Here is a 54311-nt window from a genome sequence, read left to right on the forward strand (position 1 = left end):
CGAGGCCGGTACGGCGTTCGGCCACCAGCCGCGGGTGACGCTGGGCAACACGTTCGTGGATCTCAAGCTGATCAGCGAGGACGCGGTGTACGCCGTCGACGGCGTCGAGCACGTGGTCGACTACACGACGCGTAAGGACCTCGACTTCGCGCAGCAGATCACCGACCTCGCGGCTGCGCAGGGCCTGAAGGCCGACCCCGCCGGGATCACCACGATCGAGCTGGCGCTCGACACGGCGAACGCGGCGAAGCTCGCGCCGATGTGGGCCGCCCTGCTCACCGGCGACACCGACGCCGTCGGCCGCGGGAGCGTCTCGTCCGACGTCCGCGACGCGACCGGGCGGGTCCCGATCCTGTGGTTCCAGGACACCGACGAGCACGAGACGCCGCGGCAGCGGTTCCACCTCGACGTCTGGGTTGCTGCCGAGTACGCCGAGCAGCGCATCGCCGCAGCCGTCGCCGCCGGCGGCGTCATCGTCGACGACAGCGAGGCTCCGTCGTACGTCGTACTAGCCGATGCCGACGGCAACAAAGCCTGCGTCTGCACGGACTCCCTCGGCGTCAGCCGGTAGCGCCGCGCAGGTAGCTGCCCGTTACTGCAACAAGCTGCAGAACAAGGGGTTTGCAGCAACGTGCAGTGCCCTAGGCCTATGCCGACAGGGGCGCGGTTCATAGCTTCGAGCTGTTCACTTTCCAGCTCGAGGAGAATGTATGAAGAACCTTCGCAAGGTCGCGTCGCTGTTGGCAGTGGCGCCGCTGGCGATCACGGGACTGGTCGCGTCGACCGGCGCCGCCTCAGCCGCTGTAGTGGTGCCGCCGGGCAAGGCCGGTCACACCTGCAGCGGCTACAAGTACGCGGATTCCCTCCACCAGCGCTACTGGCAGACCTGCGCGTGGGCCGACCACCAGTACGTCTGGTTCACGGTCAACTTCGGCAACTCCAGCGACGTCAGCTGGAATCCGTCCTCGACGGTGTGGAGCTACATCAAGGCGACAAGGCCCGGCGCGTGCGTCAAGGCGCACGAGGAGTTCTTCGAGGTCAAGTCGCACGACACCGCCGGCACCGAGCGGATCAAGTGCGTCCTCACCCGGGTGCCCGGGGCGTACGCCTCGGTCGGGAAGGTCTCGTACACCAGCAGCACCGGCTACGTCGAGCAGCACAGCCCAACCTTGCAGGTTCAGTAGTCGGCCAGGAGTTCTGACGCCGGCGAACGACGGGAAGCCGTCGTGATGGTCGCGGTGGTGATGACGGCGGCGGTGACGGCCACCGTCAGCCAGCCCGAGGTGTGGTTCACGCCTGGGCCTACGGCGGTGGCGATTCCCACGCCGAGGGCGACCATCACGGCGGTGCCGAGTTGGGCGGCGGTGTTGAGGAGGCCGGCGGCGGACGCCTGTTCGTCCGCCGGGACGTCGGTGCCCAGCGTGTACGCGGCGACCGCGCCGAGGCCGTTGCCGAGTCCGCTGAGGACGAGTGCGACGACCATCGTCGGGATCTCCGGAGCGAGGACGACGCCCAGTGCGCCGAGGCCGATCAGGGTCAGCCCGACGACGAGGATCCGGCGCGCGCCGCGTTTCACCAGGCGGGCGGCGAGCGTGGCGCCGAGCACGACGGCGAAGCTGAACGGCAGGATCATCAGCCCGGCCGCTCCTGGGCTCAGGCCGCGGGCGTCCTGGAACCACAGCGTCGTGACCACGATGAACGTGCTGGTGGTCGCCGTGATCCCGAAGGACCCGATCACCCCACCGGCCGTGCCGGGCCGCCGCCAGATGCCGGGCGGGATCAGCGGACTCCTCGTCGACCGTTCCCGCAGGACCAGGACCGGAACCAGAGCAATCGCCAGTACGGCGAGCAGCCCCGCCGCAAGCCAGGAACTCCCCACCGCGTTGGCGGCAGCGACGACTGCGCTGACGGACAGCACCTGGAGCACCACCGACCGGGCGTTCAGCGGCGTCGGCGTACGAGTCTCTGCCGAACGAACCAGCCAAACGATCGCCAGAGCCAGTACGGCGGTCGCCGCGAGGTTCGCCCAGAAGATCACCCGCCACCCGATGCTCCCGGTGACCAGTCCGCCGATCAGCAGGCCCGACGCGCCGGCCAACCCACCGGTCGCGTTCCATGCCGCCAACGCCCGATTGCGTGATCGGCCCGGTTCGGTCGCCCCGATCAGCAGGACCAGGGCGTTCGGGATGCTGATCGCCGCGGCAACGCCCTGCAGGAGACGACCGGCGACGAGCCAACTGACGGCCGGCGCGACAGCGCACAGGATCGATCCGAGCGCGAACACGGCGAGCCCGGCCAGCAGCACCCGGCGAGGACCTCGCGCGTCGCCGAGTCGGGGCACCGAGCAGCAACAGCCCGCCGAAGCCCACGGCGTACGCCGGAACGAGAAGGCCGGCCTGCGTCGGCGAGCCCTGCAGGTCGGCCAGCATCCGCGGCAGCGCGGCGACGACGACAGTGACGCCCATGACGTCGACGAACTGCACCCCGCAGATGACGGCTGTCCGCGCTCGTTCCCGGTTCATCCTTCGACACTAGATAACGCTTTTTGATCGGTAAAGCATTAGCGTGTCGCGCTAGACTGCGACGATGGACGACGTGCCGAGCTGGACCTGGCTGGAGGGCTGGCCCGCGCTCGACTTCGTCAACACGGTGATCCGCCGGGGCTGGACCGAGCTGGAGCTGATCCGGTCGCCGGTCGATCTGGACTCCTGGCTGGACGCCGCCGCGTTGCCCGCGCCGCGCCCGGCGAAGGTGACCGCGCGCGATGTCGCGGACTTCCTCGCCGTACGGGATCCGGCCCTGCGGCTGCTGCGGGCAGCGAGTGGGCACGGCGAGTGGGAGGCGGCCGATGCTGCCGTACTGAACGAAGCGCTGGCGGCGGCGCCGGAGGTGCTGGCTCTCGGAGATGCCCCGGGGGTGGCCGAGGCGAGGCCGGTCGGGTCGCCTCGGCCGTTCACGTTGCTGCTGGCGCGGCTGGCCGGTGAGGTGCGGGACGTACTGGTCGCGGGACCGAGCGAACTGGCGTTGTGCGATGCGCCGGGCTGCGGGCAGCTCTTCTTCCAGCGACGTCGCAACCAGGCGTGGTGCGGTACGCCGTGTGGCAACCGGGCGCGGGTCGCCCGGCACCACGGCAAGGACCGCACCGAAAGCTGACGCGTCTTCGGGCGAGATCAACGCCTATGCTGCGTGTCGACCAGGTGGCCGACGTGATCGATGTCGGACGCGGCGCCATGGACTCGCTGGGGGATCAGCCGCTAGCCCGCGCGACCGCTCCGTGGGGTCAGGCGGCGGCTCCGGTGGGCTGGAGGCGGTCGCGGAGGCCGGCCAGGATCCGGGTCAGCAGGCGGGAGACCTGCATCTGGCTGATGCCGAGGCGTTCGCCGATGTCGGCCTGTTTCCAGTTCTCGACGAAGCGGAGCTCGAGGATCTCGCGGTCACGGGGGTCGAGGCCGGCGATCAGCGGCGACAGCATCTCGGTGGCCTCGAACTGGTGCAGCTGCGGGTCCTCCGTGGCGGCGATGACGTCGGCGAGCACGAGGTCGTTGTCGGTGTGCCCGGCCGGACGGTCGAGCGACAGCACGGTGAAGCAGCCTCTGGCGCCCTCGGCCTGGCGGACCTCGCTGACCTCGACGCCGATCGCGGCGGCGACCTCGTCGAGAGTCGGTTCGCGGCCGAGCTCCTGCTCCAGCTCGGGCAGTACGCCGGCGATCCGGCCCTGCAGCTCCTGCAGGCGGCGCGGGATGCGGACGGTCCAGCTGCAGTCGCGGAAGTAGCGCTTCACCTCGCCGCGGATCGTCGGTACGGCGTACCCGATGAACGGGACGCCGTCGTCGAGCCGGTAGCCGCGGACGGCCTTCATCAGGCCGAGGCAGGCGACCTGTTCGAGGTCGTCCTCCTCGACACCCCGCCCGCGGAACCGCTGCGCGATGCCGCGGGCGATCTCGAGATTGAGCTCGACGACCTCTTCGAGCAGCCGCTGCCGCTCGGCGTCGTCAGTGGACCGGGCGCGGGCTTCCAGCAGTTCCCGGGTGGCCGCCTCGCGCAGCGCGCGGTCGTCGGCCGTGGTGCAGTGGGTGGGTACGACGGTGTGCATGAACGTGACCTCGCGACGGATTCGTCACGGCGCGGCCACTTCTCCGGACCGCGGTCATTTAGCACCCGCACTCGTACCCAGCCCTCAAACGCTCGACCGCAGCGTCACCCGGTCACCGGGGTGCGTGGCCCCGATGACCGACACCTGAGTAGTCAATCATCAGCTGAACGTCAGGACGCGCGTAGGTGCTTGCGCTGCTCGAGTTCGTCTTCCTCGACCAGGACCAGCATCGGCTGGTTCGGGTCGCAGAGCATGGTGACGGTGAAGCGCAGCGTCGTCTCGTCGTTGGCGTTGCCGTCGGAGTAGTGGATGACGTCGCCACCGGGCTCCCAGAACGCCTCGCCCGCCTTCAGGACGCGCGCCGGCTCACCCTCCAGCTCGAAGCGCATCTCGCCCTCGATCACGTACCCGAACGCCGGGCCGCCCGGGTGGCGGTGCGGGGGAGCACCCGGGTCACCGGGCGGGTACTCGATGACGACGGTCATCGCGTGCGCGCCGGTCGGGATCACCGGCGGTTCGACTTCCTGCAGGACGGTCAGCGCGGTCTGCCAAGACATGGGAGTACCTCCAAGAGAAGGGGGACGGATCAGGAGTTGGAGCGCAACCATTCGCCGTACGGTGTCGCGCCGAGTGTGGCGTCGTCGCCGGGGACGAGGGCGAACTCGGTGGGGGAGATGCCGAAGTAGACGGCCTTCGGGTCCGTCACGACCTCGCGCGGGTCGTTGCCAGCGGCAAGTACGTCGCGGAAGAAGTCGTCCATCCGGAAGCGCTCCGGGCCGGCCACGTTCACCGTGCCGTTCAGCGGCTCGCCGACGGCGGTCCGGCCGACCGCCGCGGCCACGTCGGCCCCGGCCATCGGCTGGAAGTAGACGTGCTTGAGGTGCACCGTCGCGCCGTCGGTGGACGCGTCGGCGATGCTCGGGACGAACTCGAAGAACTGGGTCGCGCGGACGATCGAGTACGGGACCGCGGAGCTCTCGATCAGCTTCTCCTGCGCGAGCTTGGCCCGGAAGTAGCCGCTCTCCACGAGCTGCTCGGTCCCGACCACCGACAGCGCGACGTGGTGCCGGACGCCGGCCGCCTCCTCGGCCGCGAGCACGTTGCGGGTGGAGGTCTCGAAGAACTCCATCACCGCGTCGTCCTCCCAGACCGGCGCGTTCGACACGTCGACCACGACGTCGGCGCCGGTCAGTGCCTCGGCCAGGCCTTCGCCGGTCAGGGTGTTGACGCCGGTGCTCGGCGCCGCCGCGACCGCCTCGTGGCCGTGCTCGCCGAGCTTCGCGACGATCTTCGAGCCGATCAGACCAGTACCGCCGATGACGACGACCTTCATCGTGACGCCTTCCTGTTCGCCGGCGGCACCCGTTGCCGTCCGGTCACCAGCTAAGACAGGGCAGCTCCAGCCCCTGTGACAGCACCGGCGAAAAGGAACAAGAAGTTAGTTGCCTAGGGCGTCATTCCACGAGCTTGCCCTCGCTGGAGACCTCACGCATCAGCGCGCTCAGCTCGGCCGGGATCGCCGGGATCTCCTCCTGCTCGACCTGACCGCGGCCCGACCACACGAGGTTGACCTGCAGCTTCTCGTCCAGCTCGGGGTAGTCCGACCGGTTGTGGCAGCCGCGCGTCTCCCGTCGTACCAGCGCTGCTTCCAGCGTGGCCCGCGAGGCCAGCGCGGACGCCTTGAGGTCGAAGGCGTGCGCGAGGTCCTGGAAGCCCGCGATGTCCGGGTGCACGCCGAGGTCGGCCATCCGGTCCTCGACCTCCGACAGCTCGTCGAGGCCGGCGGTCAGCCCTTCCTCATCCCGTACGACGCCCGCCCGCGTGGTCATCGTGTTCCGCAACGCGCGCTGCAGGGCACGGACGTTCTCCTCGCCGTCGCTCGCGAGCAGCCCGTCGACCTCCGCACGAGCTTCAGCGACGACCGAAGCCGACCGCTCCTGCCGCTGAAGGCCGGTCGAGTAGCGGGCCGCGTCCTCGGCCACGATCCGGCCGAAGACCATCAGCTCGATCAGCGAGTTGCCGCCGAGCCGGTTCGCGCCGTGCAGACCGCTGGCCGCCTCGCCGATCGCGTACAGCCCGTCGACCCCGGTCCCGTGGTCCTCGGGCCGGACCCACACGCCACCCATCGAGTAGTGCGCCGTCGGCGCGATCTCGATCGGCTGCTTGGTGATGTCGAGCATCTGCAGCTCGAGCAGCGTCTGGTAGACCCGCGGCAGCCGCCGCATGATCGTCTCCCGCGGGAGGTGCGAGACGTCGAGCCAGACGCCGCCGTGCTCCGTCCCGCGGCCTTCCTTGATCTCCGTGTACGCCGCCAGCGCGACGCGGTCCCGCGTGGACAGCTCCATCCGCTCCGCGTCGTACCGGGCCATGAACCGCTCCCCGGAAGCGTTGCGCAGTTGGCCGCCTTCGCCGCGAGCGGCCTCGGAGACCAGCGTGCCGGCCGCGTTCTCCGGCTCGATCAGGCCGGACGGGTGGAACTGGACCAGCTCGGGGTCGCGGATCCGGCCACCGGCCTCGACGGCGAGCCGGAACGAGTCGCCGGTGTTCTCGTCGCGGCGCGACGAGGTGTGCCGCCAGATCCGGGTGTGCCCGCCGGCGGCCAGGATGACCGCGTCGGCGCGGATCAGGTAGCGCTTGCCGGTCACCTGGTCGAAGCCGTACGCACCGAAGACGCGGTTGTCCTTGGTCAGGATCCGCGTCACGTACACGGTGTCGAGGATCGGCACGTTCAGCTGGACCGCGCGGTTGACCAGCGTCCGCTGGATCTCGAGTCCGGTGTAGTCACCGGCGAACGCCGTACGGCGGTAGGTGTGTGCGCCGAAGAACCGCTGCGAGATCCGACCGTCGGCCTCGCGGGCGAACGGCATTCCGTAGCGCTCCAGGTCCTCGATTCCGCGGGCGGCCTGCTCGGTGACGATCTGGACGGTGACCGGGTTCGCCAGCAGGTAGCTCTCGCGCAGGGTGTCGGCCGCGTGCTGCTGCCAGGTGTCCTCGGGGTCCATCGTGGCGAGCGCCGCGTTGATGCCGCCGGCCGCCAGCGAGGTGTGCGCGTCCGAGCGCGAGCGTTTGCCCAGCGCCAGCACGTCGATGCCCTGCTCGGCGAGTTCGATGGCAGCGCGCAGGCCACCTCCACCGGTCCCGATCACCAGGACGGAGGTGGAGATCTGCTGCTCGGTGACGGTCACGGTGACGCTCCTCTTGGTGGTCAGAGATGGTGCCTACTGACAAGAGGACCGCGTACGACGGCCGAATGTGACCTCTTGTGAGCGATGTCGCAGATGCAACCGGAGCAGCGGGATGGCCGGTACTCAACGCAGAAGACACCGCCACCCGAGGAGCTCACGTGCAGCGAAGACCCATCTCCGTGCTGGTCACGACCGGATTGGCCGCCGGTCTGCTGACCGTCCCACCTGGTACGGCGGCAGCCCAGCCGCCCGCCACCGGACCGGCTCCGGGGACGACCGTGACACTGATCACCGGCGACCGCGTCGAGGTCACTCCGGGTGCGGCGCCGAAGGTGACGCCTGCCCCGGACCGCCGGTCGATGCGCTTCCGGATCACCACCGACAGCGGCCGGGTCCGGGTGATCCCGCTGGACGCCGTCGGCCCGCTCGCCGCGGGCAAGCTCGATCCGCGCCTGTTCGACGTGACCGCACTGATCGAGGCCGGGTACGACGACGCGCGCCGGCCGCAGCTGCCGTTGATCGTGCAGCCCGCGGCGTCGGCCAAGTCAGCCCCGGTCAACCTGGCCGCGACGAGCGGGCGCCGGGAGCTCCCGAGCATCAACGCGTTCTCCGTCCTGGAGTCGAAGCGGGACGCGGTCGCGTTCTGGAGGTCCGTGCAGAACGACGGCACGCTGCGCTCCGACGTCGGCAAGATCTGGCTGAACGGCGTCCGCCGGCCGACCCTCGACAAGAGCGTGCCGCAGATCGGTGCACCGGCGGCCTGGGCGGACGGGCTGACCGGGCGAGGTGTCACGGTGGCGGTGGTCGACACCGGCGTCGACGCCCAGCACCCGGATCTGGCGGGCCGGGTCGCCGCGGCCAGGACGTTCCTCGACGTACCGGCCGGTGACCAGGTCGGCCACGGCACGCACGTCGCCTCGACGATCACCGGGACCGGCGCGGCGTCCGGTGGCGCCTACCGTGGGGTCGCACCGGACGTGCGGCTGGTCGACGCCAAGGTGTGTGACCTGGAAGGTTGCCCGGAGGACGCCATCCTGGCCGGCCTGGAGTGGGCCGCGGCCGAGCAGCGGGCCGGCGTGGTCAACGTCAGCCTCGGTGGACCCGACGCACCGGGCGACGATCTCCTGGAGCAGGCGGTCAACACGCTCTCGGCGCGGCACGGCACGCTGTTCGTGGTTGCTGCTGGCAACAGTGGGCAGGCCGGTGCCGGGACGATCGACTCCCCGGGCAGCGCGGCGTCGGCGCTGACCGTCGGTGCCGTGGACAAGCAGGACGGCCTGGCGGATTTCAGCGGTCGTGGGCCGACTTCCGGCGACGCGACCGTCAAGCCTGACCTGACAGCGCCCGGCGTGGACATCGTCGCGGCGAAGGCGGCGGGCACCGACATCGGGTCGCCGGTCGGCGAGCAGTACACCACCCTGTCCGGTACGTCGATGGCGACGCCGCACGTCGCCGGTGCCGCGGCGATCGTGCGTCAGCAGCATCCTGACTGGACCGGCGACCAGGTGAAGGCGGCGCTGATGGCCTCGGCGAAGCCCGCGGCGGGCGTGGGAGCGTTCGGTCAGGGTGCCGGGCGGGTCGACGTCGCCCGCGCGATCAAGCAGCAGGTGGTGACCACGCCGACGAGCCTGAGCTTCGGACTGGCGACGTGGCCGCACGAGGACGATCCCGTGCAGACCAGGACCATCACGTACCGCAACTCCGGCAGTACGCCGGTGAGTCTGCAACTCGACGTACGGGTCGCCGACCTGCCGGTTGGCCTCTTCACGGTGTCGCCCGGTTCGCTCGTCGTACCGGCCGGAGGAACGGCGGACGCGACCGTCACGGCGAACACCCGGCCCGCGACCGTGCCGATCGGCCAGTTCAGCGGGCAACTCGTCGCCAGTGCGGCCGGTACGACGGTGAGCGTTCCGCTCGGCGTGGAGAAGGAGACGGAGAAATACGACGTCCGGTCGACCACCATCGCCCGCGACGGCAAGGCTCCCGCCGAGCACATCACCTTCTTCGACCGGGTCGGCGACTGCGGCAGCGACCTCGCCTGTGGCGGCTACCTGTACGGCGCCGGGACCGGAACCGGCGCTCTCCGGCTGCCGCCGGGGGAGTACACGGTCGCGGACTTCAGCACGGTGACCGGAACCGACTGGACCCTGTTGATGCACCCATCGCTGACGCTGGGCAAGGACACGTCGCTCACCCTGGATGCCCGGCGGGCGAAGCCGATCGAGATGTCGGTGCCGAAGGCAACGGCCCGGTTGATGGAGCAGAGCATCGTCGTGGCGCGGGACATGCATCGCGGCCCGGGCTCGGACCTGGTCTACCTCCAGCCGGGCGATGCCGAGAACCCGGTCTTCAGCGCGGGCCTCGGGCCGGCCGCACCCGCGGCCGACGTGGTCAGCGTCGCCTACGGCCGGTTCGCCGAACCGGGGCCGGCCGGCGACTTCGCGAACAGCCCGTACGAGTACAACGTCGCCGGGTACCGGCTCGGCCAGGTGCTGGACGGTCTTCGGCTGCAGCCGCGGCAACGGGACTTCGCGACGGTACGGGCGAACTACGCGACCCACACCGACCTGCCGCAACGAGCCGTCACCCTGCACGCGCCCCGCCCGGCTGGAGCGGTTCTCGACTACTCCCTGCCGCCGTCCGACGCGCGGGAACTCACTGCCGCGTTGCCCTTCCAGCGGACCGAGTACTTCCTGGCCGCGGGACTGACCTGGTCGTCGACCCTGGTCGCCAAGGCTGCCGACGGCTCGACCTTCGGGCCGTGGTTCTACGACGCGGAACGCTCGGCGTACCAGGCGGGCCGGACCTACCCGCGGCAGTGGAACAAGGGGGTCTTCGGGCCGCGCCTGACCTTGCGCCCGATGATGCCGAACGGACTGGGCGACGGGGCGCGGAGGGTCGGGGACCGGCTGGTCCTCGGGCTCAGCCTGCGCTCGGACAGCAATCCGCTGCACATGAACAACGCCAAACTCCCGATGGGGTCGGCCAAGCTCTACCGCGACGGTGAGCTGGTCGGGGACTGGCCCAACGCGCCCTATCTCAGTGTCGACGTGCCGCCCAGCGCGGCGTCGTACCGGCTGGAGACGCGGGTCGAGGCGCCCTGGAGTCAACGGTCGACCAGGATCGACACCGCCTGGACGTTCCGGTCGGCGCAGGTCGACGGGGAGGCCGCGCTGCCCTTCATGGCGGTGCACTTCACTCCGGAACTGGACGACCACAACCGGGCCCGGGCCGGATCCGGCTTCGCCGTCCCGATCTCGGTCCAGCGTCAGCCGGGCGCCCCGGCGGTCCGGGTGAAGCGCCTGACCGTCGAGGTGTCGATCGACGACGGGAAGACCTGGCGGCCTGCGAAGGTGGACCGGGTCCGCGAGGGATGGCGCGCCGAGGTGACCAACCCGAAGGGCGCCGCGATGTCGCTGCGTGCCGTCGCGGAGGACGTCGACGGCAACAAGGTGGAGCAGACCGTCCTGCGTGGCTACCTGGTGCGGAAGTGAGGGCGGCGCGTGCAACCCGGCGCGGGGGTTGGCCGGTAGTCACCAGTGAGGCACCCCACGACCGCGACCCGAAGGAGATGCGTGGCCACCGACCGCGACCAGGAGTTCTCGAGGTACGTCGCCGCCCACCGCGGGCGGATGGTACGGATCGCGCGGCTGCTCACCACCGGCGACGCGCACTGGGCCGAGGACCTGGTGCAGACCGCGCTCACGAAGCTCTACCTGAAGTGGCACCGGGTCAGCCCGGAGCTCGGCCCGGACCGGTACGCCGACAAGATCCTGGTCAACGTGTTCCTGGACGAGAAGGCCCGGTTCTGGCGGCACCGGGAGACGCTGACCGACGAACCGGCCGAGGCCGGACCGGTTCCGGCCGGCGGTGCGGAGGACCGGCTGGTCATGCGCGCGGCGCTCGGCCGGCTGCCGAAGCGGCAGCGGGCGGTCGTGGTGCTGCGGTTCTTCTGCGACCTGGAGGTGGCCGTCGTGGCTGAGTTGATGGGGTGCAGCCAAGGCACCGTGAAGAGCCAGACCGCGCGGGGACTCGACAAGCTCCGCGACCTGATCGTCGACCCTGTGGACAACCTGGAGAACGTGCGATGACCGATCTGAAGAGACTGCTCGACGAGGTGGCCGGCCCGGAGCCGGTGGTCGGCGACGACGAGGTCGCGGCCGACCTCGGGCGGGCCAAGTTGGCCGCCCGGCGCCGGCGACTGGGAGGAGCCGGCCTGCTCGGTGCCGGGACTCTGGTGGCCGTGGCGGCTCTCGCGGTGCCGCTGGTACTCGCGCCCGGTGATGCACCGGCCGACGCCGGTGATTCACCGGTCGCGTCCGCTCCGGCCGAGCCGCCGGTGAAGACGGTGACCGCGGGCGATGTGCTGCTCGTCGCGGCGGCGGCCGAGGAGCGAGGTGAAGCGGCCGACGGCAAGTACTTCCGGGTCCGGACGACCTGGACCCGGGACCTTCCCGTCGGGAGCACCAAGGCGCCGTACAAGATCCGTGAGACCTTCGTGCAGGAGATGTGGACGGGCCGCACGGGTGGCTCGTCGTACCGGGGTATGCGGTCGCTCGGCGCGAAGCCCGCGACCGCGGCCGACGAGGCGGTCTGGCGGCAGGCAGGTTCTCCGACCAGCTGGAACCTGGGCAAGACCGACACGGTCGTGCCCAGGGATCTGATCATCACCGCCGTGCCCGGCAAGGGTGAGCTGATCGAGTTGCACGGTTCGGCCGACCGGTACGACGCCTTGGGTGCCGAGGGCGTGCCGCTGGCGGAGATCCTGGCACTGCCGTCGACTCCGGCCGGGCTGCGGGCGCGGTTGCTGCAGGACAAGGCCGACCGGGCACCGGCGGCCGACGACACGTCGTACCTGGTCAGCATGTCGACGGCTCTGCTGGAGACGACCCCGGCGCTTCCGAAGGTGCGAGGGGCGGCGCTGCGGCTGCTGTCCGGGCTGCCCGGAGCCGTGGTCGAGGAGAACGTCCCGGACACACTCGGACGCAAGGGGACGGCGGTCAGCTTCTCGTTCCCGGGCCGGCAGACGAACATCAGGTTGCTGATCGAGCCGCACAGCGGGCGGCTGCTGAGCAGCGAGCGCATCGGCGGTAAGAGCGGCCGGACCGTGGTGCTGGCGTCGGGCTGGACCGATGCCAAGCCAGTTGCTCCGACGGCGGCGCTGAAGTGAGCTGAGCCGTCACCTGCCGCCCGGCACCGCAACGGTGTCGAGCGGCGGGTACGGCGACTCGGCCAGACCGAGGTCGCGCCACACGAACCGCGGGACGCCGGCCAGGAACTCGCGCAGGAACCGCGAGCTGTGCGCGATCGACGGCTGGCTGTGGTCGCCGGGGGCGAACCAGACCCAGTCCTCGACGATCCGGAACGGCGCCGGGGAGGTCGCCATCAGGTACTCCATCTGGCGCGGGTGGATCACGTCGTACGCGAACTTGGTGTTCGGCGACTTCACCTTGAACTGGTCGTTGAACTGCTCGCTCTCGAAGCTGATCCCGCGCCCGAACGAGCGGCCGGCGACGGTCAGCTCGGGCATCCGGACCGGCAGCTGGAACCCAAGGATCGCCTCGCTGTGGTTCTCGGTCACGGTCCGGGTCGTGGTCCGGCCCTCGCTGTCGGTGGAGGTCTCGGTCCGGGTGGTCTGCCAGTGGTGGGTGAACGCGACGAACGGCGGGCCGTCGCCGTCGCGGCCGCGGATCACGTTCTCGGTGCGGTGGCTGTGACCGGAGCGGGAGGTCGGGGTGACCTGCAGCAGGCTGTCGTCGACGCCGATCCAGTACCAGTCCGGGTGGTGGTAGAACGAGAAGCGCGGCGGCAGTTCCGGCTGGATCCGGTGGTCGATCGGCGTCGCGTCGATCGCGTCGGCGACGGCGGCGAGCTGGTCCAGCCAGGGACCGAGCTGATCGACGTCCTTGCGCGGCGGGTCGAGCACGGTCAGCTGGTCGGAGTCGATGCTGAGGTTGAGCCCCGGCATTCCGCCCGCCAGCCCGTTGAGCTGGTTGCACACCTGCGGGGTGAGCACTTCAGCGGCGTACGCCGGGTCGAGCCCACCGATCTGCCAGCCGGGTCCGAGGGCTCCCGGGGACGGCATCTTCGCCGCCTCCACGCCGTACCGGGGACGGGCCTCGCCGCCCATCACCCAGAGCTCGGGCAGGCGGCGGGACAGCGTGACCATGCCGACCCAGCCCTTCCAGTGCTCGGACTTGTACTCGATCACCTGGAACGGGCGGCCGGAGGTGGTGTGACCGGTGATCTGGTCGTCGGGGTCACGCCGGAAGCCGAGGCCGAACGGCGGGTTGTCGAGCCGCGCGACGGTGCTGTAGTCCGGGCTGTTCACGAAGGTCCAGCCGCGTTCGCGCAGCGACTTGATGTACTGCTGCCGCCGTACGAGCGCGACGATGCCCCAGACGATTCCGGCCGCGACCACAACGCCGATGAACAGGACGACTGTTAGTACCAAGCCCGACATGACTACCTCCCCGAGTACGACCTTGCAGCCGGACGATAGCTCGGGATCAGGCCAGCCGATGCTCGTCGAGCCAGGTCGTCGCTCTGCGTTTCGAGGCGCGCGAGAGCCAGGCGTCCTGGATCACCTCGGCCAGTTCCTGCCGGGACAGGCCGCCGAGCTGACTGCCGCGGACCAGGACGGACAGGTGCCCGTCGAAGTGCGGGGTGGTGAAGAACGGACCGTCCTCGTCGGCGACCAGGGCGAGCTTGTCCTCCTCCGCCGGAACCCAGATCACGATCACGTCGTCGTACCGTTCGCCGGTCTCCGGGTCGAACGCGTCCGGCCGCGGCGTTCGGAAGAACACGAACGACTTCCCGCCGACCTGGTAGACCGGGTTGCCCGACCCGCCCTGCTCGACCGTGACGTGCGGCATCGCGAGCGCGATCTCGTGCACGTCGGCAACCTTCGCTCTGCGCCCCGGCATCTGGTCAGTTTAGATGTCAAAACGAGTTCGGCGGCTCCGACCAAGGGGTGTCAGCAGGAACTCATCGGAGGGAAACGATCATGGGCAAGGTTCGGGTTCACAATTTCACGATCACGCTGGACGGGTTCGGCGCGGGCACGAACCAGCGGTTGGAGGAGCCGTTCGGGGACGGCGTCGACCACCTGCACGACTGGATGGACCCGCTGTTCGACGGGACCGCGACCGGGCTGGACGCCGAGGTCGGGCTGGATGCCGAGTCGTTCGGGGCGACGATCATGGGGCGCAACATGTTCGGGCCGGTGCGTGGCGAGTGGCCGGACGAGTCGTGGACCGGCTGGTGGGGCGCCAACCCGCCGTACCACCACGATGTGTGGGTGTTCACCCACCACCCGCGGGCGGACGTGCGGATGGAGGGTGGCACGACCTTCCACTTCACCGACGAGCCGATCGAGGTCGTGCTCGACAAGGCGCGCGCCGCGGCGGGGGAGAAGGACGTCATCGTCGCGGGCGGTGCGGCGACGGTCCGGCAGTACCTGCGGGCGGGGCTGATCGACCAGCTCGACATCGCCGTCGCGCCGATCCTGGCCGGTGCCGGCGAGCCGCTGTTCGCCGGCCTCGGAGACGCGTTGAAGCAGTACGAGGTCGTGCAGCAGATCAGCTCGCCGGCGGTTACCCATGTTCGGCTCGTGCGACGCTAGCGGCACAGCTCCTTGTCGAGGAGCGCGTTGACGGCGGCTTTGTGGTTGCCCGCTCCCCAGGTGACCGAGACGGTGACGCTGCGGTGGTTGTCCGGCGCGACGAAGGTCCAGGTCGAGTAGCCCGGCGCGTCACCGTCCTTGCCCCAGGCCGTGCCGCACGGCAGGGCACGGCTGATGATGCCCAGTCCGTACTTGGATTCGTGCGCGGTGGTCTTCAGCTCCTGCATGAGGCCGGCGGGGAGCAGCTCGCCGCCCAGCAGGGCCTGGAAGAAGCGGTTCAGGTCGCGGGTGGTGGAGATCATCTCCCCGGCCGCGTTCAGGATCGACGGGTTGACCTCGGTGATGTCGACCAGCCCGCGCTCGAGCGGCAGGTAGCCGCGCGCGTGCGGTCCGAGGATGAACGGGTTCGTCCCGGGGAGCGACGTGCTCTTCAGCTGCAGCGGCTGGATGATCCGGTGCTTGATCTCGTCGCCGTACGAGTGGCCGGTGACCTTCTCGACGATCAGGCCGAGGACCAGGTAGCCGGTGTTGTTGTAGACGACCTTGGAGCCGGGCTCGAAGTCCACCGGGAACGCCGTCGCACGGGCGACGAGCTCCTCGGTGGTCCACGTCTTCCAGCGGATCTGCAGGAACTCCTCCGACCGCGGTGACGGCATGGTCGCGAGCACCTCGTGCAGCCCGCTGCTGTGGTTGAGCAGCTGCCGGACCGTGATCCGGTCGTCGTGGACGACGCCCGGCAGCACGCGTTCGACCTTGTCGTCGAGGTTCAGCCGGCCTTCGTCGACGAGTTGCAGTACGACGGTCGCCAGGAACGTCTTGGTCTCGCTACCGATCCGGAACCGCGCGTTCTGCGGCACCGGCCAGTTCGTGCCGGCGATGGCAGTCCCGCTCGATGCGCGGACGGGCCGGCCGTCGCCGCTGATTTCGGCTGTCGCGCTCGTGGCGCCCGCGGCGACGACGGCGTCGACCTCTTGCTGCAGTTCGGTGGTGGGTAGCGGCGTCGCCATCAGCGCGGTGCTCAGGACCGCGGTCCCCAGGGTCATCATCATGAGCACCACCCTGCCGCCGCCCACCGGTCGCGGGTAACCGGGAAAGACCTGAACCGGCCCTCGGGGTAACCCCCGCTATCCCAGGGCTGCGGGCAACGGATCGGCGTGCACGATCTGCAACCGGCTGACCGCGCGCGTCAGTACGACGTACAGGCGCTGCAGCCCGCGCGGCTCGGCCGCGACGATCCGCGCCGGCTCGGCGACGACCACCGCGTCGAACTCGAGCCCCTTCGCAAGCGTTGCCGGGACGCAGACCAGGCGGGTCGTGTCCATCGCGTCCTCGACCGTACCGAGCAGCGCGGCCTGCAGACCGGCCTCGGCCAGTACGTCGCGCAGCTGCTCGACCTGGTCGTCCGCCGCGATCAGCGCGACCGACCCGACGCCGGCCAGTGCCTCCTGGCATGCCTCCACGATCGTTGCCGCGAAGGTTTGCTTGTCAGTGGCAACGACTTTGAGGGCCTCGGCAACGGTTCGGATCCCGCTCGGCGTGCCGAGCGTCGGCGCGATGGTCGGCAGCAGCTGCGCCGCGAAGTTGATGATCTGCTCGGGCACCCGGAAGCCGCGGTCGAGCTCGGCGACGATGCCGTCCTCCTTGCCGAGATGAGCGAGGACCTGGTCCCACGGACCCGCGGCCCACGCGGTCGTTGCCTGGGCGAGATCGCCGAGCACCGTCGCCGAGCCGGTCCGGCAGCGTCGTCCGAGCGCGCGCAGCTGCATCGCGGACAGATCTTGCGCCTCGTCCAGCACGAGGTGCCCGAGCGAACCGGCGTGCCGCTCGATCAGGTCGTCGAGCTCGTCCAGCAGCACGGTGTCGGCGCTCGACCACTTCGCCGACTTGGCCGAGCGCGGGGGCTTCGGCCAGAGCAGTGCTGTCCGCTCCTCCTCGGTCAGCTCAGGCGCTTGCGCTGCGAGGAACTCCGCGTCGGAGAACAACTTCCATAGAACCTGCTCGGGCGTCACCTTCGGCCACACCGCGTCGACGAGCTGCTTCACCGGCTTCGACCGGGCGACGGCGTTCTGGACGCGGTCGTCGGGCGACTCGCCCCGGCGTTCCATCAGGACCAGTACGGCGTGCGCGATGCGCTGCGCGAGTGCGTTCCGGCCTGGGGTGTAGCGGGTCGATCCGTGCAGGGCGGTGACGATGTCGACCAGCTCGTAGTCGTGCACGCGGTAGCGCTGGGATCCCTTGCTGTACAGGATTCCTTCGGCCGGCGTACCGACGGAGGTCCAGAGCGCGCGGAGCAGGATCTCGGCCATCCGGGCATCGCCCTTGAGGCGTGCGGCCTCCGAGCTGTCGACGGCGAGCACGGGCTGGGTGATCAGTTCCTCGATGGTGATCTGCCGGACGTTCACCTCGCCGAGCGCGGGCAGGACCTTGCGGATGTAGGACAGGAACGAGCGGTTCGGCCCGACGATCACGACGCCGCCGCGGCTCAGCCGCTCGCGCTCGGTGTAGAGCAGGTACGCGACGCGGTGCAGGCCGACGGCGGTCTTGCCCGTACCGGGTGCGCCCTGGACACAGACGCTCGGCTGCAGGGGAGCGCGGACGAGGTCGTCCTGCTCGGGCTGGATCGTGGCGACGATGTCGCGCATCGGGCCGGTGCGCGGGCGCTCGATCTCGGCGCGCAGGAACCTGTCGGCCTGGTCGAGCTCCTCGGCGCCGACCATCGGCTCGTCCTCGAAGCCGGTCAGCTCGGCGGTGTCGGAGAACCCGTACCGGCGCCGCAGCAGGACCTGCTGCCGATCGCTGCGGGTCGCCCGGTAGAACGGGACCGAGACGCGCGCCCGCCAGTCGATCACCATCGGTACGCCGGTGCCGTCGTGCACGTGCCGGCGGCCGATGTAGAACCGGTCGAGGTCCTCGATCGCGCCCTGCTCGTAGTCGAGCCGGCCGAAGAACAGCGGGACGTCGGGCAGGTCGAGCAGCGCCAGGGTCCGCTGCTGGTGGGCGCGCTGGTTGGCCTCGTTGGTGAAGCGCTCGTCGTTGTCCTCGCCGCCGATCACCGGGATCTCCCGGACGGTGACGTCGTGGTGCATCCGGCGCAGTGCGGCCCGGGACTCGGTGAGGTAGTCGCGCTCTTGGTCGAGCTCGGAGTTCTGCTGGGGTTCGGCCATCGGTGTGAGACCTCTCGTGCTGTCGTGGTGGAGGGAAACGAACGACGGTGTCGGCGGCGATCTTCGAGATCCCGCCCCGGAGTACGTCCGGTTCGTTTCGACCCTTCACGCAGTGCAGACAAGCCACCCGAAAAGACAGACCGGCGACGCTAGCAGGTGGTGAGGTCGATCACCACTCGATTTCCCGGTGAGGCCCAGGTCACTCCGGCGGGCTGTCACGCGCCCCGGGCGGTCGGTGTCTCGTGAGCAACACCGACAGAGGAGACGATGATGGAAGCACGGTTCAACCTGTTCGAGAGCCCGACGGCGGCGAAGGTCGCGAAGCGGCTGTACTCGGTGGCGGGGATCTTCGAGCAGTCGACGCTGCCGAAGACCCTGCTGGAGATCGTCGAGCTGCGCGCCAGCCAGATCAACGGGTGCGCGTTCTGCGTGGACATGCACACCAAGGAGGCGACCGCCGCGGGCGAGTCGCAGCAGCGCCTCCACCTGGTCGCCGTCTGGCGTGAGGCCACGGTCTTCACCGAGGCGGAGCGGGCCGCTCTCGCACTGGCCGAGGAAGGCACCCGGCTGGCCGACGCCTCCGAAGGAGTCAGCGACGAGACCTGGGACGCCGTCCGCAAGCACTTCACCGACGACGAGGTCGGCGCACTGGTCTGCCTGGTCGCCCTGATCAACGCCGCCAACCGGATGAACGTGATCGTCCGCAACCCCGGCGGCTCGTACGACCCCGCCATGGTCGCCGCGTTCGCCAACTAGCCGGATCCACGGGCAAGTCCGCTTCGCCTACTGGCCGCATCCACCTACAAGTGGGCGCGGCTCCTGGAAGTCGCGCGGACTTGCAGGTCAGCGGCGGCGACGGGCCGCGTCCTCGCGGGCCAGCAGGAGGTAGGCGCTGGCGGTCCACGTGTACGCCCGGTCGCGCAGGCCCTCGCCGGTCAGCGCGTCGAAGTTCTCCGCGAAGCCGGACTGCTCGCACAGCCGGCGGAAGCGGGTGCTCGCTTCGTCGGCCAGATCGCCCTGGCCGACGGAGCGCAGCCCGTCGTCGAGCAGCACGCTCGGCGGCGCCCAGATCGGCCCGCGCCAGTAGCCGTCAGCGGTGTAGTCGTCGGAGCGCGGGTCCTCCGACGCGAGCCCCCAGTCGGTCAGATGCCGGCGGATCTTCGCGACGAGCTGCTCGACGACCTCGGCCGGCAGTCGGCGCCCGAGCATGATCGGCAGCGCGGTGACCAGGCTGGTCGTCTTGCTCGCCGTACGACTCAAGGCACCCCGCGCGACGAAGCCTTCCCCGTCGTACAGCTCGGTGAGCAGCGCCGCGACGATCTCGTCGGCCGTGGCACTCCAGTACGCCGCATCGTCGGCCCGCCCGAGCTCGTCGGCCAGTGCGGTGAGCGCGTCCAGTTGCAGGACGAGCACGGTCGCCAGGTCCGGAGACTCGATCACCGGTTCGTGATCGAAGATCGTCGCGTTGTCCCACCCGCTGTCGAACCCGTGCTGGTAGTGCGGCAACGCATGCCCAGGGACGCGCCGCCGATCCAGCCAGAACTTCGTCCAGGCCGCCAGGCGCTCGTACACCTCGGGATCGGCCTTCCCGGACAACTTCCGCCAGGCCCACCCGTGAATCGGCGGCTTGACGAAGTTGTAGACGATCCCCGAATGCCCGACGACATCCGGCAGCGCGCCACTCGCCTCCTGATGATCGAACGGCATCAGGAACTGATCGAGCGCGAGCTCAGGCTCACCCGGCGCCAGCGCGAGCGCGTTGAACGCGTGGTCCCAGCTCCACACCCGATCCATCCAGTGCTTCGACATCAACGCGGCCTCGCGCGTGACGAACCCGTCGGCCCGCACGATGCTCGCCCACAGCACGTACGCAGCGGCCTCGGCCGCCGGGTACTCGTCGGTCCGCCACCCGGCGACACGCTCGACGAACTCCCCGAACTCAGTCCGCACCTCGGCGACCACCTGATCGAACTCCGCCGTCCGCTCGTACGGCGGTCGCGCGGTCCCGAACTCCTCGACGACCGCCTCCCAGCCGCCCTCGCCGTCCAGCCGAACACTCCGCCCAGGCCCAGTCGTGGCCTCCCCGCGCAGCATCGTGATCCGGTACCTCCGCCCGGAGGCGTGGCTCGCAAACACCGGGCTCAGGTCGGTCGGATCGACGAACAGGTGCGCCTCGTCGTCGCCGCTCAACTCCAGCACCAGCCCCTGTCCCCGGAACCTCACCGTGTCGACCGTTTCGAACACCGCCTCGATCCGCCCATCCGCGGCCTCCCACCGCAGCACCTCCGGCGTCCCCACGACCTCACTCGGCGCGGACGGCTTCAACGCGAGTACGCCCACGTGTTTGGTCTGGTGTGTGACGAGATGGACGTCCTCCGCCACCACGCCGTACGCGACGACAGGGGAGAGGGCGAGCCAGGAGCCGCGCCGGCTGAAGGGGATCTCGCGAAGGTCGAAGTCCATGCGCCAGATCCTATTGGATATGCGATGCCTCCCACGAGGCGAGGATCCGCAGTCCGTCGTACGACGGCGAGCCGGGCTCGGCCGTCAGCACCATCAGCCGCTGCCCACTCCCGTCCGGACTGGCCCACACATCGCAGTCGAGCGTGAGGTCGCCGACGACCGCGTGGTGGTAGTGCTTGGTCCCGTACGCCGCCGAGTTGACCCGCTGCTCGGCCCACCAGACGCGGAACTCGGCGTCCGAGACCGACAGCTCACCGACCAGTTGCGCGAGCGCCGGATCGTCCGGGGCGGCCGCGGCCTCCATCCGCAGCGCGGCGACGGCATCGCGGGCGTCGTGTTGCCAGTCGACGTGCATCGCCCGGACCGCGGGATCGGTGAAGAGCAACCGGATGTAGTTGCGATGGGCAACAGGAAGCTGCCCGAAGTCGGTGAAGAGCGCGGCGGCCGTGCGGTTCCAGGCGACGATGTCCATCCGGTGGCCGAGGGCAACGGCCGGGGTCTCCCCGAGTTGGTCGAGCAACCGCCGGATCGCCGGGCGGACCTTCTGCACCGGGCGACGACGGCGCGGGCGGGAGTCGGTCTTGCCGGCGACGGCGTACAGGTAGGTCTGCTCGTCGTCGGTCAGGCGCAGGGCGCGGACGAGCGTGGCGAGCACGGTCGCTGAAGCTTGCACGCGGCCCTGCTCGAGGCGGGTGTAGTAGTCGACGCTGATCGCCGCGAGCTGCGCGACCTCCTCGCGCCGCAGTCCCGCGACCCTGCGCTGACCGGTGTCCGGCAGTCCGACCTCGTACGGCGACAACGCGGCCCGTCGCGCTTTGAGGAAGGCACCCAGTTCGTCGGTCATGGCTCCATTGTCGGCCGGGGCGAGCGGTGGTGGGAGGGAAGGATCCTTCCCGGGCAGAAAGCCGACTCTTTTGCGGTGGTTGCCGCGGGGAGAGCGTGGTGCCATGAGCAAGCACACAGTGAGTTTCCCCAGCAACGGCATCACGATTGCCGGTCACCTCTACCTTCCGGAGCAGGCGAAGCCGGGCCCGGCGATCGTGGTCGGGCATCCTGGCAGCGGCGTGAAGGAGCAGGCGTCCGGCCTGTACGCCGGGAAGCTGGCCGAGGCCGGCTTCGTCGCGCTCGCCTTCGACGCGGCGTACCAGGGTGAGAGCGGCGGCTCGCCGCGTGGGCTGGAGGATCCGGCCCAGCGCATCGAGGACTTCAAGGCGGCCGTGTCCTACCTGACCACCCGGCCGGAAGTCGATCCCGAACGGATCGGGGTTCTCGGGATCTGCGCCTCCGGCGGCTACGTCTTGAACGCCGCCGCGGGCGACCACCGCATCAAGGCCGTCGCCACGGTCAGCGCCGCCGACGTAGCCCGTCAGTTCCGGCTCGGCGCCGACGGCACGCAGGACCCGGCCGTCTTCCAGAGCCTGCTCGACGCGGCCGCGGCAGCCCGTACGGCGGAAGCCCGCGGAGAGGCAGTCGAACCGCTGAACCTCTTCCCGGTCACGGCCGACGACGCCCGCGCTCTTGGCGGCGAGCACGGCCTCGAGGGGTTTGAGTACTACCGCACGCCGCGGGGTGAACACCCTCGGTCGGCCGGAACCATGCCTTGGCCGAGCGTCGACCGCATGGCCACCTTCGACGCCTTCACCGCCGTACCGCTGATCCGCCAGCCGCTGCTGATGGTGGTCGGCTCCCGCGCTGTCACCACCTGGATGACCCTCGACGCCTTCCAACGCGCAACCAGCCCGAAGCGCGTCCACTGGATCGAAGGCGCCTCCCACGTCGACCTCTACGACAAGCCCGAGTACGTCGACCCGGCCGTCGAGGACCTGGCCGCGTTTTACACCGCATCCGTCGCTCGCTAGCGCCGACGACCACCACCCACCAACGGTCGCCCTTTCCCGCCTCCACGCTCACCCGAGGCCGGATCTCGATCCCCAGCACCCCTTGGACGGTGGTGGGCGTTGATCGGCAGGCGGCAGGCGGCAGGCGGCAGGCGGTGTTGTCGGAGATCGACCGCCACCACTGATCAACGGTTGCCCCGGCCCGGCCTTCACGCTCAGCCCGGGCCGGAACCGGGCGTTCGGTGCGCTTGATCAGTGGTGGGTGTCGGCCGGGGGCGACTGGTCAGTGGTGGGTGCTTAGCTGATCGTCCACGGGCGGAGCTTTTCGGGGTTGCGGATGGCCCAGATGTTGCTGACTCGGTTGTGTTCGACGTGGAGGGCCATGACGACGACTGTGGTGCCGTCGAGCTGGGCGATGATGCCGGGGCGGCCGTTGACCTGGCGTTCGAGGATGGTGAAACCGGGGGCCAGGGACGAGATGCCGACGAGCATCTGGGCGATCTGGGCGGCGCCGGTGACGGGGTCCAGGTGGGCGGTGACCACGCCGCCGCCGTCGGCTACGGCCAGGGCGTTGGGGTCCAGTACGCCGATCAGGGCGTTCACGTCGTTGGCGGACCAGGCCTGCTGGAAGGCGCGGACCACGTCGGCGTGTTCGGGCGCGGGGCGGACGGGTGCACGGGAACCGGTCAGGCGGCGGCGGGCGGACGAGGCGAGTTGGCGGCAGGCGGCCGGCGTACGGCCGACGATCTCGGCGACCTCGGGGAACGGGTAGCGGAACACGTCGTGCAGGACGAACGCGACCCGCTCGGCCGGCGTCATCGACTCCAGCACGACGAGGAAGGCCATGTTGACCGACTCGTCCAGGGTCACCCGGTCGGCGGGATCGCTGGGCGTGCTCGCTCGGCCTCCGAGCCAGTCGGTGTCGTCCGGGAGCGGTTCGGGGATCCACTCGCCGACGTACCGCTCCCTTCGCGCACGGGCCGAACCGAGGACGTCGAGACAGATGCGGCTCGCGACCGTGGTCAGCCAGGCGCCAGGGGTGTCGATCGCCTCGCGCTGCGCCGCGGTCTGCGCGTACCAGCGCGCGTAGGTCTCCTGGACGACGTCCTCGGCGTCCGCGAGTGAACCGAGCATCCGGTACGCCAGGTTGATCAACTGCCGCCGCTCGTCGATCACCCGGCTGAGGCTGTCGTCCTCGGTCATCCGTCGCTCCCGCCGCTCGCTGGTCCTGCCTGTCATCCGGTACGACGACACAGCCTCCCGAACTGTCAGGCCTCACACTCCGTGCGGCTGCTTCGTCGTACCGGACGAACAGCAGACGAGTGAGGAGAGGACGACCGATGAGGGACTTCGAGGCTATCGCCGACCGGGTCGAGATCGAGGCTCTGCGGGGTGAGTTCACCGACGCGGGGATGCAGCGGGACTACGCGCGGCTGGCGGACCTGTTCACCGAGGACGGGGTCTGGCGGATCGGGCACATCGACCTCGAGTTCGCCGGGCGGGAGACGATCCGGGACGGGATCGCGCGGCTGCAGAAGCTGTGGGAGTACTTCGTCCAGACCGCCCACCTCGGCTCACTGGAGATCGACGGCGACACGGCGACCGGACGGGCCTACGTGACGGAGTTCGGCCGCCTGTACGACGGGCGCTCGAACTTCAACTGCTCGATCTACCACGACCGGTACCGGCGGACGCCCGACGGCTGGAAGTTCGCCGAGCGTTCGTACGAGATGAGGTATCAGGACCCGACCCCGTTGCCCGGCGAGGGCAACTCCCCGGAGGCTTGAGATGAACGACTACACGCTCGACGCGCGGCTCGGCTTCACCGTCCGGCAGGTGTTCGGGAAGGTCCACGGCACCTTCGAGAAGGTCGAAGGGAGTCTGTCCGTCGACGGCGACGATCCGGCGAGCGCGAGCGTCGAGCTGACGTTCCGGACCGGCAGCATCGAGACCGCCAACTCGCGGCGGGACGATCACCTGCGCCGGAGCTTCCTGGCGACGGCCGAGCATCCGCTGGCCACGTTCGTGTCGACGGAGGTGGTGCGGCTCGACGGTAGCGCCTTGCGGGTGACCGGGGTGCTGACGATTCGCGGTGTCGCGAAGTCGGTCGCCTTCGAGCTGCGGAAGGGCGAGGGGCTGACCTTCCAGGGCGAGCTCAGGCTCGACCGCCGCGACTGGCAGGTGAAGTGGAACGGGCTCGCCGAGGGATGGGGACTGCTGCTCGGGTACGACGTGGAGGTGCGGCTCGAGGTCGCCGCCGTCCGGCGGATCTCAGGTCCAGTCGGGGCCGGCTTCGAGGCGGAGGTGCAGTAGCTGCTTGAGCGGCATCGACTCGCCGTCGCGGGCGCCCAGGCCGACCGTGAGCGGCGGGTCGGACGGCTCGATCTGAAGGCCGGACAGGCGGGCCTTCAGGCTCGGGCGGACGCCGAGCAGATAGAAGTTGCCGTCGGCATCGACTGCGAGAGAGCGGTTGCGCTTCAGGTACCAGCCGACGAGGTTGGTCCGGTAGCTGGCGCCTGAGCCGACGACCTGGGCGCGCAACGGCTCAGGCTCGATCCCGGCGGCCTTCGCCTGCTGCACGAACTCGACGAGCAGGTCGTGGGCCTTGGCGGTCTCCTGCGCGCGCCGACGGTCCAGTGCCGCCGCCTGCTCGGCGGCCGCATCCCGCCGCCGATCACGCCAACTGGTTTCGCTCTCCACCTGGTCAGCTTAAAGGGGTGGCTTGGGCGAGGAGGCCGTCGACCAGTGCGGCTAGGCCCTGGGGGAAGGTGTTCGACTGGGCGATCTCGCCCCACTGGGGGGCGATGGCGGTCAGGTGGGGGAGTTGCGCGTTCCCCAGGCCGTTGAACGGGCTGTTCTCGGCGGGCGGGAAGTCGCCGTCGGGGTGGCGGCGGGCGGTGCGGGCGCGGACCAGGATCTCGCCGACGGTGAAGTACCAGATGTTGCGGAAGATCAGGACGCCCTGCGCCGGGGTGCAGCCGTGGTCGGCGGCGCCGGCCAGGATCGTCTCGACGAACCAGAGGGCCGGGTCGCCGATCCGGGCGACGAAGCCGTCGGTGGTGAGGACCTCGGCGGCCCAGGGCCAGGCGGCGAACGCGTCGTGGATGAGCAGGCCGACGGCGACGATCCGGTCGCGCGGTTCCGCGGGCAGGTCAGGGCGCGGGAGCTGTGCGGCGTACTCGGTGAGCAGGAGGAGCAGCAGGTCCTCCTTGTCCCGGACGTGGTGGTACAGCGTCGTCGCGCCGATGCCGAGCTCGCCCGCCAGGCCGCGGATCGTCAGCTTCTCCCAGCCGTCCCGGTCGATCACCCGGCGGGCCGCGGCGAGGATCTCGGCGCGTGAGGTGACAGGTGGCCGGCCGGTCTGGCCGCTGCTGACGCTGGATCTGGGCACGCCCCCATCATGCTGTCCGGCGCGGCCCGATCCCAGCACCGGGGTGCGTGGTGTCGTCATAATCGCTAGTTTAGGAACATGGTCCACAAGAGAACCGGTGCGGCTGACGGCGCCGGGGGCGTGGCACCGTCAGCCGCTCACGGGATCAGTAGGTAGCCGGTCGGTACCCCGTCCAGCCCTGCCCGATGTCCTGGCCGGTGTTGAACCCGCCGTCGCCCTTGCCGGTCCAGCGGAACAGGTGACCGTCGCTCTTCCGTACGGCGACCAGGTCGGCCTTGCTGTCCCCGTTCACGTCCATCGCGTTGAACGCGCCGAAGCCGTTCCAGCCACCACCGACGTCGATCTTCACCGCGAACGCGCCGGAGCCGCCGCCCTTCCAGAAGAACAGGTTGCCGCTGGCATCGGCACCCCACAGGTCGCCGTCCCCGTCACCGTCGGCGTCCGCACCGGCGATCGTGCCGAAGCCGGCCCAGCCTTCACCGATCCGGATCCGCTGCCCGAAGGCGCCCGGACCGGCGCCCGGGTACCAGTAGAGGATCCCGCCGTCGCGGCCGACGATGTCGGCCTTGTTGTCCTTGTTGATGTCGACAACGGCAAGACCTTCGAGCGAGTTCCAGCCGACGCCCTCGGCGGCGAGCTTGGAGAAGCCGCCGTTGCCGTTGTTCAGCCAGTAGTTCAGCGAGCCGTCGGTCGCGGTCGCGTAGATGTCGGCGTACCCGTCGGCGTTGCTGTCGCCGACCCCGATCCGGTTGTACGACGACGACCAGCCCGGCCCGATCTCGCTCGAGCCGCCGAAGGTGCCGTTCGCGTTCCCGGGGTAGAGCTTCATCGTGTTGGTCGGGTCGACGGCCAGCAGGTCGTCGTACTTGTCGCCGTTGACACTCTCGGCCGCGCGATTGGTGACACCACCGCCACAGTTGTAGCTCGTGTAGAGCGGGCCGTTGTAGTCGAAGCTGTACGTGACGAACTCACCGTGCAGCTCGATGTGCTGCTCGTTGCCGTTGTAGACCTGCGCGTAGTGCAGGTGCGGCCCGCTCGCGTTGCCCACGGCACCGACCCGGCCGATGAACTGGCCCTGGGCGACCTGGGTGCCGCTGGCAACGTCACGGGAGCTGAGGTGCCGGTACTCCGACTTCCAGCCGCCGCCGTGGTCGATCGTGATGACGCCGGCCGCGCCCTGGGTGGCGACACCGGCCGCACTCGCGACGACCGGCTTGCCGAGGTCGTCGTCACCCGCGCCCCAGTTGAAGTCCAGCGGGAAGTAGTTGTCGCCACCGTGCCCGGTGTACGTCGCGCCGTTCCACTTCTCGCCGCACGGGAACGGCAGCTCGAAGTTGGGCTTGGCGTCCACCTGCGCCGACGAAGCCGGCGCGGTGACCGCCGTACCGGCGACGGTGAGCAGGGTGATGGCCAGTCCGGCCAGGGATCTCTTGAGCAGCTTGCTGTTCATGGTCAGGCTCCTCAGTAGGTGGCGGGACGGTAGTTGGTCCAGCCCTGGCCGACGTCCTGGCCGGTGTTGAGCGCGCCGGTGCCCTTGCCGGTCCACCGGAACAGGTGGCCGTCGCTGGTCCGTACGGCGACCAGGTCGGCCTTGCCGTCGCCGTTGACGTCCATGGCGTTCATCGGGCCGAAGCCGGCCCAGCCGCCGCCGACGTCGACGCGGGTGGAGAAGGTGCCGTTGCCGGCGCCGCGGTAGTAGAAGAGGTTGCCGGAGGCATCGGTGGCCCAGAGGTCGCCGTCCCCGTCGCCGTCGGCGTCACCACCGGCGAACTCCATGTTCGCCCAGCCCTCGCCGATCCGGGCCCGCTGGCCGAACGCGCCGTTGCCCTTGCCGGGGTACCAGTAGAGGATCCCGCCGTCGCGCGCGACGATGTCGGCCTTGTTGTCCTTGTTGAGGTCGACGAACGTCAGCCACTCCATGCTGTCCCAGCCGTCGCCCTCGTTGGCGAGCTTGGTGAAGGTGCCGTGCCCGGAGTTGTGCCAGTAGTGCAGCTTGCCGTCGGTCGAGGTGGCGAAGATGTCCGCGGCACCGTCGGCGTTGGAGTCACTGACGCCGATCCGGTTGTAGTACGACGACCAGCCCGGACCGATGTCGGCCGAGCCGCCGAAGGTGCCGGTCGCGTTGCCCGGGTAGATCCGCAGCGTGTTGTCGGGGTCGACGGCCAGCAGGTCGTCGTACTTGTCGCCGTTGATGCTCTCGGCCGCGGTCGGCGCGGCGCCGCCGCTGGTCCACCAGGTCGTCTGCTTGCGGGCGCCGGCCCAGCTGAAGCTGAAGTGGATGTGGTCGGTGTGCGGGTTCGGGCCGGTGTAGTTCTGCCAGCCGGAGTTGGGCTCGTAGGCCTTCCAGATCTTGTGGTTCCAGATCAGGTAGACGATGCCGAGGCGCCGGGCCAGCGCGTGCTTGTTGCCGTACTGATCGGTGGCGAGCATCCAGTTCAGCAGCTCGTTCGCGTTGGCCAGCTGGGTCGAGTTGTTGGCGTTGAAGCCGAAGTCGAGCGCGCGGCCGTCGTGGTGGTCGCTCGGTTCGCCGACGTTGCAGGGGCGGGTGATGCCCATGCTGTTCTGGCCGGGGTACTCGGCGTCGAGCATCGCCTGCAGGCTCACCGGGCCGGCCTTGGCGGTCGGGTCGCAGCCCGGCGTCACGTACGACGCGTAGCCGTCGATCGCCGCCGGGAAAGTCGGCGTCGGTGGGACGGCGGCGGCGGTGGAAGCGGTCGTGAGCGTCGCGACCAGGACGGCGGCACCGGCGAGGCCGGCGAGAAGTTTCTTCACGGTTCACTCATTTCTGGGCGGTAGAAGTGGTGAGACTGTGACGTGCCGAACCGGCGTACGGGAAGTGTTTCTGCAGCAATGTGCAGACGGGAATCCATGCAGTACAAGGGGTTTCGGCGCGTCGCGGCGGCGTCGCGGATAGGATCGGCTCATGACCCAGCAGACGCCGTACCCACCTCCGCAGTACGGTCCGCCGAAGCAGAGTCGCGGGCCGCTGCTCCTCGTCGGAGTGCTCGCTGTGGTGGTGCTCGTGCTGATCGCGCTGACCGTGGTCGTGGTGCTGCGCAACAACGACGACGGGTCGGAGTCGTCCGAGCCGCGGACGCCGCGCAACCCGGCCGCGGTCGAGTTCCGCCGGGTCGTGACGGCGGATCCGGGCGTGTGCGCGTCGCCGCCGTCGACGCCCGGGATCGTCTGTGGCGCGGACGGGACGGGCTACACCGTCGGCAAGGTGGAGCTCGACGGCCGGAACGTGTCGAAGGCCGAGGCGAAGCTCAGCAACGCCAGCTGGGTCGTCTCGCTGCAGCTCGACGACGAAGGCAGCAAGGCGTTCGAGGAGCTCACGGCCGACGTGTCGAAGAAGTCGCCGCCGGCCAACCAGATCGCGATCGTCGTCGACGGCAAGGTGGTGAGCGCGCCGTCGGTGATGTCGGCGATCACCGGCGGCCAGATCGAGATCAGCGCCGGCCAGTTCACCAAGGAGGACGCGGAGAAGCTGGCCGACGCCCTGGGTGGCTGATCAGCGGGGTGGGTGGTGCCAGTCCCACTCCGTCAGCGTCGTCCGCAATTGCTTGGCGGCAGTGGACAGGTAGCTGTCGCTGCTCCACGAGAGCGTGAGCGTACGGCGGCAGCCGGGGTTGTCGATCGCGACGAGAGCACCCGGCGGCGCGAGGGTCGAGCGGCGCGCGAGGTCGGGGACCAGTCCGACACCGAAGCCGCCGCTGATCAGTTCGGCGAGCGTGCCGGCCTCGTCGGCCTCGCACACGATCCGCGGCGTCAGGCCGTGCTCCGCGAACATCCGGTCGAGTAGACGGCGGTGCCAGTGGCCCGGCCGCGCGCTGACGAACGGTACGTCGGCCAGCTCGTCGATGGTCACGGACTTCAGGTTCGACAGCGGGTGGTCGACGGACGTCGCGAGCCACACCTGCTCGTCGAGCAACTGCACACTCTCGAGCCCTTCGGAGGGGATCGGCTGCGACGCGAGGCAGAGGTCGAGCTCCTGCGCCCTCAGCAAACGGGACATCTCCGCGGCCGGGAGCTGGAGCAGCTCGATCTCGACACCGGGCCGGTCTTCCTTGTACGCCTTCAGCGCGGCGGTGATCGTCAGGAAGGTCTCCGACCCGACGCGGACCGTGCCGAAACCCGCGCCGGTCGCGTCGGCGACAGCGCGCCGACCCGCGTCGAGTTCGCCGAGCGAGCGTTCGGCGTACTGACGGAAGAGCCGGCCGGCGTCGTTGAGCCGGAGCCGGCCGGCCCGGTCGAACAGCGGCGTACCAAGTTCGTTCTCGAGACGGGCGATCGTGCGGCTCAGTGAAGGTTGGGCGACGTGCAGTTCCTCGGCCGCGCGACTGAGGTGTTCGAGCCGGGCGACGACGAGGAAGTGCTGCAGCGAGTTGAGGTCCATGTCGCTCCGAGCATAACGGCATAGCGATATTGGTCTTCGACAGAATAACCGGCGGATCATAGCTTCGAGGCGTGAGAAGCGATGCGGTGCTGAAGTGGTTGGTGAGCGCGCACCTGGTGACGATCGTCGCCCAGCCGGTCTTCGCCGGGGTCTACCTCAGCGGGGACTTCGACGGGCTGCGGATGCACGAGGTCGGGGCGAACGTCGTCACGTCGATCGGGTACGTGCAGCTGGTGGTGGCGATCGTCGTGTGGGTCCGGCGGCGGGTGAGTTGGCCGTTCGTGGCGACGGTGGTGCTGGTCGCGGCGGAGACCGCGCAGTACTTCGCGGGGATGGCCGGCGCGCTGTGGCTGCACCTGCCGCTTGGCGTGATGACGATCGCCGGGCTCGTGGTGCTGTTCGTCGCGGTCTGGTGGCGGCGGGAGCTGGCTGATGCGTGACGTGTCCAGGCGGCGGGTGCTGGGGATCGGGGCGGCGCTCGGGGTGACGGCGGCGGGTGGGTTGTCGGCGTCGGCGGTGCTGTCGCGGCGGCCGTCGTACACGGGTGCGGAGTTGCGGAGCGGGGTGCCGTTGCCGCCGGCGTTCCAGGTGCCGCTGCCGATTCCCGCGGTGCTGGCGCCGGTCGGCGATCGGTACGAGATCACGCAGCGGGAGGTGAGTGCGGAGATCCTGCCGGGGATCCGCACGCGGTTGTGGACGTATGGCGGAACGTTTCCCGGGCCGACGATCGAGACCCGCCGGGGCCGGGCGGTGACTGTTGCTCACCGCAACGAGTTGCCGGTGCCGACGGTGGTGCACCTGCACGGCGGCCGGAGTACGCCGGAGGCTGATGGGTATCCGACCGATCTGGTGCTGCCCGAGGGGTGGGCCGCGCACGGTGGTCACGGGATGGGCGGCGATCAGGGCGGGGGAGGCGGGCACGGGGCAGCCGGCGGGCACGGGATGCACGATCCGCGGGCGGTGGTGAGCCAGGTGACGCGGGAGTACAGCTTCGCGGTCGATCAGCGGCCGACGCTGCTCTGGTACCACGATCACCGGATGGACTTCACCGCTCCCGCGATCTGGCGCGGCCTGGCCGGGCTGCAGATCGTCCGCGACGACGCCGAGGACGCGCTCGGGCTTCCGGCGGGGCGGCGGGAGCTGCCGTTGATGATCGCGGACCGGTCGTTCGCGGCGGACGGGAGCCTGGACTACCCGTCGCTCGATCCGACGCTGCGCGGGCAGCCCGGCGTACGGGAGCCTTATCTGGCAGGGGTTCTGGGCGATGTGATCCTGGTCAACGGCGCTCCGTGGCCGGTGCACGAGGTCGACGCGGCGCGGTACCGGGTGCGGATCCTCAACGCATCGAACGCCCGGCACTACCAGTTGGAGGCCGTTGCCGACGACGGGCGGTTGCTCGATCTCGTCCAGGTCGGTGCCGATCAGGGTTTGCTGGCCGGACCGGTCGTTCACCGGCATCTGCCGATCGCGCCGGCCGAGCGGTACGACGTCGTGGTCGATTTCTCCGACGTACCGGTCGGGAGCAAGGTGCGCCTCGTCAACCGGCTGGGCTCAGGACGGACGCGGGACGTGATGGCCTTCCACGTCGTACGGCGGGCGCGGGACGACAGCCGGATCCCGGAGGTGCTGTCCGACGACCTGCCGAACTGGCAGCGGTCGGACGCAGTCCGGGTTCGCGACCTCGCCTTCCGGGCCGGCCGGATGGACGGCGGTCACGGCTGGCTGATCGGCGGCCGGCCCTTCGACCCGGCGCGTTCGGACGTGACCGTGCGACTGGGTGACGTGGAGATCTGGCGCCTGGTGGCCGACGTCCATCATCCGGTGCATCTGCACCTCGTCGGCTTCCGCATCCTGTCCCGCAGCGGCAAGGCGCCGCTGCCGCACGACGCCGGTCTCAAGGACACGGTGGCGCTGCGCCCGGGGGAGTCGGTCGAGCTCATCACGCGCTTCGACGGCTACCGCGGCCGCTACCTGTTCCACTGCCACAACGCCGAGCACGAGGACATGGCAATGATGGCCAACCTCGAGATCGTCTGAGCGTCAGTGCGGGAGGGTGCGAGTGTCGACCAACTGCTGGGCCACGTCGCGGAGTTTGGTGTTGGTGTCCTGGGAGTAGCGCTTCAGGATGGCGAAGGCCCGGTCGCCGTCGACGTCGAAGCGTTCCATCAGGATGCCCATGGCCATGCCGACGAGTTTGCGGGCGTCGACGGCCTGGGCCATCGTCTCCTCGTGCCGGGCGGTGGCGACCGCGACGGTCGCGTGGCGGGCGAGGATCTGGGCGATGGCTTCGTCGTCGGTGCCGAAGGCGTCGGGGTCGGGGCTGTAGAGGCCGAGGACGCCGACGGTGCGGGCGTCCTCGCCGAGCATCAGCGGTACGTCGAGCACGCTGCGGACCCCGAGGCCGGAGACCTTGGCGGCCCACTTCGGCCAGCGGTCGTCGGTGTGGGTGTCGCCGATCAGGACCGTGGTCCGGTCCCGGAGCGAGCAGATCAGTGGGCCGTCCTCGGAGTCGATCTGCAGGGTGTAGACGTCGGCGACGACCGGGTCGGTGACTGCGGCGATCTCTGCCCGGTGGCCGCGGGTGGCCAGCGCGATCCCGGCGTACGTGCAGTTGAGCGCCTGGAGCGCGAAGTGGACCACCGCGTCCACCGTTTCGTCGACTCCGGAGGCGTCGTGCAGCTCGACCGCCAGCCGGGCGAACGCGTCCGCCGCCGCGCCGTCTACAGGATCAAGCGTCGCCACATCGGTCTCCCAGGTCCGCACGACGGCCACCCCGCCGGTCGGAGTGCCCCAGACCACCATTTTGCCTCACCTGTATCCGCCGGGCACGAACTGGCCGGATTCAGGACGTCGAGGTGTCGCGCTCCAGGATCAGGTCGGTGAGTGCCGTCAGGTCGTCGGCGACCAGGTCCGGCTGGGGTCCGTGCGGGCTGAGCACCATGCCAGGACGGCTGATGAACGCCGCCCGGCACCCGGCCTCGAGCGCGCCGGTGATGTCCCAGTTGTGCGCCGCGATCAGCCGGACCTCGCCGATCGGTACGTCGAACGCCGCCGCGACCGCCTGGTACGGCTCGGGCGCGGGCTTGAGGTGTTGCACGGTGTCCGCGGAGATCACCCGGTCGAAGTACTTCCGGATCCCCGCGTTGGTCAGCTGCTGCTCGGCGACGTCCTGCACCGAGTTCGTCAACGCGACCAGTTTCAGCGATGACTCGCCCAACCGCGCCAACGCGTCAGCCACCTCCGGGTGTGCAGGCAGCGACGACATCAGTCCGACAGTCTCGTCCACCTCGGCGTCACTCAGTACGACGTCCTGCCGCGCCGCCAGCATCCGCAGCGCCGCCCGCTGCGCCGACGTGAAGTCGACGTACGCGCCCGTCAGCCCGCCGACGAACGCGAGCTGCAACATCTGCCCGAACCACAACGGCCGCAACGCCGCCGTACCGAACAACTCCTCGAACCGGCCGTCGAGCGCCTTGAGGTCGAGCAACGTCTCGTTCACGTCGAACGCGAGTACCTGGGTCATCGGAATCAACTCCGCGCCAAAAATAGAGGGGTGGTTCTAAAAATGTTAGCTTAGTCGGGTGGAACGGAAGCTGACGGTCAAGGGGGAGGCGACGCGGGCGCGGATCGTCGCGGCGGCCGCGGGGCTGATGTACGAGCGGGGGGTCGCGGGGACCAGCACGGAGGACGTGCTGACGGCCGCGGGCGTGAAGAGTCCGTCGCAGCTCTACCACTACTTCGGGGACAAGCGGTCGCTCGTGCAGGCGGTGATCCAGTACCAGACGGAGTCCGTGCTGGGGTTCCAGAAGCCGCTGCTCAGCCGGCTGGACAGCTTCGAGGCGTTGGAGGCTTGGCGGGACGCGGTGGTGGAGCTGCAGCGGTCGCGTGGGTACACGGGCGGCTGCCGGATCGGCTCACTGGCCGCGGAGCTGGCGGACCACGACGCTCAGGCGCGGGACGAGTTGATGGGGACGTTCGAGCAGTGGGAGGAGGCCATCCGCGACGGACTGGCCTCGCTGCAGGCTCGGGGTGAGCTGGACGCGGCGGCAGATGTCGACGAGTTGGCGCTCGTGCTGCTGACCGCGCTGCAGGGCGGGCTGCTGATGACTCAGGTACGACGGGACACGACCGCGCTGTACGCCGTACTGACTGCGACGATCGACCACCTTCGCGGGCTCAGCCGCGTTTGATGCCGGCTGCGAAGTTGAGCGCGGTCAGGGTCTTCTGGAGGGTGTCTAAGTCGGGCGCGGGCGTGACCGCGAAGTCGGCGTACAGGCAGAACGCGAGGTTGCCGTCGACCGTGCGGCCTGCGATCTCGGGTCGGCCGTCCTCGTTGTCGAGGACGAGCCAGCCGAGGGTGTCGAGCTCGTCCAGCGTGATCTCGCTGAGGGAGTGGTCGCCGGCGGCGAGCACCAGGAGTCCGGCGCCGGTCAGCTCGTCGAGGTACGCCGTATGGGCGTCGACGAGCTCGATGACCTCGAGATCGATGTAGTCGACGCCGGGGCGCGGCGAGTTCTCGGAGGCGCAGGAGATCGCGAGGCCGTGCGGCAGGCAGGTCGTCTGCGGCATCGGTCGTGAGTACGGCGTCCCCGGGCGGCGCAGGCAGCGGCGGGTCGGCGAGATCGGCAGGGTGCGCCGGTTGGTCGAGCGATTGTTCACGCCGCGGCCTCGACCTCGAAGACCCGGTCGAGGCCGGTGCGGTGCAGGGCGTCGGCGGCTCGACGGTTGGCGTGCCGGATGACGACGCCACCGCCGCGCCGGCGGCAGACCCGGTGGGTGTCGAGCAGCGCCGCGAGCAGCGTCGACGACATCTGGTCCAGATCGGACACGTCGATGACGACCAGGCAGGCGCCGTCCATCACCAGGTCGTTGAGCTGCCATCGCAGGGCGGTCAGGCCGGCGGCGACCTCGGCCTCGCTGATCGTCACGATGGCCTTCCGGGGCGGTGGGGTGTGAACGGAACGGGTCATGGCGGACCTCCCGGCGGCACTGACAAGATCTCTATACTCTTCCCCGTCGACGTTGAGAACGATCAAGCGCCTTCTTTACGATCCGATGACGAGAACGGCCCAGGTCGTCATCTGCTACCGATCGGTTGCGAGGATGGTTCGATGGCGTTGCAGGTCCTGGTCGTCGAGGACGACGATCGCATCCGCACCGTGCTGCGGCTCGCGCTGGAGGACGAGGGGCATCAGGTCACCGAGGCCGCCGACACGCCCGCCGCCCTGGACCGGGTCCGGACCGTGATGCCCGACCTCGTGCTGGTCGACCTGATGCTCGGCGAGATCGACGGCTACACCTGCATCCGGGAGATCCGCCGGCTCAGCGACATCCCGATCGTGATCGTCAGCGCCCGCTCCGACACCCACGACATCGTCGCCGGGCTGGAAGCCGGCGCGGACGACTACGTGACCAAACCCTTCCAGGTCAAGGAGCTCACGGCTCGCCTTCGGGCGCTGCGCCGGCGGCTCCGGACCAGCACGGAAGCGACGGAGCCGGACGTCGTACTGGACTCTGATCCGGTACGACGGTTGGTGCTGTCCCGATCGCGCGGCTCGGTGCTGCTGCAGGGTGCGGACCTCAAGCTGACCGTCACGGAGTACCGGCTGCTCGCGGAGCTGGCCCGGCCGCCGGGCCGGGTGCTCAGTCGTCCGGCGCTGCTGTCGTCGGTCTGGGAGCACGGCTTCTACGGCGACGAACGGATCGTCGACGTCCACATCCGGCGGTTGCGAACCAAGATCGAGCGCGATCCGGGCCGCCCGCTGCTGGTGGTCACTGTGCGCGGGATGGGCTACCGGCTGGACCCGCGGTGAACCGCGCGATCGCGGCGCTCGGGCTGCGGCACCGGATCGTGATCGCGTTCGCGCTGGTCGCGCTGCTGGTGTCGACGGTGTTTGCCGTCAGCACCTATGCGCTGGCCCGCGGGTACCTGCTCGGGCAGCGTGAGGACGTCGTCCAGCGCCAGGCGCTGGCGGACGCCGGGTTCGTGCAGCGGCGGCTCGAGACCGCGGGGGCGGACGTGTCCGCCGTACTGACTGCGGCCGGTACGCCGGCTGGGCACACGGTCGTGCTGAAGTGGCAGGACCAGTGGTACGGGTCGGCGCTGGATCAGGGGCGCGAGGCTGTGCCGGCGGAGATGCGGGCCGAGGGTGCTGAGGGGCGGGCGGCGACGCAGCGGTTCAGCACTGCCGACGGGCCGGTGTTGGTGGTCGGCGTACCGCTGCCGGTGGTGGGTGGGGAGTTCTACGAGATCGCGCCGCTGTCCGAGCTGGACGGGATCCTGCGGTTGCTGAGCAGCATTCTGATCGGTGGGGCGGTGCTGTCGGCGGCTGCTGGCGCGGCGCTCGGGGCTTGGGCGAGTCGGTCTGTGGTGACTCCGTTGAATCGCGTGGCGGTCGCGGCGGCGACGATCGCGGGTGGCGAGCTGGACACGCGGTTGCCTCCGACGGAGGATCCGGAGCTGGCGACGATTGTTGCCTCGTTCAACAGTATGGTCCAGACGCTGCAGCAGCGGATCGAGCGGGACGCGCGGCTGGCGGCGGATGTGAGTCATGAGCTGCGGTCGCCGTTGACGACGCTGGTGGGGAGTGTGGATCTGCTCACCGCGCGGCGGGACGAGCTGCCGCCGCGGTCGCAGCAGTTGCTGGACCTGATCTCGGCGGATCTCGATCGGTTCCGGCGGTTGCTGGACAACCTGCTGGAGCTGGCGCGTTCGGATGCTGGGCTGGACTTGGGGTCTGAGGCGACTGTGTCGTTGAACGACCTGTTGCAGTACGTCGTGGGCGAGGTCGGTGGGGATCCGGCGCTGGTGAAGGGGGCCGAGGGCATCGAGGTGCGCGGCGACAAGGCGCGGTTGGGACGGTTGTTCCGGAACCTGCTGGAGAACGCCTCGCGGCACGGTGGCGGGGCGACGGCTGTGGTGGTGACTCGGTCCGGGACCGACGTACTGGTTGAGGTGGACGACGCGGGGAGCGGGATTCCGCCGGAGGATCGGGAGCGGGTGTTCGAGCGGTTCGCGACCGGGCCGAACCGGCGAGGGTCGTCGTCGGGGACCGGGTTGGGGTTGGCGCTGGTCGCGGAGACAGCGGCGGCGCATGGTGGTGCGGTGTGGTGTGAGGCGTCTGCTTCGGGTGGCGCGCGGTTCGTCGTACGGCTGCCGGAGGTACGGCGGTGAAGCGCTGGGTGGTGGGGCTGGTCGTCGTACTGGTGGTTGGTGGGTGTGGAGTGCCGACGCAGGAGTCGCCGGTGGAGATCAGGCCGGAGGCGTTGCCGTCGCGCTTGCAGGGGACCGCGCTGCCGCGAGATGTGTCGCCGCCGACGGCTGGGCCCGGGCAGGTGAGCGTGGTGGTGAACTTCGTCCGCAAGGACCGGTTGGTGCGCTCGGTGCGCGAGGTGCCGAACGGCCCGGCGCAGGACCGGCTGGCCGCGATCGTCGCCGCCCTGGTCGCCGGCCCGACCGAACGCGAGCGCGCCAGCGGGATCTCCTCGGCGCTTCCCGTCGGTCTGCAGTTGGCTGTCACCACGTTGGACGGCAACAGAGCGGTGATCGGCCTCATCGGCGAAACCGGCGGCTCGGCCGCCGAGAACGTCCTCGCCGTCGCCCAGATCGTCCTGTCCGCAACCACGATCCCGACCGTCAAGGAGGTCACCTTCGAACGCGACGGCCTCCCCGTCGAAGCGCTCCTGGCCGACGGCGCCCTCACCACCAACCCCCTGACCGCGGCCGACTACGCCGCCCTCCGCGCCGGCTGACCTGCTAGAACGTCAGCCGGACGAGCGGAAGGCGGTCGGCGATGTCGGGCGGCAGCTCGGTGTCGCGGGTGAGGTCGTCGATGCCGAGCACCTTGCCGAGCGCCCGGGCAGCGCGACGATGACGCCGCCGGTAGTCCTCGAGCGTGTCGCGGGCCTCGTCGGCCGGCAGGACCTCGGCTCGGGCGGCGTCACCGACGCGGCGGCCGGTCCAGACACGCACCGCCGGATCGGCCCGCACGTTGCGGAACCACTGGGCCTTCCCGGCGTACCCAGAGACGACAGTGACCGAGTACGGCGTTCGTCCGATGACCTCGAGGACGACGTACCGGGCAAGGCCGGAGCGGCGACCGCGGTGCTCCAACATCAGAACGCGGGGGCCGAGCAACCAGCCGAAGCCGTGGCGGAAGAGCGGGATGGGCGCTCGCGCCAGCCGGCGGGGGATCCGTTTCGTCGCCATCCCCCCACCCTGCCAGGGGTTTCACGGACCTTCAGGTCGGCGGAGCTGGCGGAGGGTGTCGGCCGGGCCGAAGCCGCTGGTCGTGCGGGTGGTTGCCGGGTCAAGCGTGACGCTTCGTGCGGGGTAGCGAGATGGCGGCGATGAGGACGGCGACCAGTAGGACGGCGGCGCAGGCGGTGAGGCCTAGGGCGTAGCCGTCGTTGAGGGAGCCGGTGGTTTCGGTGTGCTGGTGGGCGGCGGTACCGAGGGCCGCCAGGCCCAGGGAAGCGCCTAGCTGGCGGGAGCTGTTGAGGAGGCCGGACGCCGTACCGGTTTCGTGGGGTGCGACGTCGGTCGTGGCGGTGGCGACCAGCGGGCCCAGGCAAAGGCCGAAGCCGATGCTGGCGATGATCGACGGGCCGAGGACGTCGGTGAGGAAGCGGCCGTCGGGGCTGATCTGGCCGAACCAGGCGAAGCCGATCGCTGTCAGCAGTGCGCCGCCGATCAGGAGACTCTTGGCAGGGAAGCGGTAGCCGAGCTTGATCGCGAGGACCGAGCCGACGACAACTCCAAGGGCGAACGGTAGGAACATCAGGCCGGTCAGCGCCGGGCCGATGTCGAGGACGCGTTGCAGGTAGAGGGACATGAAGTAGAAGGACGACGTCATCGCCGTACCGACGAGCAAGTTGAAGGCGTTCGCTCCGGACACGTAGCGGTTGGTGAAGAGGCCGAGCCGGATGAGGGGTTCGCGGCGGGTGGTCCGCTCGACGAGGACGAAGCCGGCGAGCAGTACGACGGCGATCGCGAGCGTGATGAGTGTGGTCGGCGAGCCCCAGGCGTGCCGGTCGGTGCGGACGACGCCGAAGACGAGCGTCGTCATCCCGGCCGTTGCGAGCAGAGCGCCGAGGATGTCCGGGCGGCCCCGGCGTACAGCCATGCCCGCGGCGACTCCACCCCAGGCCAGCGCGAACGCGACGGCGGCCATCGGGACGTTGACGAACATCACCCACCGCCAGCTCGCGTACTGGGTGAGCACGCCGCCGATCAGTACGCCGAGCGCACCGCCGGCCGCGTTCATCGCGCTCCACACGCCGAACGCCCGCACCCGAGCGCGGCCGCTCGGGAAGGTGGTCGCCAGCAACGCGAGCGCAGCCGGAGCCAGCATGGCGGCCCCGATCCCTTGGGCGGCGCGGGCGGCGATCAGGTGACCGGGCTCTTGGGCGAAGCCGCCGACCAGTGATGCCAGGCCGAACAGGCTCAGTCCGGCGAGCAGCAACTGCTTGCGCCCGTACCGGTCGCTGGCCTTGCCGCCGAGCAGCAGGAGGCCACCGAAGGTGAGCGCGTAGGCGTGGATCACCCACGTCACTCCGGTCGCGCTGAACCCGAGGCCGTTCGCGATCTGGGGAAGTCCCACGTTCACGACCGAGAGGTCGAGGGACACCATGAACTGCACGACGGCGACCACGGCGAGGGTGGTCGCAGGCTTGTTCTGCAAGTTTCGGAACATGTTCCGAAAGTAGCACCAGAAGGTTCGATGTGTCGACCCGCGATCTGCTCGGGCCGACGGTGGTGTCGGCCCGAGCAGGGTTCGTCAGGAGGCGTAGACCTGCTGGTAGAGGGCGTGGAGCTCGGCGGCGGTGGTCTCGCGGCCGGTGCGGTCGGTGTGGTGCTGGACGTGGCGGGCGAAGTCGGCTTCCTCGTCCGGAGTCAGCTTCACGCCGTACTCGGTCTGCAGGAGGTAGCCGATGCCGCCCTTGCCGGACTGGCTGTTGACGCGGATGACCGCGTCGTACGTGCGGCCGAGGTCGGCGGGGTCGATCGGCAAGTAGGGGACGTCCCAGGGATGGTCGCGTTCCGGTACGCCGGCTTGCTGCGCTCGGCGGGTGTGTTCGGCCAGGCCCTTGCGGATGGCGTCCTGGTGGGTGCCGGAGAACGCGGTGTGGACCAGATCGCCGACGTACGGATGTCTGGCCGGGATCGGGAGACGGGCGCAGTGCTCGACGGTCGCGCGGATGTGGTCGATGTCGGAGAAGTCGATCATCGGGTCGACGCCCTGGGTGTAGAGGTTGAGGGCGAGCGTGGCCAGGTCGACGTTGCCGGTGCGTTCACCGTTGCCGAACACGCAGCCCTCGACGCGTTGCGCTCCGGCCAGGACGGCGAGCTCGGCGCAGGCGACGCCGGTACCGCGGTCGTTGTGCGGGTGGACGGACAGGATGACGCTGTCGCGGCGATCGAGCGACTTGTGCATGTACTCGATCTGGTCGGCGTAGATGTTCGGCGTCGCGACTTCGACAGTGGCCGGCAGATTGAGTACGACGGGCCGGTCGGGGGTCGCGTCCCAGCGGGTCGTCAGCCGGTTGCACAGGTCGAGGATGAAGTCGGGCTCGGTGAGGTTGAAGACCTCGGGCGAGAACTGGAAGCGGAGGTTCTCGCGCTCCTGGCCGAGACGCAGGATGTCGTCGGCGGCGTCGAGGAGCAGGTCGGTCAGCTCGTCGCGGGTACGACGCAGGACGACGTCGCGCCACAGTGGGGCTGTTGCGGCGTACAGGTGGACGACTACCGGCGTACGGATGTCGCGGACGGACTCGAGCGTGCGCTCGATCAGGGAACGGCGGGCCGGTGTGAAGACGACGATGGTGACGTCGTCGGGGACGTCGGTGAGTTGGCGCACGAAGTCGAAGTCGGTCTGCGAGGCGGACGGGTAGCCGACCTCGACCTCTTTGTAGCCGATGGCAACGAGCAGGTCGAAGAAGCGGCGCTTGCGGGCCGGGTCCATCGGCTCGGCCAGCGCCTGGTTGCCGTCGCGGAGATCGACGGGGACCCAGAGGGGAGCGGTGGTGGTGCGGTTGCTCGGCCAGTCACGCTCGATCGGTGGTACATGTACGCGGTCGAAGGCGGAGCGGTAACGGTGGTGCGGCATCGGCGACGGCTGTTGCCGGTTCCAGTTCATGTGGAGATGTCCTTGCGGTCACGAGCTCGGGGACCGGCGCACACCAGCACTCCACGGAGGGGCGCCGGTCGATTCAGCTCCCGCCGTGGCAGCTGAGGAGGAGACGGCGCGTGGACATGGGGTTGATGTTAGATGAGGTAGCACTCCTCAGACAAGCTGAGGAGTTAGAGGAGTGGGGATCGACCGCCGGCGCTGCGCGGATTGCGTGCCCGGCCCCGGGTCAGCCCCGCTCGCCGTCGCCTGCCCCGCCTGCCCCCGCCCCCGCCCCCGCGCGCCTCAACCTGTGCCTGCCCCCGACCCGGCCGCCGCCCCTGCTGATCTTCGCCCCGGCCACCTGCCACCGCCCCAACCACCTGCCTCCGGCCCCCGCTGGTCTTCGCCCCGACCACCTGCCTCCGCCCCGACCACCTGGCTCCGCCTGGCTCGGCAGGTCCGACGGCCACCACTGATCAACCTTTCGACAACACGTCCCTGGCGGTGGTTTCAGACGGGAGCCGACCTCCGGTGGAGTGCTTGATCAGTGGTGGGTGTCGACGGGGCCCGGCTGTCTGCAGTCGGCGGCAGTCGGAGATGGCCAGCGGCAGCAGGGGGCCGGGGAGTACAGGGGATGCCGGCGGTTGCGGGGGACGCCTGCGGTCGCAGGGATGTTCGCGGTGCGGGGATGCCGGCGGCGGGGACCGCCTATGGCCGGCAGGGATGCAGGCGGTGCGGGGGCCGCCTGTGGTCGGCGGGGTTACCGTGCCACTCGGTGGATGGACAGCGCCGGCGTGGCGACGGGGGCGAGTGTGTGGCATGTGTGGGGAGGGTCTGGTCTGGCTTCGCGGGTCGGGGAGTGAGAAGACTCCTCAGACAAGCTGAGGAATTAGAGTGGGTGGATGATTCGCCGACAACCGCTGGCCGAGCAGGCTGTTGAGGAGATCCTCCGCCGGGTTGGTGCGGGGGAGTGGCCGGTGGGGCAGAAGCTGCCGGGGGAGACGACGCTGGCGGCGCAGTTGGGGGTTGGGCGGTCGACCGTGCGGGAGGCTGTTCGGGAGTTGGCTGGGCGGCGGGTGTTGGAGAGCCGGCAGGGGTCTGGGGTGTTCGTGGTCGGGACGCAGCCGGTGGAGGACTGGGACCAGGTGCTGCGGCGGGCTGCGATCTCCGATGTGCTTGAGGGGCGGTTGGCGATCGAGACCGAGGCGGCGCGGCTGGCGGCTTCTCGGCGTACGGCTGGTGATCTGCGGGCGTTGAAGCGGACGTTGGCTGATCGGGCGCGGGCGGCTTCGGATTTGGGGGATGAGGAGTACATCGAGGCGGATCTGGCGTTCCACCGGGCGGTCGTGACTGCGGCGCACAATGCGGTGCTGGGGGAGCTGTTCGACAGCTTCGTGCCGCGGGTACGACGGGCGATGGTGGACATGCTGAAGCTGGACACGAAGGCGCAGCACCGTGGGGATCAGGCTGAGCATGCGGCGATCGTGGAGGCGATCCGCGCGAAGGATGCGGAGTTGGCGTCGGGGGTGAGCCGGGCGCATCTCGCTGGTGTGCGGAGTGGGTTGCTGCCGGGCTGAGGGTGCGGCGGGGCTGCGCAGGACGACTTGGGGACCGGGGTTGACGCTGACTGGCCGCGTGGCCCTGGCGGACAGGTCGTCGGCCGGATATCGAAGTGCTTGCCCGTAGCAACTACATTGAAGTTGTCGCGCTAACGCACGTCGAGAGCTGAGCTAATGCACGTGAGGGCATGGCGCACCGGCGATGGGGCGACAGCGGAGCTGAGCCCGGCGGTAGCCGGAACCCCGGCGGTAGCCGGAAACCCCGGCGGTAGCCGGAACCCCGGCGGTAGCCGGAAACCCCGGCGGTAGCCGGAAACCCCGGCGGTAGCCGGAAACCCCGGCGGTAGCCGGAAACCCCGGCGGTAGCCGGGAAGTGCTGGCGCCAGCCGGCAAGCGCCTGCGACAGCAGGCCACTGTGCCGGCGGTAAGCCGGTGGGTGGGTGGGAGCGGGCGTAGCTGTCGCGCTGAGGAGCGTAGCGACGAAGGGCGGCTGCGTAGCTCGCGTGGGGGAAGTTGTTAGCCGGCTGAGGAGACGACCGTGTAGCCGTGGTCTTCGATGGCGGCGTAGCAGGTGGCTTGGATTTCGGGGGTGGGGAAGGTGGCGCTGACGCGTTTGGTGTCGAGGTTGATGTCGGTGACGGTGACGCCGTGGGTTTGCAGGACGGTGGTGATGGTGTTCGTGCAGTGGGAGCAGGTCATGTCGGGGACCTCGAAGACCACGTCGGGGAGGGTCATGGTGGGCTCCTCGTGAGAGATGGTGACTGCGTTCAGCAGGGTGATGAAGGTGGTGATGAAGAGGTCGACCAGGGCGGGCAGCAGGGGTGGGGCTGAGGTGGTCATGTTCGCCAGGCAGCGGGGGAGTTCGCCGGTGGGGAGGTTGGCGTACTGGGGGATTTCGCGTGCGGCGATCGCTTGGGCTTTTAGCGTGCGGAGGGTTGCCGTCGACTCGGCGGTGTAGCGGAGGTGGCCGTCGGGGCGGGACTCGAAAGCGATCGGGATCATGCCGCGGCGGAACGTGGATGACTGCAGGCCCCAGTGCCAGGTGTTGGCGACTACGGCGAAGATGCCGGAGTCGCGGAGGGCCAGGGCAAAGGTGGCTGGGTCGTCGTACGGCGTGCTGCCGGCGAGCTCCTCGTGCTCCTGCGCCCTCGGAGCGACCGCCACCCGCAACAGGTAGGCGTGTTGGACCAGCGCTCGTGCGGTGGTTTCGAAGCCGACGGCGAGGATCTCGCGGGGGTCGGCGTCGGTGGTGGTCGCGGTCATGATGCGGCGGTCGGCGGCGCTCAACGGGGTGAGTGCGGGGAGGGCCTGGCGGAGCGCGACGGTGGTTTCGCGGGCGGCGATCGGGACGATCGGGCCGAGGGCGCTGCAGTGGGCGACGTTGAGTACGCCTGTGCTGTCGTGCCACAGGACTCGGTGGGTCGCGCTGCTGGCGACGGGGAGATCCAGGTAGTTGCGCTGGGCGGTCGTGAGTCGGCCATCGGGGGAGAGCGGGGTGACGTCGGGCTCGGCGGTCCACGGCGTGGGTGGTGGGAGATCGGGAGTCCAGGGGGCGATGGACTCGGCCAGGATGCGGGCGGCTGCCGCGCGGTGGTAGTCGGACATCGGCGCCTCCCCTGGGGACTTGTCCATTCTCCTGGGAAGGGCTGGAGGTTGCTGGTCACACCGCGTGTCCGTCTGTAACAATCACTACCAAATCATGCAAACATGGAGGATTCATGACGGTGGTCGCCGACGACGGGTGCCGGTTGTGGACGCGGGTGACGGGGGCCGGGCCGGTCGTCGTACTGGTGCACGGTGGGCCTGGCTGGTGGGACTACCTCGACGACTTGGCCGCGATGTTGGCGGACGACTTCACGGTGTGGCAGTGGGATCAGCGGGGAGCTGGGCGGTCCGACGTACGAGGGCCGTTCACGGTTGATCGGTACGTCGCTGACCTGGCGGCGGTCATCGGCGGGGCGGAGGTGCGGGTGGTCGGGCACTCGTGGGGTGCGGCGCTGGCGCTCGAGTATGCGCAGCGTTTTCCCGTCGAGCGGTTGCTGCTGGTCGCGAGCACCGGGCTGGACGGGCCGCCGCCGTCGTACCGGGAACGCGTCGCGGAGATCCTTGCTGCTGAGTCGTACGACGACGAGTGGTTGGCGCGGATCTCCACCGGGTTTGCCGATCGTGCGACTGCGATGGATCTCGCCCGGCAGCTCAACACTCCGCGCTTCACGCCGAACAAAGAAGCAGCCGATGCACTCGTTGCCGACCTCAAGCGTCGGCCGGATCGGAAGGGTGCCTGCGCGAAGGTCGACACGCCGACGCTGCTGCTCCACGGTGAGCTGGATCTTCGCCCGCCGTCCGTGGCCGACAGCCTGCTCGCGGCGCTTCCGGATGCCGAACGGCTGATCGTGCCCGGCGCCGCGCACTACCCCTGGCTGGAGAACCCGGAGGAGTTCCGCCGCCAGGCCCTCGCGTTCCTCAGGAACTGATCAGCGCCGGGAAGGGTGGGGGCGGGGAGAGCCGGGCGCGCCGAGCAGGCCGCCGAGCCGCCCGCGGCGCTCACCGCTGGGTGAGGCGCATGACCGGGTACTCGCGCTCGGACTTCTCCTGGTACTTCGCGATCCGCGGCTGCGCCTCGGCGATCCGCTTCCACGCTTCAGCGCGCTCGGCCGTGCCCAAACGCTCCGCCTTCACCGGTACGGCGTCCTTGCCGGCGAACTCGACCGTCACCTGGTCCGGGTGGGCCGTCAGGTTCGCGTGCCAGTCCGGGTGCTGGCTGCCGCCACCGGAGGCGACGACCAGCCACGACTCGCCGTCCGCGAACCACGCGAGCGGCGTCGCCCGCGGCTCACCGCTGCGCTTTCCGATGGTGTTGAGCACGAGCACGTCCATGCCCATCATCTGTCCCTTGCCGTCGCGGATCTTCCGGCTCGCCCGGGCGCCCATCTTCACCTGCAGCCACCGCGAGAACCGTCCCGGAGTACCCGGCTTGCGCTCGACCTGCTCTGTCTTCGTCATACCGAAGACGCTAGTGGCGGGCCACCCCCGGCTGCTTCTCGATTCCTGATCACTTGCGGGCGGCGGCCATTTCCTGGCCGAGCTCGCTGTCGGGGAAGCGGTCGAGCAGCGTGCGGAGTTCGTCGGCGGGCAGGTTCGCGCCGAAGGCCTCGGCGCGAGGCTGCAGCCGTACGCCGTCCGCGAGCTTGTCGAGCACGACCGGGTCGAAGCCGAGGTCGTCGACGAACTCGGTGACCACGGCAACGTCCGACGCGTTGTCACTGGCAACGGCGATCGCCTTCCGGCCCGGCGTACCGGCAGGCAGGGCGCCTTCGTCAAGATCGTGGTACCCCATGTGGTTGAAGCCCTTGACCACCCGCGCGCCGTCGAGGAACGCGGCGACGATCTCGCTGGACGACGTGCGCGGGTCGGTGAGGTCCGCGCGGTGGCCGTCGATCTCCCACCAGTAGTTCATCGCGTCGACGACGAGCTTGCCGCGCAGCTGGTCGACCGGGAGCGCCTGGTACTTGCCGAGCGGCAGGGCCAGTACGACGAGGTCGGCCTGGGCCGCCGCCTCCACTCCCGTGGTGGCGACGGCGCCGGGAACGAGGATCTCGACGGTCAGCGCGATCTTGGACGGCTCACCCGAACCGGCGATCAGCACTTTGTAGCCCGCGGCAACGGCCAGCCGGCCGAGCACGGTCCCGACCTTGCCGGCGCCGAGGATCCCGATCGTGTGAACGCCGGTGGCGCTCATGCGGTCTCCACAGGGGTGAGCTCGGCCAGGCGCTCGCGCACCTGAGGGATCACCTTGCCGCCGAACAGCTCGACCGCGCGCATCCGCGCACCGATCGGCTGCGTGCCGCTCGTGTAGATCAGGTCGAAGCGCCCGACGTCCACCGCGCTGACCGCGCGCGCGATCTTGGCCGCGACGGTGTCCGGCGACCCGATGTAGAGCGAGCCGTGCTCGATCTCGGCCAGGTACTCCTCGCGGCGGATCGGCGGCCAGCCGCGCTGCTGCCCGATCCGGTCGCGGATCACCTTGTAGTGCGGCCAGTACACCTCGCGCGCCTCCTCGTCGGTGTCGGCGACGAAGCCCGGCGAGTGCATGCCGACCGGGTGCGCCGTCGTACCGAACTGCTCGGCCGCGCGGCGGTAGAGATCGATGTACGGCGCGAAGCGGTCGGGCTGGCCGCCGATGATCGCGAGCATCAGCGGAAGGCCGTGGTGCGCCGTACGGACCACCGACTGCGGTGAACCGCCAACCCCGATCCAGGTCTTCAGTCGGCCGGACTCGGTCTTGGGGAAGACGTCCGCGTCGGTCAGCGCCGCGCGCGTCGTACCGGACCAAGTGACCGGCTTCTCGTCGAGCAGCTTGACGAACAGGTCCGCCTTCTCCTCGAACAGCACGTCGTAGTCGGCCAGGTCGTAGCCGAACAGCGGGAACGACTCGGTGAACGAACCACGCCCGAGGATCACCTCGGCGCGGCCGTTGGACAGCGCGTCGACGGTCGCGAACCGCTGGAAGACGCGGACCGGGTCGTCCGAGCTGAGCACGGTCACACCGGAGGCCAGACGGATGCGGTTGGTCCTGGTCGCGATGCCGGCCAGCACGGTCTCCGGGGAGGAGACCGAGTACTCCGGGCGGTGGTGCTCGCCGAGGGCGATCACGTCGACGCCGAGCTCGTCGGCCACGACGGCCTCCTCGACGACCTGGCGGATCGCCACGGCGTGCGAGACCAGCTGACCGTTGTCGTCCTGCGGGACGTCGCCGAAGGTGTCGAGTCCGAACTCGAGATCTGTCACGGGTACTGCGCTCCTTGTAGTAAAGGGATTCAGACGGTGGTGGGTTGTACGGCGAGCAGCTCGCGGACGCGCGGTGCGACCTCGCGGCCGAGCAGCTCGATGGTGCGGGCCCGGGCGTCCCGCGGCAGGAACATCACGTCGTACTTGAGGTCGAAGCGGCTCAGGTGCAGGTCGCGGACCATGGTCGCGATCTTCTGCGCGACCGTCTCCGGCGAGCCGACGAACAACGCACCGGTGTCGACCTCGTCCAGGTAGCGCTCCTTGCTCGGTGCGTAGAAGCCGCGTTCGCGGGACAGGTTCTCGACCACCGGCTGCCAGTAGCGCCACCAGGTCTCGACGGCTTCCTCGTCGGTCTCCGCGACCATGCCGAGCGAGTGCTGGCCGATCGGGAGCCGGGGTTTGCCGAGATCGTCGAGCGCCCGTTCGTACAGGGCGACGTTGCCGGCGAAGCGCTGCGGGCGGCCGCCGATGATCGCCATCATCAGGGGCAGGCCGTACCGGGCGGCGCGCAGGACCGAGTTCGGCGTACCGCCGACGCCGATCCAGGTGGGGATGCCGCCGGGGCGCATCTGGGGGTGCAGGGTCTGGCCGGTCAGTGGAGCCCGGACGGTGCCGGACCAGGTGACCTTCTCCTCGCGCTGCAGGCGGGCGAACAGGTCGAGCTTCTCCTCGAACAGCCGCTCGTAGTCGGCCAGGTCGTACCCGAACAGCGGGAACGACTCGATGGCCGAGGCCCGGCCGAGCACGATCTGGGCGCGGCCGTTCGAGACCGCGTCGAGGGTGGAGAACTCGTGGTAGAGCCGGACGGGGTCGTTGGTGCTGAGCACCGTGACCGACGTCCCGAGCGCGATCTTCTGGGTCGCGGAGGCGATCGCCGCCAGCAGCACCGGGGTCGCGGAGTCGTTGTGGCCCTCGCGGTAGTGCTCGCCGAGGTTGAAGGCGTCCAGGCCCACGGACTCGGCCAGCTGCGCCTCCTCGACCAGCAACCGCACGGTCTCGGCGTCGGACATGATCCGGCCGTCGTCGGTGGCTACTTCGCCGAAGGAGTCGAGACCCAGCTCGAAACCAGTCACCACTGTCACCTCGTTCACGTTGTGGCCTCTTGGGGTTGACATGTCAATCATATACATTCGAGTTGACGCGTCAACCAGGAGGTTCGAGATGAGTAACACGGTGTCCCGGCGAATTCTTCCCACCAGTGAGCAGCTGCGGATCTGGCGGGACTTCATCGAGACCGCCGACGCGTTGCGCGCCCGGCTCGGTGCTCAGTTGCAGGACGAGTCGGGGCTGTCGCGCGGCGATTACGGCGTACTGCTGGCACTGTCCGAAGCGACCGATCACCGGCTGCGTCCGTCGGATCTCGCGCTGCGCATCGGGTGGGAGCGCAGCCGGCTGTCGCATCACCTGGGACGAATGGAGCGGCGGGAGCTGATCCGGCGGGAGGAGTGCGCGACCGACACCCGAGGCGCGGAGGTTGTTTTGACCGACACCGGGGCGAGCGCTTTCAGGGCCGCGACGGTTCCGCATCTGCGGGCGATCCGCGAGCTGTTCGTCGACGCGCTCACGCCGGAGCAGCTCGAGGCGGCCGGCGAGCTGGCGGCCTCGTTGCGGGGTCACTTGGACCGCGGCTGAGTAGATTCGGGCGTATGGCGGTCGGTCCGGCGGTTTCGGTTGAGGCGGCGCGGCGGATCGCGTTGCGTGCTCAGGGGTTCGGTGAGGCGCGGCCTGGGCGCGCGGACGTTCGGCAGGTACGGCGGGTTGTCGAGCGGGTCGGCGTACTGCAGGTGGACTCCGTGAACGTGCTGTGCCGGTCGCACTACCTGCCGGTCTTCTCGCGGGTGGGGGATTACTCGCGGGAGCGGCTGGACCGGATGTGCTGGGGTGGCGGCGAGCTGTTCGAGTACTTCTGGGGGCACAAGGCGGCGCTGCTGCCGGTGGCGTCGTACCCGTTGGCGCGATGGCGGATGCGGGTGGCCGAGCGGCAGGTGTGGGACGAGCCGCTGGACCCGGAGCTTCAGGTGCCGTGGTCGGTGGTGGTCGGGATGCGGCGGCTGAGCGTAGAGCGGCCGCGGTTGGTCGACGACGTGCTGGCGATGGTTTCCGATCAGGGGCCGATCACGGCGGGCGAGGCCGATCGCGACGGCGTACGGCGGAAGCGGAGCGACCCGGATCCGGATCCGTCGACGGGAAAGATGTGGAACTGGCAGGACGCGAAGATCGCGATCGAGTACCTGTTCGCGACCGGACGGGTGGCCATCGCGGGGCGGCGGCACTTCGAGCGGCTGTACGACGTGACCGAGCGGGTGCTGCCGACCGACGTACCTGAGGTGGACGACGACGAGGCGCGGCGCGAGTTCGTGCGGATCGCGGCGCGGTCTCTCGGGGTGGCGACGGCGGGGGAGTTGTGCGGGGCGACGCGTGGGCACTATCCGTTGCCCACAGCAACGGCTAAGCGGGTGGTGGGCGAGCTGGTGGATGCCGGGGATCTCGTGCCTGTACAGGTCGACGGTGTGAAGCAGCAGAGCTACTTGTGGGCCGAGGCCGAGGACCGCCCGGTCGACACGCGGGCGTTGCTCTCGCCGTTCGACACCCTGATCTGGAACCGCGCCCGCACCGAGCGGCTGTTCGACTTCTTCTACCGGATCAGCATCTACACGCCTGAGGCTCAACGCGTCCACGGCTACTACGTCCTGCCGTTCCTCCTCGGCGACCGCCTGGTCGCCCGAGTAGACCTCAAGTCGGACCGCCGAAACTCCACCCTGCTCGTCCCGACCCTCACCGCTGAGTCCGGCGTCAAGGAAGCCGATCTGGTCGAGCCACTAGCTGCCGAACTGCAACTGATGGCCCGCTGGCTGCACCTCGATCGCGTGCAGGTGGCAGCCGGCGGAGCCTTCGGGCGGAGGGTTGCGAGCGCGATCAGCTCGTGAGCGTGGCCAGGACCTGAGCCAGACCGTCCTCGGCGATGCTGCCGGTCACTTCACCAGCAGCAGCCAGTACGTCGGCCGGTGCGTGGCCCATCGCGACACCGCGACCGTGCTCGGCGGCCCAGGTCAGCAACTCGAGGTCGTTGCGCCCGTCCGCGACGGCCATCACCCGCTCGCGGGGTACGCCCAGCTCGGCGCGAACGCGTTCCATCGCGGTGGACTTGTTGACGCCGTCGGCGGCGATGTCGAGCCAGGCCGACCAGCCGATCGCGAAGCTCACCCGGCGCAGTCCCATCCGCTCGACCACCCGCAGGAAGTCGTCGAGGTCGTGGCCGGGAGAGACGACCACGACGCGGCAGGCCGTGCGGTTCAGGAGGGCCTCGAACTCGACGTACTCCTCGTGCTCGCTGTCGAGGCCGATCGCACTGCCGGGGAAGGGCGCGGTGAACAGGTAGTGGCCGTGCTCGTCCTCGATCGCGTACCGGGCGTCCGGGAGGTGGGCGTGGATCGACTTCAGCACCGGTGTCGGGTCGAAGGTCTCGACCCAGACTCGCTGGTAGTTGCCCTCGGCATCACGTTCGAGGGTGGTCGCGCCGTTGGAGCAGACCACGAAGCGTGGCGTGATGCCGAGCAGATCGAGGACCGGCAGGGTGGCGGCCGGCGACCGGCCGGTCGCGAGCATGAGCTCGTGACCGGCCTGGTGGAGCTTGGTGATCTCGGCCGCGACCGCCGTACTGACCGTGCCGTCCTCGCGGAGGGTCGTGCCGTCGATGTCGAGGGCGACGAGCCACGGAGCTTCGGTCATGCCGGTACGTGGGCCCGGTGGGCGGGGGTGGGCTTGGGGGTGGTGCGCTTGATGCGGTGCTGGCCGGCGAGGCTGATGAGGGAGAGCAGGATCGCCGCTCCCGTGTACCAGGTGACGGTGGGGATCTCGCCGAGGGTCGAGGTCAGCTGGCCGGCGATGACGACGGGGACGCCGAGACCGACGTACGCGATCAGGTAGACCGCGCCGACGACTCCGGCGCGCTGGTGGGGAGCGGCGAGGGGGAAGACGAGGGCGAGGGCCGCGGTGAACGAGGCGCCGAAGCCGATGCCTGCCAGGGCCTGCCCGATGATCATCACGGCGAGGCTGCCGGCCAGTACGCCGGTGATGATGCCGGCCGCGCCGACGACCGAGGCGTAGATGCCGATCGTCATCGCGCGCCGGGAGTCGACCTTGCCGAGCGCGAAGCCGATCAGGAACGACGCGGTCTGCGGGACGAACCCGGCGACGCCGTTCATCAGGCCGCTGTCGATGTGGAAGACGCTGCGCACCATGCTCGGCGCGAGGCCGCCGGACAGGCCGGCCAGCATCCAGACCGCGGCGACGACCGGGGCCGAGGCGGCGAACTCCGCGCGGGTGGCCGCGGGGAACGAGATCCTCGGGATCATCGAGCGCAGCGCTCCCGGCGTACGGCGGACTGTCTCGGGCGACAGCGCGACAACTCCGAAGCCGAGCACGGTCAGCGCGGTCAGGACCACGAAGATCACCGTGTTCGCGTCGGAGCTCACCTGGATCGCGAGGCCGGCCAGCAAGGAGCCGAAGCCGAGTCCACCGGTCAGCCCGGCGCTGCCCAGGATCACGCCGAGCCCCTTGCGGTGCGCCGGGGCGATCTCGACCAGGGCCGCGGTGAAGGCAGTCGTGGCCGCGCCGGCGGCGACGCCCTGCACGGTCCGGCCGGCGATCACCCAGTCGACGTTCTGGGCGAACAGGAACAGCAGGTTCGACACCACCTGGACGACGAGTGCGCCGAGCAGGACCGGTCGCCGGCCGAGGTGGTCGGACAGTGAGCCGACCGTCAGGACCGCGGCCAGGAACCCGGCGGCGTACACGGCGAACGCCAGCGTGAGCAGCTGCGGTGCGAAGTTCCACTGGTCGCGGTACTCGACGAGCATCGGGGTGAGCGATCCGGCCGCGAGGTTCAGGCTCGTGAACGTGACCGCGATGCCGGCCAGGGCGACGCCGGTGGGCAGGGTCCAGCGACGCTGGACGATGGGGGACTGGGTTGAGGTGGACACGGTGACTCCTTGCTGGAACCGGGGGACTAGTCGGTGATGAGGACGACGCCGGTCGGCGCGTCGAGGGCCTTCACCGTCAGTTCGGCGGCGCGGTCGAGGTGGACCCGCGGTTCGGCGGGCACGTTCTCGGGGTTGTAGGTGCCGGGGCCGTAGAACTGCCCGTAGCTGAGGACGACGCCGCCTTCGGCCAGCACCGACTTCTCCAGCTCGGCGACGGCCAGCGCGTCCGGTCCGTCCGGCAGCTGCCACGCGACGGTCTGGGCCAGGATCTTCGGCGACCCGCTCTGCCGGGCGGCCTCGATCAGGTTCTGGTTGCCCTCGGTGCGGATCCGGGCGTTCAGCTCGGCGTGCGCGTCGATGTTCGACAGGTCGTCGGGCAGGTCGGTCAGCTCGTTCAGTACGACGTCCGGCCGGAACTCCTTGACCGCCAGGATCAGCGCGTCACGGTCGAACACGTCGCAGACGATCGGCTCCGCGCCGAGCTCCTTCAGGGCGGCGGTCTTGCTCTCCGAGCGGGTCATCCCGCCGACCACGTGCCCGGCCTGAACCAGCAGGGGAACGAGCCGCTGCCCGATCACGCCGGACGCTCCGGCCAGAAAAATCCTCATCGCTCTCTCCTTCGTTATTCTGGACACTGGATGTCCAGGTAAGATCACCGTACGCCCCTGACTATCAACTGGTCAAGCCAGCAAATCCCGGCCCGTGGACGCCGGTCCGGGCGCCGGGGGAGCGTCCCTACGATGACTACTGATCCAGTGGACATTCGACGTTTCGGTGAGGACCCCGTAGATGACGACCAGCTACCACGCCGCCGGCGACCGCTACGAGCGGCTGGAGTACCGGCGGGCCGGCCGGTCCGGGCTCGACCTGCCCGCGGTCTCGCTCGGGCTGTGGCAGAAGTTCGGCACCGACTACCCGTTCGCGACGCAGCGCGAGATCGTGCTGCACGCCTTCGACCTCGGCGTCACCCACATCGACAACGCGAACCGCTACGGCCCGCCGTTCCGCGGCGCGGAGAAGTTCCTCGGGCAGCTGCTGCGCACCGACCTCGCGCCGTACCGGGACGAGCTGGTGATCACCACCAAGGCCGGCAACCCGATCAGTCCGAGCCCTTACGCCAAAGGCGGTTCGCGCAAGTCGCTGCTCAGCTCGCTGGATCACAGCCTGCGGGACCTCGGCACCGACTACGTCGACATCTTCTACCACCACCGGCCCGACGCGACGACTCCGCTCGAGGAGACGGTCGGCGCGCTGGTGAGCGCGGTCCAGCAGGGCAAGGCCCTGTACGTCGGAGTGTCGAACTACCCGACCGACCAGGCGCATGCGGCCGCCGAACTGCTGCGGCAGGCCGGCGTACCGCTGCTCGTGCATCAGCCGCGGTACTCGATCTTCGACCGTACGCCGGAACGCTCCGGCCTGCTGGACCAGGCGGCCGCGGACGGGTTCGGACTCGTTGCCTACAGCCCCTTGGCGCAGGGGCTGCTGACCGACAAGTACCTCGACGGCACGATCCCGGAGGGCGCCCGGGCCGCCAACAGCACGTTCCTGTCGCCCGAGCAGATCGACCCGGTCTACCGGGAGCGCGCGACCGCGCTGAGCAAGATCGCGCACGAGCGCGGTCAGTCGCTCGCGCAGCTGGCGCTGCAGTGGGTGCTGCGACGGCCGGAGGTGACGACGGCGCTGATCGGCGCGAGCTCGACCGATCAGCTGGACCACA

General features: G+C 69.9%; 55 protein-coding genes (2 of these 55 running past the window's edge). 23 read left to right on the forward strand and 32 right to left on the reverse strand.

The genetic code is table 11. The features are described 5' to 3' along the window. On the forward strand, positions 1-571 hold the 3' portion of the coding sequence (locus ACYVIO_RS25395; RefSeq protein ID WP_460653372.1) for a VOC family protein. The gene continues 131 nt to the left of window position 1, outside the view; the window shows 571 of its 702 coding nt (coding positions 132-702); the start codon falls outside the window, past its left edge; its stop codon occupies positions 569-571. Positions 572-710: 139 nt separating this feature from the next. Further along, positions 711-1184, forward strand: coding sequence for a hypothetical protein (locus ACYVIO_RS25400; RefSeq protein WP_460653373.1), 474 nt, complete (start codon positions 711-713; stop codon positions 1182-1184). Here ACYVIO_RS25400 and ACYVIO_RS25405 read toward each other — a convergent pair. Beyond that, the gene (locus ACYVIO_RS25405; RefSeq protein ID WP_460653374.1) at positions 1178-2341 is read right to left on the reverse strand and encodes an MFS transporter; all 1164 of its coding nucleotides are present in this window, start codon (positions 2339-2341) and stop codon (positions 1178-1180) included. The two genes, ACYVIO_RS25400 and ACYVIO_RS25405, sit on opposite strands and share 7 nt — an antisense overlap. Positions 2342-2586: 245 nt before the next feature. On the opposite strand from ACYVIO_RS25405, the gene ACYVIO_RS25410 reads away from it, so the two are divergent. Then, positions 2587-3153: a CGNR zinc finger domain-containing protein gene (locus ACYVIO_RS25410; RefSeq protein WP_460653375.1), complete on the forward strand. Its 567-nt coding sequence runs from the start codon at positions 2587-2589 to the stop codon at positions 3151-3153. A gap of 127 nt (positions 3154-3280) precedes the next feature. Here the strand turns inward: ACYVIO_RS25410 and ACYVIO_RS25415 are convergent, their stop codons facing one another. The 4 genes from ACYVIO_RS25415 to ACYVIO_RS25430 form a co-directional block, all read right to left on the reverse strand. Further along, positions 3281-4093, reverse strand: a complete 813-nt coding sequence (locus tag ACYVIO_RS25415; RefSeq protein WP_460653376.1) for a SigB/SigF/SigG family RNA polymerase sigma factor — start codon at positions 4091-4093, stop codon at positions 3281-3283. Positions 4094-4263: 170 nt separating this feature from the next. Beyond that, the gene (locus ACYVIO_RS25420) at positions 4264-4650 is read right to left on the reverse strand and encodes a cupin domain-containing protein (RefSeq protein ID WP_460653377.1); all 387 of its coding nucleotides are present in this window, start codon (positions 4648-4650) and stop codon (positions 4264-4266) included. Between the two features lie 29 nt (positions 4651-4679). Further along, positions 4680-5426 carry an SDR family oxidoreductase gene (locus tag ACYVIO_RS25425; protein ID WP_460653378.1) on the reverse strand — a complete coding sequence of 249 codons (747 nt, stop codon included), beginning with the start codon at positions 5424-5426 and terminating at the stop codon, positions 4680-4682. 121 nt (positions 5427-5547) lie between these two features. After that, entirely contained in the window at positions 5548-7278 is a 1731-nt protein-coding gene (locus tag ACYVIO_RS25430; RefSeq protein ID WP_460653379.1) for an L-aspartate oxidase, read from the reverse strand. Positions 7279-7436: 158 nt separating this feature from the next. Here ACYVIO_RS25430 and ACYVIO_RS25435 point away from each other — a divergent pair, with 158 nt between their 5' ends. The 3 genes from ACYVIO_RS25435 (at position 7437) to ACYVIO_RS25445 (ending at position 12448) form a co-directional block, all read left to right on the forward strand. Further along, on the forward strand, positions 7437-10772 hold the full coding sequence (locus tag ACYVIO_RS25435) for a S8 family peptidase (RefSeq protein ID WP_460653380.1): 3336 nt from the start codon (positions 7437-7439) through the stop codon (positions 10770-10772). 81 nt (positions 10773-10853) lie between these two features. Beyond that, positions 10854-11369, forward strand: coding sequence for a SigE family RNA polymerase sigma factor (locus ACYVIO_RS25440; protein ID WP_460653381.1), 516 nt, complete (start codon positions 10854-10856; stop codon positions 11367-11369). Further along, the gene (locus ACYVIO_RS25445) at positions 11366-12448 is read left to right on the forward strand and encodes a CU044_5270 family protein (RefSeq protein WP_460653382.1); all 1083 of its coding nucleotides are present in this window, start codon (positions 11366-11368) and stop codon (positions 12446-12448) included. The genes ACYVIO_RS25440 and ACYVIO_RS25445 overlap by 4 nt, the downstream gene beginning before the upstream one ends. Positions 12449-12457: 9 nt before the next feature. Here the strand turns inward: ACYVIO_RS25445 and ACYVIO_RS25450 are convergent, their stop codons facing one another. Together ACYVIO_RS25450 and ACYVIO_RS25455 are read right to left on the reverse strand one after the other, a co-directional pair. Next, on the reverse strand, positions 12458-13741 hold the full coding sequence (locus tag ACYVIO_RS25450) for a hypothetical protein (protein ID WP_460653383.1): 1284 nt from the start codon (positions 13739-13741) through the stop codon (positions 12458-12460). 46 nt (positions 13742-13787) lie between these two features. Further along, on the reverse strand, positions 13788-14204 hold the full coding sequence (locus tag ACYVIO_RS25455; RefSeq protein ID WP_460653384.1) for an MmcQ/YjbR family DNA-binding protein: 417 nt from the start codon (positions 14202-14204) through the stop codon (positions 13788-13790). A gap of 80 nt (positions 14205-14284) precedes the next feature. Here ACYVIO_RS25455 and ACYVIO_RS25460 point away from each other — a divergent pair, with 80 nt between their 5' ends. Next, positions 14285-14902, forward strand: a complete 618-nt coding sequence (locus ACYVIO_RS25460; protein ID WP_460653385.1) for a dihydrofolate reductase family protein — start codon at positions 14285-14287, stop codon at positions 14900-14902. On the opposite strand, the gene ACYVIO_RS25465 is transcribed toward ACYVIO_RS25460, so the two are convergent. After that, on the reverse strand, positions 14899-15951 hold the full coding sequence (locus tag ACYVIO_RS25465) for a serine hydrolase domain-containing protein (protein ID WP_460653386.1): 1053 nt from the start codon (positions 15949-15951) through the stop codon (positions 14899-14901). The two genes, ACYVIO_RS25460 and ACYVIO_RS25465, sit on opposite strands and share 4 nt — an antisense overlap. Before the next feature lie 75 nt (positions 15952-16026). After that, positions 16027-18066: a HelD family protein gene (locus ACYVIO_RS25470; RefSeq protein ID WP_460653387.1), complete on the reverse strand. Its 2040-nt coding sequence runs from the start codon at positions 18064-18066 to the stop codon at positions 16027-16029. Between the two features lie 270 nt (positions 18067-18336). Here ACYVIO_RS25470 and ACYVIO_RS25475 point away from each other — a divergent pair, with 270 nt between their 5' ends. Then, positions 18337-18822, forward strand: coding sequence for a carboxymuconolactone decarboxylase family protein (locus tag ACYVIO_RS25475; RefSeq protein WP_460653388.1), 486 nt, complete (start codon positions 18337-18339; stop codon positions 18820-18822). Between the two features lie 87 nt (positions 18823-18909). Here the strand turns inward: ACYVIO_RS25475 and ACYVIO_RS25480 are convergent, their stop codons facing one another. Both ACYVIO_RS25480 and ACYVIO_RS25485 read right to left on the reverse strand, forming a co-directional pair. Continuing rightward, positions 18910-20529 carry an amylo-alpha-1,6-glucosidase gene (locus tag ACYVIO_RS25480; protein ID WP_460653389.1) on the reverse strand — a complete coding sequence of 540 codons (1620 nt, stop codon included), beginning with the start codon at positions 20527-20529 and terminating at the stop codon, positions 18910-18912. Between the two features lie 10 nt (positions 20530-20539). Further along, complete coding sequence (locus ACYVIO_RS25485) at positions 20540-21373, reverse strand: helix-turn-helix domain-containing protein (RefSeq protein WP_460653390.1); 834 nt, start codon at positions 21371-21373, stop codon at positions 20540-20542. 103 nt (positions 21374-21476) lie between these two features. Between ACYVIO_RS25485 and ACYVIO_RS25490 the strand changes: the two genes are divergently transcribed. Further along, positions 21477-22388, forward strand: a complete 912-nt coding sequence (locus tag ACYVIO_RS25490) for an alpha/beta hydrolase (protein ID WP_460653391.1) — start codon at positions 21477-21479, stop codon at positions 22386-22388. A gap of 276 nt (positions 22389-22664) precedes the next feature. Here ACYVIO_RS25490 and sigJ read toward each other — a convergent pair whose 3' ends face one another. Continuing rightward, on the reverse strand, positions 22665-23570 hold the full coding sequence (sigJ, locus tag ACYVIO_RS25495) for an RNA polymerase sigma factor SigJ (protein WP_460653392.1): 906 nt from the start codon (positions 23568-23570) through the stop codon (positions 22665-22667). A 137-nt stretch (positions 23571-23707) separates the two neighbouring features. On the opposite strand from sigJ, the gene ACYVIO_RS25500 reads away from it, so the two are divergent. After that, positions 23708-24154: a nuclear transport factor 2 family protein gene (locus tag ACYVIO_RS25500; RefSeq protein WP_460653393.1), complete on the forward strand. Its 447-nt coding sequence runs from the start codon at positions 23708-23710 to the stop codon at positions 24152-24154. A gap of 1 nt (position 24155) precedes the next feature. Beyond that, a complete protein-coding gene (locus ACYVIO_RS25505) occupies positions 24156-24680 on the forward strand; it encodes a YceI family protein (protein WP_460653394.1) in 525 nt (174 codons plus the stop codon). On the opposite strand, the gene ACYVIO_RS25510 is transcribed toward ACYVIO_RS25505, so the two are convergent. The 4 genes from ACYVIO_RS25510 to ACYVIO_RS25525 form a co-directional block, all read right to left on the reverse strand. Then, complete coding sequence (locus tag ACYVIO_RS25510) at positions 24639-25067, reverse strand: hypothetical protein (protein ID WP_460653395.1); 429 nt, start codon at positions 25065-25067, stop codon at positions 24639-24641. The genes ACYVIO_RS25505 and ACYVIO_RS25510 overlap by 42 nt on opposite strands. 4 nt (positions 25068-25071) lie before the next feature. Continuing rightward, positions 25072-25758, reverse strand: coding sequence for a TetR/AcrR family transcriptional regulator (locus ACYVIO_RS25515; RefSeq protein ID WP_460653396.1), 687 nt, complete (start codon positions 25756-25758; stop codon positions 25072-25074). Positions 25759-25903: 145 nt separating this feature from the next. Further along, positions 25904-27208 carry an FG-GAP-like repeat-containing protein gene (locus ACYVIO_RS25520; protein ID WP_460653397.1) on the reverse strand — a complete coding sequence of 435 codons (1305 nt, stop codon included), beginning with the start codon at positions 27206-27208 and terminating at the stop codon, positions 25904-25906. 11 nt (positions 27209-27219) lie between these two features. Further along, a complete protein-coding gene (locus ACYVIO_RS25525) occupies positions 27220-28530 on the reverse strand; it encodes an FG-GAP repeat domain-containing protein (RefSeq protein ID WP_460653398.1) in 1311 nt (436 codons plus the stop codon). Between the two features lie 151 nt (positions 28531-28681). Between ACYVIO_RS25525 and ACYVIO_RS25530 the strand changes: the two genes are divergently transcribed. Next, positions 28682-29269, forward strand: a complete 588-nt coding sequence (locus ACYVIO_RS25530; RefSeq protein ID WP_460653399.1) for a SecDF P1 head subdomain-containing protein — start codon at positions 28682-28684, stop codon at positions 29267-29269. Here ACYVIO_RS25530 and ACYVIO_RS25535 read toward each other — a convergent pair whose 3' ends face one another. Continuing rightward, the gene (locus ACYVIO_RS25535; RefSeq protein WP_460653400.1) at positions 29270-30154 is read right to left on the reverse strand and encodes a LysR substrate-binding domain-containing protein; all 885 of its coding nucleotides are present in this window, start codon (positions 30152-30154) and stop codon (positions 29270-29272) included. 71 nt (positions 30155-30225) lie between these two features. Between ACYVIO_RS25535 and ACYVIO_RS25540 the strand changes: the two genes are divergently transcribed. Together ACYVIO_RS25540 and ACYVIO_RS25545 are read left to right on the forward strand one after the other, a co-directional pair. After that, complete coding sequence (locus ACYVIO_RS25540; protein WP_460653401.1) at positions 30226-30594, forward strand: hypothetical protein; 369 nt, start codon at positions 30226-30228, stop codon at positions 30592-30594. Further along, positions 30587-32191 carry a multicopper oxidase family protein gene (locus ACYVIO_RS25545; RefSeq protein WP_460653402.1) on the forward strand — a complete coding sequence of 535 codons (1605 nt, stop codon included), beginning with the start codon at positions 30587-30589 and terminating at the stop codon, positions 32189-32191. The genes ACYVIO_RS25540 and ACYVIO_RS25545 overlap by 8 nt, the downstream gene beginning before the upstream one ends. 3 nt (positions 32192-32194) lie before the next feature. Here ACYVIO_RS25545 and ACYVIO_RS25550 read toward each other — a convergent pair whose 3' ends face one another. Further along, positions 32195-32956: a GAF and ANTAR domain-containing protein gene (locus tag ACYVIO_RS25550; protein ID WP_460653403.1), complete on the reverse strand. Its 762-nt coding sequence runs from the start codon at positions 32954-32956 to the stop codon at positions 32195-32197. Positions 32957-32996: 40 nt separating this feature from the next. Continuing rightward, the gene (locus tag ACYVIO_RS25555) at positions 32997-33677 is read right to left on the reverse strand and encodes a haloacid dehalogenase type II (RefSeq protein ID WP_460653404.1); all 681 of its coding nucleotides are present in this window, start codon (positions 33675-33677) and stop codon (positions 32997-32999) included. 58 nt (positions 33678-33735) lie between these two features. On the opposite strand from ACYVIO_RS25555, the gene ACYVIO_RS25560 reads away from it, so the two are divergent. Then, a complete protein-coding gene (locus ACYVIO_RS25560; RefSeq protein ID WP_460653405.1) occupies positions 33736-34344 on the forward strand; it encodes a TetR/AcrR family transcriptional regulator in 609 nt (202 codons plus the stop codon). Here ACYVIO_RS25560 and ACYVIO_RS25565 read toward each other — a convergent pair. Both ACYVIO_RS25565 and ACYVIO_RS25570 read right to left on the reverse strand, forming a co-directional pair. After that, a complete protein-coding gene (locus ACYVIO_RS25565; RefSeq protein WP_460653406.1) occupies positions 34331-34813 on the reverse strand; it encodes a hypothetical protein in 483 nt (160 codons plus the stop codon). The genes ACYVIO_RS25560 and ACYVIO_RS25565 overlap by 14 nt on opposite strands. Beyond that, positions 34810-35124 carry an STAS domain-containing protein gene (locus tag ACYVIO_RS25570; RefSeq protein ID WP_460653407.1) on the reverse strand — a complete coding sequence of 105 codons (315 nt, stop codon included), beginning with the start codon at positions 35122-35124 and terminating at the stop codon, positions 34810-34812. Before ACYVIO_RS25570 ends, ACYVIO_RS25565 begins: the two co-directional genes overlap by 4 nt. 141 nt (positions 35125-35265) lie before the next feature. On the opposite strand from ACYVIO_RS25570, the gene ACYVIO_RS25575 reads away from it, so the two are divergent. From ACYVIO_RS25575 to ACYVIO_RS25585, 3 genes are read left to right on the forward strand one after another with little or no spacing between them, the layout of a single operon-like run. Further along, a complete protein-coding gene (locus tag ACYVIO_RS25575) occupies positions 35266-35967 on the forward strand; it encodes a response regulator (RefSeq protein WP_460653408.1) in 702 nt (233 codons plus the stop codon). Further along, entirely contained in the window at positions 35964-37328 is a 1365-nt protein-coding gene (locus ACYVIO_RS25580; protein WP_460653409.1) for a sensor histidine kinase, read from the forward strand. Before ACYVIO_RS25575 ends, ACYVIO_RS25580 begins: the two co-directional genes overlap by 4 nt. After that, positions 37325-37906, forward strand: a complete 582-nt coding sequence (locus tag ACYVIO_RS25585; RefSeq protein ID WP_460653410.1) for a GerMN domain-containing protein — start codon at positions 37325-37327, stop codon at positions 37904-37906. Before ACYVIO_RS25580 ends, ACYVIO_RS25585 begins: the two co-directional genes overlap by 4 nt. Positions 37907-37910: 4 nt before the next feature. Here the strand turns inward: ACYVIO_RS25585 and ACYVIO_RS25590 are convergent, their stop codons facing one another. The 3 genes from ACYVIO_RS25590 to ACYVIO_RS25600 all read right to left on the reverse strand — a co-directional run bounded on the left by ACYVIO_RS25590 (position 37911) and on the right by ACYVIO_RS25600 (position 41292). Continuing rightward, the gene (locus tag ACYVIO_RS25590) at positions 37911-38363 is read right to left on the reverse strand and encodes a nitroreductase family deazaflavin-dependent oxidoreductase (RefSeq protein WP_460653411.1); all 453 of its coding nucleotides are present in this window, start codon (positions 38361-38363) and stop codon (positions 37911-37913) included. Between the two features lie 100 nt (positions 38364-38463). After that, entirely contained in the window at positions 38464-39849 is a 1386-nt protein-coding gene (locus ACYVIO_RS25595) for an MFS transporter (protein WP_460653412.1), read from the reverse strand. Between the two features lie 84 nt (positions 39850-39933). After that, complete coding sequence (locus ACYVIO_RS25600; RefSeq protein WP_460653413.1) at positions 39934-41292, reverse strand: 2-isopropylmalate synthase; 1359 nt, start codon at positions 41290-41292, stop codon at positions 39934-39936. A gap of 875 nt (positions 41293-42167) precedes the next feature. On the opposite strand from ACYVIO_RS25600, the gene ACYVIO_RS25605 reads away from it, so the two are divergent. Beyond that, on the forward strand, positions 42168-42842 hold the full coding sequence (locus tag ACYVIO_RS25605; RefSeq protein WP_460653414.1) for a FadR/GntR family transcriptional regulator: 675 nt from the start codon (positions 42168-42170) through the stop codon (positions 42840-42842). Between the two features lie 498 nt (positions 42843-43340). On the opposite strand, the gene ACYVIO_RS25610 is transcribed toward ACYVIO_RS25605, so the two are convergent. Beyond that, positions 43341-44429, reverse strand: a complete 1089-nt coding sequence (locus tag ACYVIO_RS25610; protein ID WP_460653415.1) for a heavy-metal-associated domain-containing protein — start codon at positions 44427-44429, stop codon at positions 43341-43343. Positions 44430-44542: 113 nt separating this feature from the next. Between ACYVIO_RS25610 and ACYVIO_RS25615 the strand changes: the two genes are divergently transcribed. Continuing rightward, positions 44543-45298, forward strand: coding sequence for an alpha/beta fold hydrolase (locus ACYVIO_RS25615; protein ID WP_460653416.1), 756 nt, complete (start codon positions 44543-44545; stop codon positions 45296-45298). Between the two features lie 70 nt (positions 45299-45368). Here the strand turns inward: ACYVIO_RS25615 and ACYVIO_RS25620 are convergent, their stop codons facing one another. Genes ACYVIO_RS25620 through ACYVIO_RS25635 form a run of 4 tightly spaced genes read right to left on the reverse strand, consistent with a single transcriptional unit; the run spans position 45369 to position 48685 of the window. After that, a complete protein-coding gene (locus tag ACYVIO_RS25620; RefSeq protein WP_460653417.1) occupies positions 45369-45827 on the reverse strand; it encodes a nitroreductase family deazaflavin-dependent oxidoreductase in 459 nt (152 codons plus the stop codon). A gap of 49 nt (positions 45828-45876) precedes the next feature. Next, a complete protein-coding gene (locus ACYVIO_RS25625) occupies positions 45877-46563 on the reverse strand; it encodes an NADPH-dependent F420 reductase (protein ID WP_460653418.1) in 687 nt (228 codons plus the stop codon). Next, on the reverse strand, positions 46560-47612 hold the full coding sequence (locus ACYVIO_RS25630) for an LLM class flavin-dependent oxidoreductase (RefSeq protein WP_460653419.1): 1053 nt from the start codon (positions 47610-47612) through the stop codon (positions 46560-46562). The genes ACYVIO_RS25625 and ACYVIO_RS25630 overlap by 4 nt, the downstream gene beginning before the upstream one ends. 29 nt (positions 47613-47641) lie before the next feature. After that, positions 47642-48685, reverse strand: a complete 1044-nt coding sequence (locus ACYVIO_RS25635; RefSeq protein ID WP_460653420.1) for an LLM class flavin-dependent oxidoreductase — start codon at positions 48683-48685, stop codon at positions 47642-47644. Positions 48686-48773: 88 nt separating this feature from the next. On the opposite strand from ACYVIO_RS25635, the gene ACYVIO_RS25640 reads away from it, so the two are divergent. Both ACYVIO_RS25640 and ACYVIO_RS25645 read left to right on the forward strand, forming a co-directional pair. Further along, the gene (locus ACYVIO_RS25640) at positions 48774-49244 is read left to right on the forward strand and encodes a MarR family winged helix-turn-helix transcriptional regulator (RefSeq protein WP_460653421.1); all 471 of its coding nucleotides are present in this window, start codon (positions 48774-48776) and stop codon (positions 49242-49244) included. Between the two features lie 14 nt (positions 49245-49258). Then, positions 49259-50539 (forward strand): winged helix-turn-helix domain-containing protein, encoded by a 1281-nt coding sequence (locus ACYVIO_RS25645; protein WP_460653422.1) that lies wholly within the window; start codon positions 49259-49261, stop codon positions 50537-50539. Here the strand turns inward: ACYVIO_RS25645 and ACYVIO_RS25650 are convergent. From ACYVIO_RS25650 to ACYVIO_RS25660, 3 genes are read right to left on the reverse strand one after another with little or no spacing between them, the layout of a single operon-like run. Then, entirely contained in the window at positions 50529-51341 is an 813-nt protein-coding gene (locus ACYVIO_RS25650; protein ID WP_460653423.1) for an HAD family hydrolase, read from the reverse strand. The two genes, ACYVIO_RS25645 and ACYVIO_RS25650, sit on opposite strands and share 11 nt — an antisense overlap. Next, positions 51338-52594 (reverse strand): MFS transporter, encoded by a 1257-nt coding sequence (locus ACYVIO_RS25655; RefSeq protein ID WP_460653424.1) that lies wholly within the window; start codon positions 52592-52594, stop codon positions 51338-51340. The genes ACYVIO_RS25650 and ACYVIO_RS25655 overlap by 4 nt, the downstream gene beginning before the upstream one ends. Before the next feature lie 26 nt (positions 52595-52620). After that, entirely contained in the window at positions 52621-53202 is a 582-nt protein-coding gene (locus ACYVIO_RS25660; protein WP_460653425.1) for an NAD-dependent epimerase/dehydratase family protein, read from the reverse strand. A 181-nt stretch (positions 53203-53383) separates the two neighbouring features. Here ACYVIO_RS25660 and ACYVIO_RS25665 point away from each other — a divergent pair, with 181 nt between their 5' ends. Then, positions 53384-54311 carry the 5' portion of an aldo/keto reductase gene (locus tag ACYVIO_RS25665; protein ID WP_460653426.1) on the forward strand. The gene runs 92 nt beyond the window's last position, so the window shows 928 of its 1020 coding nt (coding positions 1-928); the start codon lies at positions 53384-53386; its stop codon lies off the right edge, out of view.

The sequence above is a fragment of the Kribbella endophytica genome, assembly GCF_054781295.1.

Excerpts from the sequence above, each read along its gene's own strand:
- ACYVIO_RS25590 (WP_460653411.1), bottom strand. The coding sequence starts at position 38,363 with ATGGCGACGAAACGGATCCCCCGCCGGCTGGCGCGAGCGCCCATCCCG.
- ACYVIO_RS25460 (WP_460653385.1), top strand. The coding sequence starts at position 14,285 with ATGGGCAAGGTTCGGGTTCACAATTTCACGATCACGCTGGACGGGTTC.
- ACYVIO_RS25535 (WP_460653400.1), bottom strand. The coding sequence starts at position 30,154 with ATGGACCTCAACTCGCTGCAGCACTTCCTCGTCGTCGCCCGGCTCGAA.
- ACYVIO_RS25450 (WP_460653383.1), bottom strand. The coding sequence starts at position 13,741 with ATGTCGGGCTTGGTACTAACAGTCGTCCTGTTCATCGGCGTTGTGGTC.
- ACYVIO_RS25475 (WP_460653388.1), top strand. The coding sequence starts at position 18,337 with ATGGAAGCACGGTTCAACCTGTTCGAGAGCCCGACGGCGGCGAAGGTC.
- ACYVIO_RS25620 (WP_460653417.1), bottom strand. The coding sequence starts at position 45,827 with ATGACGAAGACAGAGCAGGTCGAGCGCAAGCCGGGTACTCCGGGACGG.
- ACYVIO_RS25425 (WP_460653378.1), bottom strand. The coding sequence starts at position 5,426 with ATGAAGGTCGTCGTCATCGGCGGTACTGGTCTGATCGGCTCGAAGATC.
- ACYVIO_RS25555 (WP_460653404.1), bottom strand. The coding sequence starts at position 33,677 with ATGACCCAGGTACTCGCGTTCGACGTGAACGAGACGTTGCTCGACCTC.
- ACYVIO_RS25660 (WP_460653425.1), bottom strand. The coding sequence starts at position 53,202 with ATGAGGATTTTTCTGGCCGGAGCGTCCGGCGTGATCGGGCAGCGGCTC.
- ACYVIO_RS25545 (WP_460653402.1), top strand. The coding sequence starts at position 30,587 with ATGCGTGACGTGTCCAGGCGGCGGGTGCTGGGGATCGGGGCGGCGCTC.
- ACYVIO_RS25420 (WP_460653377.1), bottom strand. The coding sequence starts at position 4,650 with ATGTCTTGGCAGACCGCGCTGACCGTCCTGCAGGAAGTCGAACCGCCG.
- ACYVIO_RS25575 (WP_460653408.1), top strand. The coding sequence starts at position 35,266 with ATGGCGTTGCAGGTCCTGGTCGTCGAGGACGACGATCGCATCCGCACC.
- ACYVIO_RS25480 (WP_460653389.1), bottom strand. The coding sequence starts at position 20,529 with ATGGACTTCGACCTTCGCGAGATCCCCTTCAGCCGGCGCGGCTCCTGG.
- ACYVIO_RS25570 (WP_460653407.1), bottom strand. The coding sequence starts at position 35,124 with ATGACCCGTTCCGTTCACACCCCACCGCCCCGGAAGGCCATCGTGACG.
- ACYVIO_RS25615 (WP_460653416.1), top strand. The coding sequence starts at position 44,543 with ATGACGGTGGTCGCCGACGACGGGTGCCGGTTGTGGACGCGGGTGACG.
- ACYVIO_RS25520 (WP_460653397.1), bottom strand. The coding sequence starts at position 27,208 with ATGAACAGCAAGCTGCTCAAGAGATCCCTGGCCGGACTGGCCATCACC.
- ACYVIO_RS25650 (WP_460653423.1), bottom strand. The coding sequence starts at position 51,341 with ATGACCGAAGCTCCGTGGCTCGTCGCCCTCGACATCGACGGCACGACC.
- ACYVIO_RS25465 (WP_460653386.1), bottom strand. The coding sequence starts at position 15,951 with ATGATGATGACCCTGGGGACCGCGGTCCTGAGCACCGCGCTGATGGCG.
- ACYVIO_RS25490 (WP_460653391.1), top strand. The coding sequence starts at position 21,477 with ATGAGCAAGCACACAGTGAGTTTCCCCAGCAACGGCATCACGATTGCC.
- ACYVIO_RS25530 (WP_460653399.1), top strand. The coding sequence starts at position 28,682 with ATGACCCAGCAGACGCCGTACCCACCTCCGCAGTACGGTCCGCCGAAG.
- ACYVIO_RS25605 (WP_460653414.1), top strand. The coding sequence starts at position 42,168 with ATGATTCGCCGACAACCGCTGGCCGAGCAGGCTGTTGAGGAGATCCTC.
- ACYVIO_RS25455 (WP_460653384.1), bottom strand. The coding sequence starts at position 14,204 with ATGCCGGGGCGCAGAGCGAAGGTTGCCGACGTGCACGAGATCGCGCTC.
- ACYVIO_RS25485 (WP_460653390.1), bottom strand. The coding sequence starts at position 21,373 with ATGACCGACGAACTGGGTGCCTTCCTCAAAGCGCGACGGGCCGCGTTG.
- ACYVIO_RS25625 (WP_460653418.1), bottom strand. The coding sequence starts at position 46,563 with ATGAGCGCCACCGGCGTTCACACGATCGGGATCCTCGGCGCCGGCAAG.
- ACYVIO_RS25415 (WP_460653376.1), bottom strand. The coding sequence starts at position 4,093 with ATGCACACCGTCGTACCCACCCACTGCACCACGGCCGACGACCGCGCG.
- ACYVIO_RS25505 (WP_460653394.1), top strand. The coding sequence starts at position 24,156 with ATGAACGACTACACGCTCGACGCGCGGCTCGGCTTCACCGTCCGGCAG.
- ACYVIO_RS25550 (WP_460653403.1), bottom strand. The coding sequence starts at position 32,956 with ATGGTGGTCTGGGGCACTCCGACCGGCGGGGTGGCCGTCGTGCGGACC.
- sigJ (WP_460653392.1), bottom strand. The coding sequence starts at position 23,570 with ATGACCGAGGACGACAGCCTCAGCCGGGTGATCGACGAGCGGCGGCAG.
- ACYVIO_RS25645 (WP_460653422.1), top strand. The coding sequence starts at position 49,259 with ATGGCGGTCGGTCCGGCGGTTTCGGTTGAGGCGGCGCGGCGGATCGCG.
- ACYVIO_RS25610 (WP_460653415.1), bottom strand. The coding sequence starts at position 44,429 with ATGTCCGACTACCACCGCGCGGCAGCCGCCCGCATCCTGGCCGAGTCC.
- ACYVIO_RS25500 (WP_460653393.1), top strand. The coding sequence starts at position 23,708 with ATGAGGGACTTCGAGGCTATCGCCGACCGGGTCGAGATCGAGGCTCTG.
- ACYVIO_RS25640 (WP_460653421.1), top strand. The coding sequence starts at position 48,774 with ATGAGTAACACGGTGTCCCGGCGAATTCTTCCCACCAGTGAGCAGCTG.
- ACYVIO_RS25445 (WP_460653382.1), top strand. The coding sequence starts at position 11,366 with ATGACCGATCTGAAGAGACTGCTCGACGAGGTGGCCGGCCCGGAGCCG.
- ACYVIO_RS25595 (WP_460653412.1), bottom strand. The coding sequence starts at position 39,849 with ATGTTCCGAAACTTGCAGAACAAGCCTGCGACCACCCTCGCCGTGGTC.
- ACYVIO_RS25600 (WP_460653413.1), bottom strand. The coding sequence starts at position 41,292 with ATGAACTGGAACCGGCAACAGCCGTCGCCGATGCCGCACCACCGTTAC.
- ACYVIO_RS25400 (WP_460653373.1), top strand. The coding sequence starts at position 711 with ATGAAGAACCTTCGCAAGGTCGCGTCGCTGTTGGCAGTGGCGCCGCTG.
- ACYVIO_RS25470 (WP_460653387.1), bottom strand. The coding sequence starts at position 18,066 with ATGGCCGAACCCCAGCAGAACTCCGAGCTCGACCAAGAGCGCGACTAC.
- ACYVIO_RS25410 (WP_460653375.1), top strand. The coding sequence starts at position 2,587 with ATGGACGACGTGCCGAGCTGGACCTGGCTGGAGGGCTGGCCCGCGCTC.